Source organism: Pseudomonas sp. Irchel 3A5 (genome assembly GCF_900187575.1).
GTDB lineage: Bacteria > Pseudomonadota > Gammaproteobacteria > Pseudomonadales > Pseudomonadaceae > Aquipseudomonas > Aquipseudomonas folii.
In genome coordinates, this window is the sequence record NZ_FYDU01000004.1 from 282,251 (window position 1) to 339,921 (window position 57,671).

The 57,671-nt window shown below is 57.7% G+C and carries 38 protein-coding genes (2 of these 38 running past the window's edge); 20 read left to right on the plus strand and 18 right to left on the minus strand.

The window, feature by feature from the left end; translation table 11 throughout:
* From CKW31_RS08435 to CKW31_RS08470, 7 genes are all read left to right on the plus strand, one after another.
* Positions 1 to 1,985, plus strand: the 3' portion of a protein-coding gene (locus CKW31_RS08435) for a DNA cytosine methyltransferase (RefSeq protein ID WP_095093896.1). It extends 70 nt beyond the left edge of the window; the window shows 1,985 of its 2,055 coding nt (coding positions 71-2,055); its start codon lies beyond the left edge, outside the window; the stop codon is at positions 1,983 to 1,985.
* Positions 1,982 to 2,296, plus strand: coding sequence for a DUF4406 domain-containing protein (locus tag CKW31_RS08440; protein ID WP_095093897.1), 315 nt, complete (start codon positions 1,982 to 1,984; stop codon positions 2,294 to 2,296). Before CKW31_RS08435 ends, CKW31_RS08440 begins: the two co-directional genes overlap by 4 nt.
* Before the next feature lie 879 nt (positions 2,297 to 3,175).
* Positions 3,176 to 3,505 (plus strand): hypothetical protein, encoded by a 330-nt coding sequence (locus CKW31_RS08455; protein ID WP_095093899.1) that lies wholly within the window; start codon positions 3,176 to 3,178, stop codon positions 3,503 to 3,505.
* Positions 3,502 to 3,669: a hypothetical protein gene (locus CKW31_RS29790; protein ID WP_176469829.1), complete on the plus strand. Its 168-nt coding sequence runs from the start codon at positions 3,502 to 3,504 to the stop codon at positions 3,667 to 3,669. The genes CKW31_RS08455 and CKW31_RS29790 overlap by 4 nt, the downstream gene beginning before the upstream one ends.
* Before the next feature lie 56 nt (positions 3,670 to 3,725).
* Entirely contained in the window at positions 3,726 to 4,334 is a 609-nt protein-coding gene (locus tag CKW31_RS08460; RefSeq protein WP_095093900.1) for a hypothetical protein, read from the plus strand.
* 247 nt (positions 4,335 to 4,581) lie between these two features.
* Positions 4,582 to 5,784 carry a tyrosine-type recombinase/integrase gene (locus CKW31_RS08465; RefSeq protein WP_095093901.1) on the plus strand — a complete coding sequence of 401 codons (1,203 nt, stop codon included), beginning with the start codon at positions 4,582 to 4,584 and terminating at the stop codon, positions 5,782 to 5,784.
* A gap of 12 nt (positions 5,785 to 5,796) precedes the next feature.
* The gene (locus tag CKW31_RS08470; RefSeq protein ID WP_095093902.1) at positions 5,797 to 7,383 is read left to right on the plus strand and encodes an ABC-F family ATPase; all 1,587 of its coding nucleotides are present in this window, start codon (positions 5,797 to 5,799) and stop codon (positions 7,381 to 7,383) included.
* 199 nt (positions 7,384 to 7,582) lie between these two features.
* On the opposite strand, the gene CKW31_RS08475 is transcribed toward CKW31_RS08470, so the two are convergent.
* On the minus strand, positions 7,583 to 8,710 hold the full coding sequence (locus CKW31_RS08475) for a lactonase family protein (RefSeq protein ID WP_095093903.1): 1,128 nt from the start codon (positions 8,708 to 8,710) through the stop codon (positions 7,583 to 7,585).
* Positions 8,711 to 8,882: 172 nt separating this feature from the next.
* Between CKW31_RS08475 and CKW31_RS08480 the strand changes: the two genes are divergently transcribed.
* The 3 genes from CKW31_RS08480 to CKW31_RS08490 all read left to right on the plus strand — a co-directional run bounded on the left by CKW31_RS08480 (position 8,883) and on the right by CKW31_RS08490 (position 13,814).
* Positions 8,883 to 10,097 (plus strand): MFS transporter, encoded by a 1,215-nt coding sequence (locus CKW31_RS08480; protein ID WP_095093904.1) that lies wholly within the window; start codon positions 8,883 to 8,885, stop codon positions 10,095 to 10,097.
* A gap of 106 nt (positions 10,098 to 10,203) precedes the next feature.
* Positions 10,204 to 10,962 carry an endonuclease/exonuclease/phosphatase family protein gene (locus CKW31_RS08485; RefSeq protein WP_095094016.1) on the plus strand — a complete coding sequence of 253 codons (759 nt, stop codon included), beginning with the start codon at positions 10,204 to 10,206 and terminating at the stop codon, positions 10,960 to 10,962.
* Positions 10,963 to 11,186: 224 nt separating this feature from the next.
* Positions 11,187 to 13,814, plus strand: coding sequence for an autotransporter outer membrane beta-barrel domain-containing protein (locus tag CKW31_RS08490; protein WP_095093905.1), 2,628 nt, complete (start codon positions 11,187 to 11,189; stop codon positions 13,812 to 13,814).
* A 303-nt stretch (positions 13,815 to 14,117) separates the two neighbouring features.
* On the opposite strand, the gene glgB is transcribed toward CKW31_RS08490, so the two are convergent.
* Genes glgB through CKW31_RS08505 form a run of 3 tightly spaced genes read right to left on the minus strand, consistent with a single transcriptional unit; the run spans position 14,118 to position 21,712 of the window.
* Positions 14,118 to 16,349: a 1,4-alpha-glucan branching protein GlgB gene (gene glgB, locus CKW31_RS08495; protein WP_095093906.1), complete on the minus strand. Its 2,232-nt coding sequence runs from the start codon at positions 16,347 to 16,349 to the stop codon at positions 14,118 to 14,120.
* Complete coding sequence (gene treS, locus CKW31_RS08500; RefSeq protein WP_095093907.1) at positions 16,349 to 19,672, minus strand: maltose alpha-D-glucosyltransferase; 3,324 nt, start codon at positions 19,670 to 19,672, stop codon at positions 16,349 to 16,351. Before treS ends, glgB begins: the two co-directional genes overlap by 1 nt.
* A 12-nt stretch (positions 19,673 to 19,684) precedes the next feature.
* The gene (locus CKW31_RS08505) at positions 19,685 to 21,712 is read right to left on the minus strand and encodes an alpha-1,4-glucan--maltose-1-phosphate maltosyltransferase (protein WP_095093908.1); all 2,028 of its coding nucleotides are present in this window, start codon (positions 21,710 to 21,712) and stop codon (positions 19,685 to 19,687) included.
* A 345-nt stretch (positions 21,713 to 22,057) separates the two neighbouring features.
* Between CKW31_RS08505 and CKW31_RS29795 the strand changes: the two genes are divergently transcribed.
* Complete coding sequence (locus CKW31_RS29795) at positions 22,058 to 22,234, plus strand: hypothetical protein (protein WP_176469830.1); 177 nt, start codon at positions 22,058 to 22,060, stop codon at positions 22,232 to 22,234.
* 9 nt (positions 22,235 to 22,243) lie between these two features.
* Here the strand turns inward: CKW31_RS29795 and CKW31_RS08515 are convergent, their stop codons facing one another.
* Entirely contained in the window at positions 22,244 to 22,774 is a 531-nt protein-coding gene (locus CKW31_RS08515) for an MgtC/SapB family protein (protein WP_095093910.1), read from the minus strand.
* Positions 22,775 to 23,096: 322 nt separating this feature from the next.
* Here CKW31_RS08515 and mapR point away from each other — a divergent pair, with 322 nt between their 5' ends.
* Entirely contained in the window at positions 23,097 to 24,527 is a 1,431-nt protein-coding gene (gene mapR, locus CKW31_RS08525; RefSeq protein ID WP_095094017.1) for a GntR family transcriptional regulator MpaR, read from the plus strand.
* A 5-nt stretch (positions 24,528 to 24,532) separates the two neighbouring features.
* On the opposite strand, the gene CKW31_RS08530 is transcribed toward mapR, so the two are convergent.
* The 10 genes from CKW31_RS08530 to CKW31_RS08575 all read right to left on the minus strand — a co-directional run bounded on the left by CKW31_RS08530 (position 24,533) and on the right by CKW31_RS08575 (position 44,569).
* Positions 24,533 to 25,279 (minus strand): SDR family oxidoreductase, encoded by a 747-nt coding sequence (locus CKW31_RS08530; protein ID WP_095093912.1) that lies wholly within the window; start codon positions 25,277 to 25,279, stop codon positions 24,533 to 24,535.
* Between the two features lie 158 nt (positions 25,280 to 25,437).
* The gene (locus CKW31_RS08535) at positions 25,438 to 27,525 is read right to left on the minus strand and encodes a bifunctional diguanylate cyclase/phosphodiesterase (RefSeq protein WP_095093913.1); all 2,088 of its coding nucleotides are present in this window, start codon (positions 27,523 to 27,525) and stop codon (positions 25,438 to 25,440) included.
* Positions 27,526 to 28,637: 1,112 nt separating this feature from the next.
* Complete coding sequence (locus tag CKW31_RS08540; protein ID WP_095093914.1) at positions 28,638 to 30,113, minus strand: efflux transporter outer membrane subunit; 1,476 nt, start codon at positions 30,111 to 30,113, stop codon at positions 28,638 to 28,640.
* Positions 30,110 to 33,217, minus strand: a complete 3,108-nt coding sequence (locus tag CKW31_RS08545) for an efflux RND transporter permease subunit (protein ID WP_095093915.1) — start codon at positions 33,215 to 33,217, stop codon at positions 30,110 to 30,112. The genes CKW31_RS08540 and CKW31_RS08545 overlap by 4 nt, the downstream gene beginning before the upstream one ends.
* Positions 33,214 to 36,324: an MdtB/MuxB family multidrug efflux RND transporter permease subunit gene (locus tag CKW31_RS08550; RefSeq protein WP_095093916.1), complete on the minus strand. Its 3,111-nt coding sequence runs from the start codon at positions 36,322 to 36,324 to the stop codon at positions 33,214 to 33,216. The genes CKW31_RS08545 and CKW31_RS08550 overlap by 4 nt, the downstream gene beginning before the upstream one ends.
* Positions 36,321 to 37,631 (minus strand): MdtA/MuxA family multidrug efflux RND transporter periplasmic adaptor subunit, encoded by a 1,311-nt coding sequence (locus CKW31_RS08555; protein WP_095093917.1) that lies wholly within the window; start codon positions 37,629 to 37,631, stop codon positions 36,321 to 36,323. Before CKW31_RS08555 ends, CKW31_RS08550 begins: the two co-directional genes overlap by 4 nt.
* Before the next feature lie 159 nt (positions 37,632 to 37,790).
* The gene (tpx, locus tag CKW31_RS08560; protein WP_095093918.1) at positions 37,791 to 38,291 is read right to left on the minus strand and encodes a thiol peroxidase; all 501 of its coding nucleotides are present in this window, start codon (positions 38,289 to 38,291) and stop codon (positions 37,791 to 37,793) included.
* Between the two features lie 141 nt (positions 38,292 to 38,432).
* The gene (locus CKW31_RS08565; RefSeq protein WP_095093919.1) at positions 38,433 to 42,122 is read right to left on the minus strand and encodes a translocation/assembly module TamB domain-containing protein; all 3,690 of its coding nucleotides are present in this window, start codon (positions 42,120 to 42,122) and stop codon (positions 38,433 to 38,435) included.
* A complete protein-coding gene (locus CKW31_RS08570; RefSeq protein ID WP_095093920.1) occupies positions 42,119 to 43,852 on the minus strand; it encodes an autotransporter assembly complex family protein in 1,734 nt (577 codons plus the stop codon). The genes CKW31_RS08565 and CKW31_RS08570 overlap by 4 nt, the downstream gene beginning before the upstream one ends.
* A 66-nt stretch (positions 43,853 to 43,918) precedes the next feature.
* Positions 43,919 to 44,569, minus strand: a complete 651-nt coding sequence (locus CKW31_RS08575) for an N-acetyltransferase (protein WP_095093921.1) — start codon at positions 44,567 to 44,569, stop codon at positions 43,919 to 43,921.
* Between the two features lie 303 nt (positions 44,570 to 44,872).
* Here CKW31_RS08575 and xthA point away from each other — a divergent pair, with 303 nt between their 5' ends.
* From xthA to CKW31_RS08590, 3 genes are all read left to right on the plus strand, one after another.
* Positions 44,873 to 45,685 carry an exodeoxyribonuclease III gene (gene xthA, locus CKW31_RS08580; protein ID WP_095093922.1) on the plus strand — a complete coding sequence of 271 codons (813 nt, stop codon included), beginning with the start codon at positions 44,873 to 44,875 and terminating at the stop codon, positions 45,683 to 45,685.
* A 192-nt stretch (positions 45,686 to 45,877) separates the two neighbouring features.
* A complete protein-coding gene (locus CKW31_RS08585) occupies positions 45,878 to 47,215 on the plus strand; it encodes a substrate-binding domain-containing protein (protein ID WP_095093923.1) in 1,338 nt (445 codons plus the stop codon).
* Positions 47,216 to 47,527: 312 nt separating this feature from the next.
* Positions 47,528 to 47,704 carry a DUF2970 domain-containing protein gene (locus CKW31_RS08590; protein WP_095094018.1) on the plus strand — a complete coding sequence of 59 codons (177 nt, stop codon included), beginning with the start codon at positions 47,528 to 47,530 and terminating at the stop codon, positions 47,702 to 47,704.
* On the opposite strand, the gene CKW31_RS08595 is transcribed toward CKW31_RS08590, so the two are convergent.
* Positions 47,657 to 48,799, minus strand: coding sequence for an ABC transporter substrate-binding protein (locus CKW31_RS08595; RefSeq protein WP_095093924.1), 1,143 nt, complete (start codon positions 48,797 to 48,799; stop codon positions 47,657 to 47,659). The genes CKW31_RS08590 and CKW31_RS08595 overlap by 48 nt on opposite strands.
* A 109-nt stretch (positions 48,800 to 48,908) precedes the next feature.
* Here CKW31_RS08595 and CKW31_RS29800 point away from each other — a divergent pair, with 109 nt between their 5' ends.
* From CKW31_RS29800 to CKW31_RS08605, 3 genes are all read left to right on the plus strand, one after another.
* Entirely contained in the window at positions 48,909 to 49,067 is a 159-nt protein-coding gene (locus CKW31_RS29800) for a hypothetical protein (protein WP_176469813.1), read from the plus strand.
* 229 nt (positions 49,068 to 49,296) lie between these two features.
* Positions 49,297 to 50,955 (plus strand): nitrite/sulfite reductase, encoded by a 1,659-nt coding sequence (locus CKW31_RS08600; protein ID WP_095093925.1) that lies wholly within the window; start codon positions 49,297 to 49,299, stop codon positions 50,953 to 50,955.
* The gene (locus tag CKW31_RS08605) at positions 50,939 to 51,433 is read left to right on the plus strand and encodes a DUF934 domain-containing protein (RefSeq protein WP_095093926.1); all 495 of its coding nucleotides are present in this window, start codon (positions 50,939 to 50,941) and stop codon (positions 51,431 to 51,433) included. Before CKW31_RS08600 ends, CKW31_RS08605 begins: the two co-directional genes overlap by 17 nt.
* A gap of 308 nt (positions 51,434 to 51,741) precedes the next feature.
* Here the strand turns inward: CKW31_RS08605 and CKW31_RS08610 are convergent, their stop codons facing one another.
* Together CKW31_RS08610 and sohB are read right to left on the minus strand one after the other, a co-directional pair.
* Positions 51,742 to 55,359 (minus strand): NEL-type E3 ubiquitin ligase domain-containing protein, encoded by a 3,618-nt coding sequence (locus tag CKW31_RS08610; protein WP_095093927.1) that lies wholly within the window; start codon positions 55,357 to 55,359, stop codon positions 51,742 to 51,744.
* A gap of 157 nt (positions 55,360 to 55,516) precedes the next feature.
* Positions 55,517 to 56,539, minus strand: coding sequence for a protease SohB (gene sohB, locus CKW31_RS08615; RefSeq protein ID WP_095093928.1), 1,023 nt, complete (start codon positions 56,537 to 56,539; stop codon positions 55,517 to 55,519).
* A 192-nt stretch (positions 56,540 to 56,731) separates the two neighbouring features.
* Between sohB and CKW31_RS08620 the strand changes: the two genes are divergently transcribed.
* Together CKW31_RS08620 and CKW31_RS08625 are read left to right on the plus strand one after the other, a co-directional pair.
* The gene (locus tag CKW31_RS08620) at positions 56,732 to 57,439 is read left to right on the plus strand and encodes a histidine phosphatase family protein (RefSeq protein WP_095093929.1); all 708 of its coding nucleotides are present in this window, start codon (positions 56,732 to 56,734) and stop codon (positions 57,437 to 57,439) included.
* A gap of 43 nt (positions 57,440 to 57,482) precedes the next feature.
* On the plus strand, positions 57,483 to 57,671 hold the 5' portion of the coding sequence (locus CKW31_RS08625; RefSeq protein ID WP_027899113.1) for an SCP2 sterol-binding domain-containing protein. It continues 126 nt past the right edge of the window; the window shows 189 of its 315 coding nt (coding positions 1-189); it begins with the start codon at positions 57,483 to 57,485; its stop codon lies off the right edge, out of view.

The window sequence follows — 57,671 nt, forward strand, 5'->3', positions numbered from 1 at the left end:
ACGATGAGATCGTTGTCGACTTCTTCTGTGGCGGCGGCGGAGCTGGTACCGGGCTGGAAATAGGGCTGGGTCGTGCGGTTGCCGTGGCGAAGAATCACAGCGCAGCGGCTATCAGCATGCACACCGTCAATCACCCGCATGCCAAGCACTTCACCACGGACGTGTTCGAAGGTGATCCGGATGCCGAATGCGGTGGCCGGGCCGTGGGCTGGTTCCACATGTCTCCGGACTGCACGCATCACAGCCAGGCGGCCGGCGGCCAGCCGCGCAAGCGCGAGATTCGTAACCTGTCATGGATTGGCCTCAAGTGGGCAGGCATGAAACGGCCCCGGGTGATCAGCCTGGAAAACGTGAAGCAGATATTGCAGTGGGGCAGATTGATCGCTAAGCGGGACAAAGCCACCGGCCGCGTCGTTAAACTCGGTGGCGAGGTTGCGGCACCTGGTGAGGTAGTTCCGGTCGGCCAACAGTTTCTGATTCCAGATCCCAAGCAACGCGGCCGCACATGGCGACGCTTCGTAGCGCTGCTGGAAAACATGGGCTACGTCGTTGAGTGGAAAGTGATTAAGGCATGTGACTTCGGCGCGCCCACCAGCCGCGAGCGTCTGTTCATGCTGGCCCGCTGTGATAGTCAGCCGATTGTCTGGCCTGAACCGACACACGCCAAGAAGCCTGCAAAAGGCCAGAAGCCATGGCGCACCGCCGCCGAGTGCATCGACTTCAGCGACCTCGGCAAAAGCATCTTTGGCCGCAAGAAGGACCTGGCCCCCGCCACTCTTCGGCGCGTAGCCAAAGGAATGAAGAAGTTCGTCATCGATAACCCCGCGCCATTCATTGTACCGATCGCTAACTGGTCGGTTGGCAACGTACAGCCATCTGATGAACCGCTGCGCACCGTGACCTCCTACCCGAAAGGCGGGTCGTTCTCAGTAGTCAGCCCTGTGATGGTTGGTGCTGGTGGGCCGGAGTACTCGGGCAAGCCGACATCGGCAGATCAGCCGATGGGCACCCTACTCGCTCAGAATCATAGAGGTGTAGCAGCTGCGAGTCTCGTTCAGCTCGGCAACGGGGACAAGCCGGGGTCTGCACCGCGCAGCGCTGACATGAATGACCCGCTCGGAACGATCATGGCGTCAGGCGGGAAGTATGGCATTGCCGCTGCGCACCTGGTGAAGTTTCGTTTCGACGATGAAGGCAAGCCACTCAACGAGCCGTTGCCGACGATAACCAGCGGCGGCAACTACCAGCGGCCAGCAGGTGCCGCGCACGCCATGGGCATCTCGACGGTGTTCATGGCGCAGATGAATGGCGGTTTCAATACCACCCACGCCACGGGCGCAGACGAGCCGATGACGACGGTCACGAACACCGGCAGCCAGCAGCAGTTGGTAGCAGCGAACCTGGTGCACCTGCGCGGTAACTGTGACGCCCGCGACCTGGGCGATCCTCTGCACACCATCAGCGCAGGCGGCACCCACCACGGGTTGGTATCTGCGTTCATGGAGCGCCAGTTCGGTGCCAGCGTTGGCCAGGGTCTGGATGAACCAGCACCAACAGTAACGGCAGGCGGTGGCGGTAAAAGCTCAGTCGTCTCTTTCAAGCTCTCGCCAGAGCACGAGGAAGGCGCGCTGCGCGTTGCGGCATTCCTGATCAGCTACTACGGCACCGAGAACATGAGTAGTTGCGGCATGCCAGCGCCGACGATCACCACGAAGGACCGCTTGGCCCTAGTAACCGTGATGGTCAAGGGGACCCCCTACGTGATCGTCGACATCTGCCTTCGTATGTTGCAACCGGCCGAGTTGTACAAGGCTCAGGGCTTTCCCGCCGACTACATCATCGACAAGGGCGCCGACGGCAAGCCGTTCACCAAAACCCAGCAAGTGCACATGTGTGGAAACAGTGTCAGCCCGCCGCCCATGGCAGCACTTGCCCAGGCCAACGATCCTTGGCGCGCCACTATTCAACGACAGGTGGCGGCATGACCCGACTCTATTTGGCTGGCCCCATGACGGGCCTGCCTGAATTCAACTACCCCGCGTTTCACGCAGAGGCCGCTAGACTCCGGACGTTGGGCTACGAAGTCGAGAACCCGGCCGAGAACCCGCTTCCAGCCGACGCGCCTTGGCATCTGTGTATGCGCGCAGCCATCCGGCAGATGACCACCTGCGACCACGTGGCCACCCTGCCCGGTTGGGACAAATCGCAAGGCGCACAGCTGGAAGTCTACATCGCAGATCGCCTGAGCATTCGCGACAGCCCGGCGCACACCATCACCGAATACCAGGTGCAGTGATGTTGGGCGCACAGGAGTCGCTTTTCGGAAACCGGTGGCACCGCTAGTCGTCGCCGTAAAACATGACAAACAAGTATGCGATCAATCCGGCTAGCACCAATACACAAAGGGCAAACCAGATGGCAAGCTCATTCATTGGGTAACTCCCAACTTGAAGAGCTATACAGCAAGCGGCATCTAAGTCGTGCCACCAAAAGCGACTCGTTTATTACCCGATCAGCAGCGCAGGCGAGGATACTCGGACCTTCGTCATCCTCTCGATCGCCTAACAATTCCATCTTTGCTTGTAGCGCCAAGGCATAGGGATCGAACCCCAACCTGAATGCCGCGCTGAATACAGCTACGAGTGAGTGGCTGTAAATGCATTCCTGTGTGGCGCTCATAATCCCTCCGTGATCATCTTCACCGGCCGCCAGCACTCCATTGGTGGCCTCCATCATTCAGTGAAGCTTGCTTTGCCTCGCGTCACAAACACCCGATCGGTGAAAGTCACTATTTGTGACGGCCGGTCTGGTTAGCTCAACTCAATGTCAGCCGCTTTGGCGGCAAGGACGAGTGTCAGGGGCAAGGAACAAAATCCCCTAAGCGCTCCCGGGCAATAGGTACAGCGTATTCGAGCAGTTCAAGCGGAACGTCTTGTACGAACAGAGTCACCTCAAAGCGAAGTGTCTCGTCATTTCGAAAGATTTCAAATAACAGACCGTTTTCGCCTCTCCAACACTCGAGCGCAAGACCGTCGTGTCCTTCAACGACGCTTGAGGCACAGCAAAACCGATATTCAACTCCATGTACGAACACGTCGCACCTCCCTTTCTGAGGTGGCAACGATACCCATCCCTCTATGAACTTGATAGCCGCTGTAGCGGCAAGGACGAAGTCATGCCCGAAGAAATCAAATTGATCCAGCCAGCAAACGTGGCTCGCGATGAAAACGGTATGTTCCAGCATCCCGACATGCCGGACTTCGATGAAGGTGATGGCGAGAAATGCAAAGCGTGGGTCGCTGGACAAGGGCTTGAGGTAACTATGGTATCCCTCGAGTATGCGAGCGACCAGGCCGTCTCGGAACGCTACTTTGAAGCTGGCGACCCTGACTGCAGTTACTGGGAGCCGGACCGGCCAGACGGCGAAGATTGGTTCTGCCTGGCAATTCACGATACCGATGATGGTCCTGTGTGCTGGTGGGCGCGCCGAGTGCTGACGCCATGAGCGAAACCCAGCTCAATCTGACACCCATAGCTGTAACGCTCACTTACCCGCCACGGCACATGGGTTTTCTGGAGCCTGATCGAGAACTGCCGGGCTACACGCTTGAACAGATGCTGGAATACGGCCGGGCGTGCGCCGCCGAGGCATTGAAGCAAACCAAGTAACCCAACCCTCCACCCCTACTTCGAGCCTGCCGGTGATCGGCGGGCGAGGATTCGCTATGTCCACGATTGAACAACAGATTGCAGCGTTGACTGCCCCATCTAGCCCCGCCGTCGAGGTCCTCTCGATAGAACGGGCGACAGTCGAAACAATCCTTGCTGAGCTGGAGGCGACAGATCCAATTCGCCCAATCGTGACCTACCTTCGCGCCAAGCTGGCCGAGCCGAAGATCGAGCTCTGGGCGATTCATAGCGTCGGTCCGGGCGAAGAATATCCATGCCTGAACAAAGAAGACGCTGAGCGCCGGGCGAAAGAACTCCGTGACCTAGGCGACGAGATGAAAGCCGAACGGATTGCGCGGGGTGAAAGCGTTGAAATGTGGACTGACTGGGTGACTAACGTAATCCCTTCACCCTGGGAGCCAGCCGAACACTTCGAGATCATGGCTGAGGAATGGATGAATGACGCAGATTCGGTCCGCCAGCACGCCATAAAGCTGACTGCCGATCAGGAGCAATTGGTCGCAGCACTCAAACTCACCCGCGAGAACCTGCGGGCATGCCAAGCAACCATTCACCTATGTGGCGGATTCGATCCGGCCTACGTGAATGAAGCACAGGCAGCCATGAAGGTAGCCGACGAAGCACTCAGCAAGATATCCGCCTAACCCCTTCTGCCGCCATAGGGCGGCTTGGAGCAGCACGCCTCCAGATCACCGAGGACGCAATCATGGCCGCCCAACAGAAAATCAGCGACTTACCAGAACCGGACAAACTCACCGAGAAGCAAATGGCCGACCGCCTCGGTACGACCGTTAAAGCACTCCAGGCAAGGCGTAGTCGCGGGCAGATACCCAATGGCATCTGGAACAAGATCGGAAACCACATCATTTACAGCGTCAGGAGATATGACGAATGGCTAGAAAGTCTATGGGTCTCCCCGCCGGGCTTGATCTCAGGGGGGAGACATTCCGTTTCAGGTTCAGTTGGAACGGGAAGCGTTGCTCCGAAACGCTCACGTATCCCCCCACGAAAGCCGGGATCCAGGCTGCCACCCGTTTTAGAGATCAAGTAGTCGGGCTGATCAAGCATGGCCTGATGACGGACCAAAAATACGCCGAGCTGTTTCCTGACTCGGCGATTGCTGCCGATGCGACAGTTCTATTCGGCGAATACGTCCAGCTCTGGCTTGATGGGAGAGAGATCGAGGAAGGTGCACGCAGCAACTATGTTGGCACCATGAATTTGTACTGGATGCCTCACTTGGTGCTGACTCCGGTCAGCACCATCACCACCATGATGCTCAGGCGCATCATTGGCAAAATTGATTGGTTCTCACAAGGAGTGAAGCGTAACGCGATCACCAAACTGAAAACCATTTTGGATGATGCCGTTCGCGAGGATCTGCTGGACAAAAACCCGGCCGAGCTTCTGGACATGCCAAAGCGGAAGGCACCCAACCCTGACCCACTGACGATAGAAGAGGCCAACCAGATTATCGCCAGCCTTTACGGTGCCGAGCATTGGCCCAGCCACATCTATGCGGCGTTCTTCGAGTTTGCTTTTTTCACCGGCATGCGACTCCAGGAAGTCATCGCGCTGCGTTGGGACGAGATTGATTTCGAAAAACGCCAGGCCCGCGTATGTAGAGTGATCGTACGGGGCGAGATCAAGGAACGCACCAAGACACGAAAAAACCGCTACGTACTGCTGAACGATCGGGCAATTCATGCTCTCCGCTTTGCACAATCCTATCTGGAGCGCAGGAAAAATGGGAAAGGCAAGCTAAAGGATTTCCCGTACTGCTTCCCCCCGTCAAAGAACACTGTGCACATTCGCCAGACCTCCGACCTTCATAAGCAATGGATTCCTACGCTCATCAAATTGGGGGTGCGACATCGGCCGCCGTACAACTGTCGTCACACTTATGCGACAATATGCATAATGTCTGGAATGAATCCCTCTTTTATCGCCCAACAGCTCGGACACTCAGTCCAGATGCTGCTCTCGACATATGCGCGCTGGCTTAGCTCAAGTGGCGATTGGGGTGAGATGGAAAAGCTTAATATTGGTCCAGAGTTGGTCCAAGGCACAAACCAGAGCCGCGTAACTAATTGAAAGGTAAGGTAATTGATCTCCACAGCGAATATCACCATGCAGTTCGGCGCCAAACCCTTGTTCGAGAATGTCTCGGTCAAGTTTGGTGCCGGTAACCGTTACGGCCTGATCGGCGCCAACGGCTGCGGTAAATCCACCTTCATGAAGATCCTGGGCGGCGATCTGGAGCCTTCTGGTGGGCAAGTGATGCTCGAGCCGAATGTGCGTCTGGGCAAGTTGCGTCAGGACCAGTTCGCCTATGAAGAATTTACCGTGATCGATACGGTGATCATGGGTCACGAAGAGCTGTGGAAGGTCAAGGCAGAGCGTGACCGCATCTACTCGATGCCGGAAATGACCGAAGAAGACGGCATGGCCGTCGCCGAACTGGAAACCGAATTCGCAGAAATGGACGGCTACACCGCCGAATCCCGTGCCGGTGAATTGCTGCTGGGTCTGGGTATTGGCATCGAACAGCACAACGGCCCGATGAGCGAAGTGTCGCCAGGCTGGAAACTGCGCGTGCTGCTGGCTCAGGCGCTGTTCTCCGACCCTGAAGTGCTGTTGCTCGACGAACCGACCAACCACCTGGACATCAACACCATTCGCTGGCTGGAAAACATCCTGACCCAGCGTAACAGCCTGATGATCATCATCTCTCACGACCGTCACTTCCTGAACAGCGTGTGCACCCACATGGCTGACCTGGATTACGGCGAGCTGCGTCTGTTCCCGGGCAACTACGACGAGTACATGACCGTGGCGACCCAGTCCCGCGAGCAACTGCTGTCGGACAACGCCAAGAAGAAAGCACAGATTTCCGAGCTTCAATCGTTCGTCAGCCGCTTCTCGGCCAACGCCTCGAAAGCCAAGCAGGCGACTTCCCGCGCCAAGGCGATCGACAAGATCCAACTGGCCGAAGTCAAGCCTTCGAGCCGTGTCAGCCCGTTCATTCGTTTCGAACAAACCAAGAAGCTGCACCGTCAGGCGGTCATCGTCGAACGCATGGCGAAGGGCTTCGACGGCAAGCCTCTGTTCAAGGATTTCAGCTTCCAGGTTGAAGCAGGCGAACGCGTGGCGATCATCGGCCCGAACGGTATCGGCAAGACCACCCTGCTGCGCACGCTGGTCAACGAGCTGACTCCGGACGCCGGTAGTGTGAAGTGGACCGATGCTGCAGAACTGGGTTACTACGCTCAGGACCACGCTCACGATTTCGAAAACGACGTCACGCTGTTCGACTGGATGGGCCAGTGGACTCAGGGCGAGCAGATGATCCGCGGTACGTTGGGCCGGATGCTGTTCTCCAACGACGAAATCCAGAAATCGGTCAAGGTGATTTCCGGTGGTGAGCAAGGCCGCATGCTGTTCGGCAAGCTGATCCTGCAAAAGCCAAACGTACTGATCATGGACGAACCGACCAACCACCTGGACATGGAATCCATTGAAGCGCTGAACCTTGCGCTGGAAAACTATCCAGGCACGTTGATCTTCGTCAGCCACGACCGTGAATTCGTGTCCTCGCTGGCTACACGCATTATCGAGCTAAGCCCGGACGGCGTAACCGACTTCAGCGGCACCTACGATGACTACCTGCGTAGCCAGGGTGTGGTGTTCTGATAAGGCTGATCAATCTTTGAACTTTCAAAACCGGTAGGAGCCAACTTGTTGGCGAGAGTGTCAGGCAGTAATGCCGTTACTGGAATGGCCCCTCGCGAACAAGTTCGCTCCTACCGGGGCATCACTAGAGTTCTTCCACACAGCCTGAAATGAAAAAGCCCGGTCAATCTGACCGGGCTTTTTCATTTCAGGGCAAGCATTACTGGACCTGCAGCACCTCGATCCACAATGCGCCCTTGCCAGACTCCGCTTCACTGGCGCGCTTGAGCGCACCCTTGTCGCCCACGCTGTAAACACCTACCTTGTCGGCTTTTTCACCGGTCACCAGCAACCACTTGCCGTTTGGCGAGAAGGCGATGTTGCGCGGCTGCTTCTCTTCCACCGGGTAGTTATCAAGAAAGGTCAACGCACCGGTTGCGCCATCGACCGCGAATGCCGATACCGAGCTGGTGGTGCGCTCAGTCATGAGCAGCAGTTTGCCGTCTGGCGACAAGCGCAGGTCAGCTGCCCAGATGCGTGGCGTCGGGTCATCCTTCAGGTCGTTGTTGCTCGCGTCTCGCACTTCACCGTGGACCAGTTTCAAACGCTCTGGAATACCACTGGCCTGGGCCACTTGAGTCAGTGCGCCAGTCTTGTCATCAATCGAAAACGCAGTGACGGTGCCGCTCATCTCGCCATCGACAAACAGGAACTTGCCGTCGCTGGAAAACGCCAGATGCCGAGGGCCGGTTTTCGCCGGTACGCTGACAAAGCCACTGCCAATCGGCGTCAGTGCTCCGGTCTTGTCATCCAGCCGATATTGCAGCACGTGATCAGCACCGAGGTTGCCGGCGTAAGCAAAGCGGTTGCTCGGATCGGTGCGGACCGAGTGCGCATGCGGGCCGGTTTTATAAGTCTGGATTTTCTCGTCGGGTTTCTTCGCTTCATCGATGGCTTGCACCGTGATGGCATCAGCGCCGTAAGAAGCCCCCATCAGGAAGCGGCCACTGCGGTCCGTGGACAGGTAAGCCAGGCTTTCAGCCAGCGGGCCCCGGGACAGTTCAGTCAAACGCCCGCTTTTGGGATCAATGCTGAAGCCCACCACCTGAAAAGGTTTCACCCGCAACGCCGCGTACAACACTTTGCCGTCTGGACTGATGGCCATCGGGTTGACCATGTCTCCTGCCTTGGTCTGCTCCACCAGGCTTAGCTTCCCGCTGGCTTCATCCAGGCTGTATTGGGAAATCAGCCCGTCAACAGGGCTGGAGATATAAGCGAAGGTCGACGCATTGACGTTCATGCTTAAACCACAGACGACCGCAGCGGCCATAAGAAGGGGTTTGCTCACAGAAGATCCTTTATTTTTATGGTTGTGGTCAGTCATCCTATGACCACTTTAGATTTCCAGCAATTACTGTTTTACAAATTGCTGCGTGTTTAAATCGTTAGCCTGCTTTCATTTGTCTGCGACCGGGGCGATGATGTGGCCACTCCCAACCGCCTGCCAGCGAAAGAGCCCAATGTCCGTTGCCACCCCGCCCTCGCCTGCCGCACAGCCCAGCTCCATGATGATCACCCTGCAGATCATCTCTGTCGTCTTCTATACCTTCGTTGCCTTCCTGTGCATTGGTTTACCGATTGCGGTATTGCCAGGTTACGTCCATGACCAACTGGGCTTCAGCGCAGTGATCGCAGGTCTGACAATTGGTTCGCAATACCTTGCGACCCTGCTCAGCCGTCCGGTGGCCGGGAAGATCTGCGACACCATCGGCACCAAGCTGGCCGTGGTCTACGGCATGTCAGGCATCACGCTGAGCGGCATGTTGACCTTCGCTGCAGCCATGCTGGATCACTTGCCCTCCGTCAGTCTGACTATCCTGATTATCTCCCGGCTGTTCCTGGGGGTTTCCCAAGGGCTGATCGGCGTGGGCAGTATCAGTTGGTGCATTGGCAAGGTTGGCCCGGAACACACCGCCAGGGCCATTTCCTGGAATGGCATCGCGTCTTACGGCGCCATCGCCATCGGTGCGCCGCTGGGCTATCTGATGAGTCAGGAACTGGGTTTCTACACGCTGGGCATCGCCTTGTCAGTCATGGCCTCTCTGTCGCTGCTGGTGATCCGCAGACAAACCGCACCGCCGGTGATCAAGGGCGAGCGGCTGCCCTTCTGGTCGGTGTTTGGCCGGATTGCACCCTACGGTCTGAGCCTGACCCTGGCGTCGATTGGCTACGGCACCATGACCACGTTCATCACTCTGTTTTATGTCAGCCGCGGCTGGGAAGGTGCGGCCTGGTGCCTGAGCGTCTTCGGCGTGTGCTTTATCGCGGCGCGGTTGTTGTTTATCGGTGCGATCAACCGACTGGGCGGTTTTACCTCGGCCATTCTCTGCATGGGCGTCGAAACCCTCGGCCTGGTACTGCTCTGGGTATCGCCCAACACCGCATTTGCCTTGACCGGTGCGGGTCTGACGGGCTTGGGTCTGTCGCTGGTCTATCCGGCGTTGGGCGTCGAAGCGATCAAGCAAGTGCCGTCCAGCAGCCGTAGCGCCGGGTTGAGTGCTTATGCAGTGTTCTTCGATCTGGCTTTGGCCATCGCCGGACCGATCATGGGCGCGATTGCCTTGGGGTTGGGTTATTCGTGGATTTTCTTCTTTGCTTCGCTGCTGTCAATTGGCGGGCTGGGCCTGACGGTACTGCTGTCGCGTCGTGCGAGGGCTCAGGTTAGCGGGGCATAAAAAAGATGAACTGGAGCATTACGCACCAGTCCGATCTACATACCCCGTTTATAGGAGCATCCGCGTGCCCCCTGATCCTGCTGGCGTAAGCGCCGACCTAGTGGACATGAGTGATACCCCCGACATTCACCGATTGCGCGTACTCACGGTTAATACGCACAAAGGCTTCACTGCGCTCAATCGCCGCTTCATCCTCCCCGAACTGCGCGAAGCTGTGCGCAGCACCAGTGCCGACCTGGTGTTTCTCCAGGAAGTGCTGGGCAGCCACGAGCGCCACGCTTCGCGACACCCTGACTGGCCAGAAACCTCACATTACGAATTCCTGGCCGACAGCATGTGGAGCGACTTTGCCTACGGTCGCAATGCGGTATACCCCGACGGTCACCACGGCAACGCGATCCTCTCGAAATATCCGATCCTGCAGCACCGCAATCTTGATATTTCCATTACCGGCCCCGAGCGCCGTGGCTTGCTGCACTGCGTACTTCAGGTGCCCGGCCACGATGAAGTCCACGCGATTTGCGTGCACCTCAGCTTGCTGGAAAGTCACCGGCAGTTACAGCTGGACCTGCTCTGCAAACTGCTGGACTCCCTGCCCAGCCATGCGCCGGTGATCATCGCGGGGGATTTCAATGACTGGCAATTGCGCGGCAACAAACGCCTGGCCCGTTGTGAGTATCTGCACGAAGTCTTCGAACGCCACCACGGCGCGCTGGCTAAATCCTACCCGGCACGTTTCCCGATGCTGCGTCTGGACCGGGTTTATCTGCGTAACGCCACCAGTCATGAGCCGCGGATTCTGGGTAACAAGCCCTGGACACATCTCTCGGACCATCTGCCTTTGGCGGTCGAAGTGTATCTGTAATAGCCGTTGCGCATAAAAACCCTCGATACCTACCTGCGGTCGGTCAACTTCTTGACGGGCCTCGGATTGTCTCCTTAACTTCTGTTGTTACTCGTTGAAATTATTGCTTATTGAAAACAATCAGGATCCTGAGCGACTGCCCCGCAGTCGCTCGACTACTGCGCGGTTGCTGGCATTGATGAAGCAGTGAAAGCCTCCCTGACCCCGCAGCAGGGAGCGCGGTCATGAGAAAAATATGGTTTCGTAACGATGCAACTGGCTACACCGGAATAGCCCTGGCAATAGTAATCACCCTCCTCCCCGAATCGACTGAAGCGGCCTGTGACCTGAACTCCACCATCGGCTCCGACATCCAGATTTGCGACAGCGGTAGCAGCGGCCCGCTGACCAACCCTGGCGGGAACAACACGCTGATTTTTCCTGTGGGGGGCACCGGCTCTATCATCGGCAACGTTTCATTCGGTGCCGGTCAGGACCACATCGAGATGAATTCCGGGAGCATCGTTGGCGACTTCAATCAGGGCGCCGGGGTCGATACCTTCCGCATTACGGCCGGGACTATTACCGGTGACGTGAATCAGAGCTTTGACCCCGATGACTTCTTCATGAGTGGAGGGATAATGCGTTCGCTCACCCAAGGCGATGGCCTGGATACCTTCCTGATGACAGGAGGTACGATCAGCACCGCATTCGAAGACGGTGATATCGCCCGCATGACCGGTGGCAGCATCGGCCGGGTCGACATGAAACTGGACGATAATCTGTTCGATATGTCGGGCGGCACCATTATCAATAATCTGGTGACGGGTTTTGGCCGTGACACGATTATCTTGTCCGGTGGCAGCATTGGCGGGGTCATCAGCGTCAGTGGTGGCGATGACAGCATCACGGTATCTGGTGGCGAGGTGAAAGGCGGGATACGTGCCAGCTTCGGTAATGACACGTTCAGTTGGCGCAACGCTGGTTTTGTCAGAGGCACGGTATTGATGGCAGACGGCAATGACCTTGCCTTCCTGACCCAACTCAACGAAACCACGCTGGGAGCCAACCCGCTACTCGATGGCGGGTTGGGCACCGACCTGCTCACTTTCGATGCGGTCAGCACATCGGTCCCGGCTCGCTACGCCAATTGGGAGACAGTCAACCTGAACAACGGCAGCCTGTTGGATCTGACTGGCGAAATGGTGCTTGGCGATACAGCGAGCGGCACCGGCGTCTTGAACGTCGACACGAGCAGCACAATCACCTCCAGTTCCGGTGGCGTGCGCCCGTTCAATGCCGTGCAGTTGGCAACGCTAAACAATGCCGGCACGCTAGACCTAAGCCGCAACGGCACGGCGACCGACACTCTTACTATCAACGGCAACTACGCAGGCAGCAATGGACGACTGCTGCTGCAATCCGTGCTGGGTGACGATTCATCGCCGAGCGACAAACTGGTGGTCTCTAAAGGCAGCCTGTCCGGCACGACGCAAATCAATGTCACCAACCTGGGCGGTCCGGGTGCTGCAACTGCGCAGAACGGTATTCAGGTCGTGGAGGCCAATAACGGCGCCACCAGCGAAAACACCGCGTTTTCACTGGGCAACTCACTATCGGTCGGCGCTTACGACTATTACCTGTTTAAAGGAGGCGCTACGGCGGGATCAGAAAACAGCTGGTTCCTGCGTTCGACCGTGCTGGCGCCTCCTCTCGTGCTGGCTGTGCCCAATCCAGAAACGCCGACACCTGTCCCTCCCGGGCAACCCTCTCAGCCCACAACACCGACGTTACCCGCCAGTCCAGGCACTCCAACACCGCCGACAACAGCCCCTTTGCAACCCGCGGCGTTTGCGCCAGTTGCAGCCATCGGCACCCCGCCGCTACCGGCAGCAATTGCTGGTGCAGCACCGATTCCCCTCTATCGCCTGGAAGTACCGAACTACGCCGTAGTGCCTCCCGCAGCTGCGGTGCTGACGCTGATGTCGCTGGGCACTTTCCATGACCGTCAGGGTGAGCAGAGCCTGTTAACAGAGTCAGGGTGGGCGCCGGCTGGCTGGGGGCGGATATTTGGCAGCAGTGTCAAACAGAGCTGGTCCGGTACAGTTGATCCAAGCCTTGACGCCTCGCTCAAGGGCTATCAAGTCGGTCACGACGTTTATGCTGCACAGCACGACAACGAGCGGATACAACGCGCTGGCCTGTTTGCCGGGCATAGTCGACTCGATGGCGACGTGAAAGGCTTCGCGGGCGGGTTTCAGGACCGTAAAACCGGCAAGCTGAAACTCGAAGGCGACAGCCTCGGGCTTTACTGGACACTGACTGATCCCAAAGGCTGGTATGTCGATGCCGTCGCCATGGGCACCCGACTGGATGGCTACAGCCGCTCTGATCGAGGCGTGCGCATTGACACCAAAGGTCGTGCACTGACGTTATCTGTTGAAGCCGGGTATCCGATTCCTCTTGGCGCTGATTGGGTTATCGAACCGCAAGCACAGTTAATCCATCAGCACATCAAGCTCGACAGCCAGAACGACGGCATATCGGATGTGTCCTTCGACTCCCAGTCCTGGAATACGGCACGGCTTGGCGCGCGCCTTAAAGCTCGGTACATGGTCAGTGGGTTGCCCATTGAGCCCTACGTGCGCACAAACCTGTGGCACAACTTTGACGGTGCAGACACCGTCACTTTCAATCACACCGACAAGATAAAGACCAAGCACCGCTCTAGCTACGCCAACGCAGGTGCAGGCGTCGTGGCCACGGTTTCGCCGGGGGTGAGCGTCTATCTCAGCGCAGACTACAGCGAGAATATGGATGATCAGCACTTGAGTGGGATCGCAGGAAATCTGGGGGTACGGGTGAGTTGGTAATGCGGTCCAACGTAGATCGCATCCAGCCTTATCATCGGAGTTGTGGCCCAGACAAAGCCCAGCCCCTACAGGTCTGATGTGATCCCGAGATTGGCGCAGTGAAGTGGGACCGGCTTTAGCCGGGAAGAGCTGTTACAGCTGACACATGTATCGTCAGGAATATCGCCTTCCCGGCTAAAGCAAGCCCCAAGTCGCAATTCAGCTTGCAGGCAAACATGGAATCTCCCACATCAGACCGAAAGTCCATTGTGGGAGAGCTGCTTGCCCGCGATTGGAGCGCCTCGGTGCGTCTACTTGACGCGATTAACCCTCACTCGCCTTAGGCTTGAGAATCAACACCGCCAACGGCGGCAGGTTCAGTACCAGCGAGACTGGCTGACTATGGCTTTTAACCTCATCAGCGTGCACGCCGCCGCCATTACCCAGGTTCGAACCTGCATACATTTCGGCGTCGCTGTTTAGCAACTCTGTCCAGTTGCCGCCAAATGGCACGCCCACGCGATAGGCCTCACGCGGCACCGGGGTGAGGTTGGCAACCACCAGCAATGGCTCGCCCTCCTTGCTCCAGCGCATGTAGGCAAACACGCTATTGGCAGCATCGTCCCCAATCAACCACTGGAAGCCCATCGGCTCGGTATCACGCTCGTGCAGCGCCTTCTCTTCGCGGTAAACCCGATTGAGATCGCTCACCAGTTTTTTCACGCCGATGTGCTCGGCGTACTGCAACAAGTACCAATCCAGTTGTTCGTCGTGATTCCACTCGCGCCACTGACCGAACTCGCACCCCATGAACAACAGCTTCTTGCCCGGATGGGTCCACATGAACGTCAGGTAAGCCCGCAAGTTGGCAAATTTCTGCCAGCGATCGCCGGGCATTTTGTCGATCAGGGAATGCTTGCCGTGAACCACTTCATCATGGGAAATCGGCAGGATGAATTTCTCTGACCAGGCATACATCAAACCGAAACTTAGCTCGCTGTGATGGTGGCCGCGGTGGATAGGATCCTGCTGCATGTAATGCAGCGTGTCATGCATCCAGCCCATGTTCCACTTGTAGGCAAAGCCAAGGCCGCCCTGCTGAGTGCTCTGGCTGACACCCGGCCATGCGGTGGATTCTTCGGCAATCACCAGGGTGCCTGGTGCTTCCAGCGCAACCACGTCATTGAGGTGGCGCAGGAAATCGATGGCTTCGAGGTTTTCACGACCACCAAAACGGTTAGGCACCCACTCCCCGGCTTTACGCGAGTAATCCCGATAAAGCATCGAAGCCACGGCATCCACGCGCAGACCATCGATGTGGTAGTGCTTGAGCCAGTGCAGTGCCGACGCCAGCATGAAGCCATGCACTTCGGTGCGGCCCAGGTTGTAGATCAGCGTGTCCCAGTCCTGATGGAAGCCTTCCTGTGGGTTGGCGTATTCATACAGTGCCGTGCCGTCAAACTGCGCCAGACCGTGGGTATCGGTAGGAAAGTGTGCAGGTACCCAGTCCAGAATCACGCCGATTTCGGCCTGGTGACAGGCATCAACGAACGCAGCGAAATCCTCGGGTGAACCGTAGCGCGACGTCGGGGCGAATTGCGCCAGCAGTTGATAGCCCCACGAACCACCGAACGGATGCTCCATGATCGGCATCAGTTCGATGTGAGTGAAGCCCAGTTCCTTCACGTACGGAATCAGACGATCTGCCAGTTCACGCCAGTTGTACTGACGCCATTGGCCTTCGTCGTTCTGCTCCATCTGCCAGGAACCGGCGTGCAGCTCGTAGATCGACAGCGGCGCATGGGTGCCGTGACGGTCGCCACGGGATTGCAGCCAATCGTTGTCGTGCCATTCAAAGTGCAGCGGTGCCGACACCTTGGACGCAGTATCCGGCGGCAGTGTCGTTGCCAACGCCATCGGGTCGGATTTGAGCGGCAGAATCCCGTGAGGGCCGAGGATCTCGAATTTGTAGAGCTCCCCCGGTTGCAGACGGGGAACGAACACTTCCCAGACCCCGGTAGGATGGCGCAAGCGCATTGGGTGACGGCGGCCGTCCCAATTGTTGAAGCTGCCGACCACCGAGACGCGCCGAGCGTTGGGTGCCCAAACCGAAAAACGTACGCCCTGAATGCCTTCGACCGTGGTCACTTGTGCGCCCAGGCAACTGCTCAGATCGCGGTGATTACCCTCGGCAAACAGGTACAAGTCCATCTCGCCCAGCAACGGGCCGAAGCTGTACGGGTCTTCAGTGATCTGCTCGCCGCCCGCCCAGTTGATCTTCAACAAGTAAGGCTGGACGTCAGGGAAGCGCCCGACAAAAAAGCCCGGCACTTCGCTCATTTCCAACGTACCCAGTTCATGCCCGCCTTCACGAGCGAGTACCGTCACGCTTAACGCCGCAGGTAGATAAGCCCGGATAATCTGCCCGTTGGCACCATCGCCATGCGGGCCCAGGATCGAAAAAGGATCACGGTGTTCGGCACGGATCAATGCATCCATGTCTACGGCAGCGGGCATCAGTTGCTGACCCGCACCAGTTTTGTCAGGCGCATTCATCAAGACTCTCCATCAGACAGATTGAGCAGACCACGCAAACCTTGCAACGGCACGGACAGCCAGGTCGGGCGGTTTTCAGCTTCGTAGACCACTTCATAAGCGGTTTTTTCCAGGGTGAACAGCTCAAGCGCTGCTTTTTCACCCTTGGCGTCTTTCCAGGCGTGGGCCAGTCCGGCAGTGGCCGAACGATAACCTTCGATGAAGGCAGCGCGGGCCTGGTTCAAATAAGTTTCAGCAACACGGCGACGTGCTTCGGCAGCCTCCGGCGATGTGTCGACGCTCTGTGCGCTGCGCACGGCCATGGCCGACGCATAATCGAAGGAACGCAGCACGCCGCTGACATCCTTGAACGGACTGTATTTGGCACGCCGCTCCTCAACCGATCGCGCAGGCTCGCCTTCGAAGTCGATCAGGTAAGCATCACCTTTGACCACCAGAACCTGACCGAGGTGCAGATCGCCGTGAACCCTGATCCGCAGACCGCCCACCGAACGCTTGGCCAACGCTTGCACATGGGCCAGAACCTTCTTGCGATTGGCCAGCAAATCACTGACCAGTTGCTGATCTACCGGCTCCAGCGCTGACTTGTTCTGTTCCAGCAACTTCAGCGCGTGTTCCATTTGAGCGGTGACGCTTTTCCCGGAAGCCTGGCTGTCCTTGACGCTGGTGACTTCCACTGCAAAATCCGGGTTGTCGGTGGACGACGCCAGGACCTGATGCATTTCGCCCAGACGTTTGCCCAGATTGCCCGCGAAATCTTCCAGTTCCAGCAGTGCGTTGTAATGCTGTTCCTGACCGGAAATACCGTGGGACATTTCGTCACGAACAGCCCGTTCCAGATTGTTCTGGGTCCATTCCCAGGCATCGCCCTGATTGCTCAGATAACCTTGGGCGATCATCAGCAAGTGATGCTGACCATCGTTGCCGACGCGCACTACGGAGCCCAGCAACGGCGAGATGTATTTGTAACCGGCGTTGGTCAGGTAAGCGCCCATCTCCAGTTCCGGATGGATACCCGGATTGACCCGACGAATCATTTTCAGCACCAGGCTGCTACCAACGACCACAGAGCTATTGGACTGCTCGGCCGACAGGTAGCGAACCTCAGACTCATTGCCCAGGCCCAGCGGCGGCAACTGAGACGTGTGCTCGAAACGCAACTCCCCTTCGCTGCTAGGCAGCACGGTTTGCACTTGCATCCCGTGCACCACCGCGCGGATGAAGGTTTCCAGCGTAAAAGCATCGGTGACCAACCCCACCTGACGACCGCGACGCACACGAGCCAACGCCAGTTGCTGAGGCAAGGCGCTGCTGATGTCGTCTTCAGCCAGCATGCCGAATGGCAGCTGATAGCGCGCGTGATGGTCGCCCGCCGTGACTTCGATTTCACTCAGTAACACAGGATGTGCGGCATCGCCAAAGCGCACCGCATAAGCAATGTGTACCTTGTCGATGGCTTTATCCTTGGCCGCAAACCAGCGACGCTTGGGCAAATACTGCGCCAGTGAGTTCTGTTCCATCACGGTGCGCAGAGGTTCGTCGAGCAATTCTTCGAGACGTTTTTTCAGGACCATAGTCGGGAAATCCGGGATGCTTTGTGCAGGTTCCACATGCCAGGTGGGCATCTGGTTTTCTGCGGCCAGCAAGAACCAATAGAAGCCATAAGGCGGCAGCGTCAACAGGTAATTCAATTGACCAATAGGCGGGAACGCACTGCCACCCAGCATTTCCACGGGAACAGTGCCCGCATAGGCAGAAAGCTCCAGCTCGGCCGCCTGAGAGGCGCTGGACATGTTGGCAACACACAGAATGATTTCGGTCTTGCCATCCGGCCCGGTGTATTCACGGGTGTAGGCCAGAATACGTCGGTTGCTCGGCGACAGCATTTTCAGCACGCCGCGCCCGAAAGCCTTTTGCTGCTTGCGCACGGATAACATGCGCCGATTCCAGTTCAACAGCGAATGCGGGTCGTTATTCTGGGTCTCTACGTTGACCGACTGGAAGCCGTACAGCGGGTCCATGATCGGTGGCAACACCAGACTGGCCGGGTCGGCACGCGAGAAGCCGCCGTTGCGGTCGATAGACCACTGCATCGGGGTCCGCACACCATCCCGGTCACCGAGATAGATGTTGTCACCCATGCCAATCTCGTCGCCGTAGTACAAGGTCGGCGTGCCCGGCATCGACAGCAGCATGCTGTTGAGCAACTCAACCCGGCGGCGATCGCGCTGCATCAACGGTGCCAGACGACGACGGATGCCCAGATTGATCCGGGCGCGGCGGTCGGCGGCGTAGTAATTCCACAAGTAATCGCGCTCGCGATCAGTGACCATTTCCAGGGTCAGCTCATCGTGGTTGCGCAGGAAAATCGCCCACTGACAATTGGCTGGAATTTCCGGGGTCTGCCGCAAAATATCAGTGATGGGGAAACGGTCTTCCTGGGCCAGCGCCATGTACATGCGCGGCATCAAGGGGAAGTGAAACGCCATATGGCATTCGTCGCCGTTGTCACCCTTGGTGTCGCCGAAATACAGCTGAGTGTCTTCCGGCCACTGGTTAGCCTCCGCCAGGAGCATGCGGTCGGGATAGTTGGCGTCGATCTCGGCACGGATCTGCTTGAGCACCGTGTGAGTTTCAGGCAGGTTTTCGTTGTTGGTGCCGTCGCGCTCGATCAGGTACGGAATCGCATCCAGACGCAGGCCATCAATGCCCATGTCCAGCCAGTAACGCATCACGTCCAGCACTGCCTCCATCACCACCGGGTTATCGAAGTTCAGATCCGGCTGGTGTGAATAGAAACGGTGCCAGAAATACTGCTCAGCGACCGGGTCCCAGGTCCAGTTGGACTTTTCGGTGTCCAGAAAGATGATGCGAGTGCCGTCGTACTTGTCGTCGGTATCAGACCAGACGTAGAAATCCCGCGCCTTGGAGCCCTTCTTGGCCTTACGAGCTTTCTGAAACCAAGGGTGCTGATCCGAGGTGTGGTTGATCACCAGCTCAGTGATGACCCGCAAACCGCGTTTGTGGGCTTCGGCGATGAATTTTTTCGCGTCGGCCATGGTGCCGTAGTCGCTGTGCACCCCTTTGTATTCGGCAATGTCATAACCATCATCACGACGCGGCGACGGATAGAACGGCAGCAACCAGATGGTGTTTACACCCAGGTCGGCAATGTAATCCAGCTTGGAGATCAGGCCAGGGAAGTCACCGATGCCGTCGTTGTTGGAATCGTAGAACGACTTCACGTGGACCTGATAGATCACTGCATCTTTGTACCAGAGCGGGTCTTTGATAAAGGCCGCGCTCTTGGGTTTCTTTGCCATGGTCATTCCCTGTTAATTGGACTGGATACGCCAGATGCCGAAAGGCTGATACGAAGGATCGAGACGCATGAACTGGGACTTTCCATACCAGGTCCAGCGGTGTCCGGTCATTAAGTCTTCACCGGAGGTGGCCGCGTCATCTGGTAAACCCATTTCCCACAGGGGCAATTCGAAATGCGCTTCCTGCGCATTGAAAGGATCAAGATTGACGGCAACCAGCACAAAGTTGCTGCCGTCAGCGCTGCGCTTGCCGAAATACAGAATGTTGTCATTCCAGGCCGTGTACAGCTTCAGGCCCAGATGGGTGTGCAGCGCCGGGTTTTGGCGGCGAATGCGATTGAGCTGGGCAATCTCGGCAATGATATTGCCGGGCGCGGTGTAGTCCCGAGGGCGCAACTGGTACTTCTCGGAGTCCAGATACTCTTCCTTGCCCGGTACGGGTGCCGACTCACACAATTCGAAGCCGGAATACATGCCCCACAGACCCGAGCCCATGGTTGCCAACGCAGCACGAATGAGGAATCCGGCACGCCCGGACTCATGCAAAAAGTGCGGATTGATATCGGGTGTATTGACGAAGAAGTTTGGCCGGTAGCAATCACGCCAAGGAGCTTCATTGAGCTCGGTGAAGTACTGCGACAACTCAGCCTTGGTGTTACGCCAGGTGAAGTAGGTATAGCTCTGGGAATAACCGACCTTGCCCAGCCGCGCCATCATCGCTGGCTTGGTAAAGGCTTCTGCAAGGAACATCACATCCGGATGCTGGCTGCGGACGTCGTCGATCATCCACTGCCAGAATGGCAAAGGCTTGGTGTGGGGATTGTCGACCCGGAAGATTTTCACCCCCTCCTCGACCCAACCCAGCACCACGTCGCGCAACTCAAGCCACAGGCTCGGAATCGCATCTGGCGCGTAGAAATCAACGTTAACGATGTCCTGATACTTCTTCGGCGGATTCTCCGCATAGCGGATCGTGCCGTCCGGACGCCAGGTGAACCAGCCCGGATGCTCCTTGAGCCACGGGTGGTCCTGAGAACACTGGATGGCGAAATCCAGGGCGATTTCCAGACCGTGCTCGGCTGCAGCCGCCACCAGATTGCGGAAGTCCTCGCGACTGCCCAGTTGCGGGTGGATCGCGTCGTGGCCGCCGTCTTCACTGCCGATGGCATAAGGGCTACCGGGATCATTCGGGCCAGCCGTCAGGGAGTTGTTGGGTCCTTTGCGATGGGAACGACCGATGGGATGAATCGGCGGGAAATACAGCACGTCGAAACCCATGTCGCGAATCGTTGGCAAACGGCTGTGCACATCATTAAAGGTACCGTGACGTTCGGGATCATCAGTGATCGAACGCGGGAACAGTTCGTACCAACTGGCGAATTGCGCCAGTTCACGCTCCACATCCAGCGGGAACTCAACGCTGCGACTGAGGAACGCGTGGTTGTCAGCCTGACTCATCAGCGCCGACGTTTCGCTGTTCAGCAGCAGCGCTACACGGGCTTCGGGCTCAGCCTTTTCCAGCTCGCCAAGAACACCGAGAATTTGCGTCTTGAGCTCTCCGGAACTGCGTTCGGCAGCGTGTTCAAGGTGAATCCGGCCTTCAGTCAACTCCAGCTCGATGGAAACGCCGGCACCGAACTTCTTCTCCAGCTCATAGCGATAACTGGCGAATTGATCGATCCACGCTTCGAGACGGAAAATATAACGGCTGACGCTGGTCGGCGTGAATTCACCGGTCCAGCTGTCATTACCCAGCTCCTGCATAGGCGCGCTGTGCCAGGTCTCCTCGGAAACAGAACGCCAGCTAATGTGAACGGCCAGTTTGTCGTGACCGTCTGCATACACTTTGCTGGTCACTGTCACGGGCTGACCAATGATGCCTTTGACAGCAAATAACCCGCCATCAATTACCGGAGTCGTGTCTTCAATCACGATCCGCGGCAGTTGCAGGGCTTGGGTCAAAGGTAGAGGTCGAGTCGGGTTTGAAACATCACGGGCCAGGGAATCCGGGCCATACGGCTGATCAGCGGTCACATTCATCGAGCATCACTCCTCACGCCCCTGGGGGACGCTCCTGTGCAATCCATGCATTGACGATGGTCAGGCCGCCTTACCGCTGGCTACCTGAGCAAGAATTTTTGAGTGGCCACAGTCAACTGACTGAATCCGGCCTACTGGTTTCCGAGCGGTCCTGGACGGGAAAAGTTCAAAGAGGTTTGCAGTCGATGCGCACATGCCGAGTGTCAGCTTAGCCGCAGATTCCTGCGGCGCCCGTTAATCGCTTGAGCCATCCGCGAATGCGTGCGGTCAAAACAGGCGTGTCCAGAAAATGTCATGTTGCAAACGTATTTGCCCCTGTGCATTTCCAAAGTAGAGGTGACGCCAATGAGCATTCCAGTCCCAGCTGAAACACCCGATCCGATGATCGACGACCCCGCTTTGCCGGTGCCAACACCCGATCAGGAGCCGCCATCGACTTCACCCGAGGTGACACCGGACCCTATCGGTGACCCGCCACCGAATGAGCCACCAGCTATTTTGGGTGAGGATTTCCCTGAATAAAGGTGCCGATCAAGGCTTTTCCGAACCGTCCTTTTTGTCCGGGTTGTCTTCCGTCGGGTCAATCTTGTTCACGACAATCGGCATCAGGTTCAGGATGCCCAACGCCAGGATGGTGCTTAACACCGCTGTAGCCTCCCGCCCCATCCCCGCCGCGATTCCGATCGCGGCGGTCATCCACAACCCCGCTGACGTGGTCAGACCCTTGACCTGATCGGTGCGTTGCGCGCGATCCTTGAGGATTGTTCCGGCCCCCAGAAAGCCAATCCCTGCGACGATGCCCTGAATGACCCGGCTAAGCGCAGCGTCATCGGCACCCGCCATATGAGGCGCCAACACAAAAAGCGCGGCCCCCATGGACACCAGCATGTGCGTGCGTACCCCCGCCGCCTTGCCCTTATGTTCCCGTTCAAAACCCAGAATCCCGCCAAGCAACGCCGCGAGCGTGAGTCGAACCGTGATCCGGGTCAGCTGCGAGGCATCGGTGATATCGGAAAATTCGGATTGCAGCGTTAACCAGACTTCTTGCCACCATGCGGTCATTGTTGCTCCTTGGATTGTGTAGCGGACAAACGTTGAATCTGTAAGCTGCCGAAGGCTGCGATGGCGGTGTGTCAGGATGAATGCTTCGCAGCCTTCGGCAGCTCCTACAGGAAGGCGTGTCTGCGCGTTCGTCGCGTTCGGGTTCGAGTGCAGGAATGGACAGCAGCGGAACGCAAGAGTGCAGCAGCCTTGCGCTATCTGATCCGGTTTTTTATCGTTAAGCTGACGCTGTTCTCTACTACCTCCGCCGCTCACCCTATGGCTACCTGCCAAGCCGTAGATATGAGCGTCTGACATGATCGAACACAGCCCGCGAGACGCCATGAAGCGCTACGAGAAATATGCCGATACCATCGCCGAACTGATCCGGACCGGCGTTCTGGCTCCAGGGCAGCGGGTACCGTCGGTGCGCTATGCGAGTCAGACCCACGGCATCAGCCCGTCAACCGTGTTCCAGGCGTATTACCTGCTGGAACGCCGCGGGTTGATCAGTGCACGACCTCGCTCCGGTTATTTCGTTAACCCGAAGGCACTGGATCAATCCGGCCACAGCTTCAACGAATCGCTGAAGGACGCCAAGGTGGGCGAGTCCACCGAAGTGGATGTCAGCGAACTGGTGTTCTCGGTACTGGACTCCATCAAAGACCCCAACACTGTGCCTTTTGGCTCAGCGTTCCCCAGTCCGATGCTGTTTCCCATGCAGCGCTTGTCGCGATCACTGGCCAGTGCCAGTCGGGACATGGACCCACGGATGGTAGTCACCGACATGTCTCCCGGCCACCCACAACTGCGCCAGCAAATTGCATTGCGCTACAGGGTTGGCGGGCTGGTACTGCCCATGGAGGAACTGCTGATCACCAACGGCGCGCTGGAAGCGCTGAACCTCTGCCTGCAGGCTGTCACCGAGCCGGGTGACCTAGTTGCCATCGAAGCGCCGGCTTTTTACGCCTGCCTGCAGGTGCTGGAGCGCCTCAAACTCAAGGCGGTGGAAATTCCGGTGCATCCTCGAGACGGCATCGACCTGGACATCCTCGCGCAGACGCTACAGCGCCATCCCATCAAGGCCTGTTGGTGCATGACCAGCTTTCAGAACCCCACGGGCGCGCTAGTGCCTCAAGCTCGCAAGCAAGCGCTGGTCGAGCTGCTGCGGGAGCATCAGGTGCCGCTGATCGAAGACGATGTCTATGCCGAGCTGTATTACGGGCCTCACGCGCCCAGACCGGCCAAGGCATTTGATACGGAAGGTTTGGTGTTGCACTGCGGTTCGTTTGCCAAGAGCCTGGCGCCTGGCTACCGGATCGGCTGGGTGGCCGCCGGGCGCTATGCGCAGAAAATCGAACGTTTGAAGCTGATGACATCGCTTTGCGCATCAATGCCCGCCCAGGCGGCGATTGCTGATTATCTACAGCATGGCGGCTACGACCGGCATTTGCGGAAACTGCGCTACGCCCTTGAGGATCAGCAACGGGCGATGCTGGGGGCCATTGTGCGCTACTTTCCGGCACAGACCCGAGTCAGTCAGCCAGAGGGCGGCTACTTCCTGTGGCTGGAACTGCCAGAGCTAGTCGATTCATTGCAGGTATTCAAGATAGCGCTGACCCAGGGAGTCAGCATCGCGCCGGGCCCGATCTTTTCTCCGACCCGACGTTTCCGCCACTGCATTCGATTGAATTACGGCGGCGCCTGGAACGACGCGTCGGATAAAGCCATGCAGACCCTTGGACGGATCATTCACTCGATGCTTACAAGCTGAACCGATCAGCGACCACCACCCAGATCGATGAATGTGCCGGTTGCATACGACGCCTTTTCCGACAGCAGCCAGACGATGGCTTCAGCAACTTCTTCGGCGACGCCGCCACGGCCCATGGGAATACCGGATTCCAGTTTGCTGACCCGGTTGGGATCACCGCTCAGGGCATGGAAATCAGTAAAAATGTAACCAGGCCGAACGGCGTTGACGCGAATGCCCTCGCCTGCCACTTCCCGGGCCAGGCCCGTAGTGAATGTGTCGAGCGCGCCCTTGGAGGCCGCATAGTCGACATATTCACCGGGGGAACCGAGACGTGATGCAACCGAGGACACATTGACGATACTGCCGCCTTTACCCCCATGCCGTGGGGACATGCGCAGCAGCGCATGCTTGCTGCACAGGATCGGACCGACCACATTGGTCATCATCATTTTCAGCAAACGGAACTCGGTCAGCTCTTCGACACGAGAGGCGTGAGCCACTGTTGCAGCGTTGTTGACCAGGTGGGTTACCGGTCCGAACTCGGCATCGACCCGGGCGAACAGGCGCACGATTTCATCCTCATTACTGACGTCAGCCTGGACCGCCATCACCGGCGCGCCCATCGCCCGGACCTGCTCACAGATACGTTCGGCAGACTGATGATCGGAGTGGTAGTTGATGCAAATTCGATAGCCTTGGGCTGCGGCAAGCAATGCAGTGGCGGCACCGATACCCCGGGAGCCACCGGTAATGATGAGAACTTTATCCATAAATGTCTCCTGTAGAAGTACGGCAACCACTGAACCTGTAGGAGCGCACGAGCACCGCGAGGCCGCGATAGCGGTTTATCAGGCAGGACGCCATCGCTGCCTCGCGGTGCTCGTGAGCTCCTACAGGAAGCATTTCAAATTGTTCGAAGACTACCAGTCTAGCCTGCCAGAACGGTAGCGCTTCTTGCCGCATGGATATCAGCCATGAAGCGCTCGGCAGGCTGCGGATGGCCCAGCAAGTAACCCTGCAGAGCGTCGCAACCGAGACGTGTCAGGAAACTCTGCTGACGGTCAGTCTCGATTCCTTCGGCGACAATTCGCAGGTTCAGGGCCTGTCCTACCGCAACGATAGCCGAGATGATCGCCGCATCGTCGCTGTCATGCTCAAGGTCGCGAACGAACCCGCGGTCAATCTTCAACTCGTTGGCAGGCAGTCGCTTGAGATACATCAGGCTCGAATAACCCGTGCCGAAATCGTCAATGGACAGGTCAACGCCCATTTCCGACAATTTCTGCAATACGCTCATGCTCGCATCGGTGTCGCTCATGGCGGTGGTTTCGGTGATTTCCAGGGTCAGGTTATTGGCCGGCAAGCCATGCAACTCCAGTGCTTTGGCAACCGTTTCCACCAGACTGGAATGACAAAACTGTAGCGTCGAGAGGTTCACCGCGACACGCCAGTGGTCGTAACCCATGTCTGCCCATATACGCATCTGGCGACAGGCTTCATCCAGTACCCATTCACCGATACTGACGATCAGCCCGGTCTTTTCGGCAAGCCCCATGAAAGCATCCGGCAACAGCAAACCCTTCTGCGGGTGATTCCAGCGCAACAGCGCTTCGGCACCCACCGGCTCACCGCTGACGGCATCGAATTTGGGCTGATAGTAGAGACAGAAGTGCTTGTACTTGATGGCAACGCGCAGTTCCTGCAACAGCTCAAGTTGATTGCGCGCGTTGGTGTTCATGCTCGGATCAAAAAAGCTGTAGCCGTTTTTACCCGCCGCCTTGGCGTGGTACATCGCGGCATCGGCGTTCATCAGCAGCTCTTCCTGAGTTTTCCCGCAACCCGGATAAAGCGCGATGCCGATACTGACTGACACCTGCAGCAGTTGATCGGCGATATGAAACGGCTGTGCAATCACGTCGACCTGACGAGCAGCGATGCACGGCGTATCGTGACTGTCCTCCACCTCCACCAGCAGCACGAACTCATCGCCACCTATACGCGCCAGAGTATCCCGACGATGCAGATTGGCCCGTAAACGCAGACCCACATCCCGCAACAGTTGATCGCCGACGTGATGACCAAAGGCGTCGTTGACGGGCTTGAAGCCATCCAGATCCATGAACATCAGGGCGAAACTACCGCCTTTGGCGTCAACACGCTGCATGGCCTCCTCGATGCGTTCAGCCAGCAACACCCGGTTCGGTAATCCGGTCAATGTGTCATGCAGGGCCAGATGCTTCAGCTCACGGTTGACCTGGATCAGGGACTGGGACAGCTCCGCGGTCCTTGCCTCAAGCCTTGCGTCCAGTATCGACGTCAACATGGTGAAGGTCAGTATCGCCAGGCTTCCCACCAACACCAGCGAGAAAAGACCGGTGTAGTGAATGCCGTCAGCGAGTGCGCCGCAGTAGCTGCCTTCAGAAAAGCTCGCCGCCGCCATGCCGGTGTAATGCATGCCGACAATCGCCATACCCATCACCACTGCCGCTGCGCCACGGGCCAGGCGCACATGGGGCACCTGTCGGCGCAAGCGAAAGGCAATCCAGAGCGCCGCGGCCGAAGCGGCAACGGCAATGGCCAGTGACGCCAGCACAGCGGCCGGATCGTAAGTGATTCCGGGGTACATACGCAGCGAGGCCATGCCGGTGTAGTGCATGGCACTGATGCCTGCGCCCATGAACAATGCACCCAGGCCGAGCACTGACAGAGGCAACTTCGGCTGGCTGACCAGCCACAGGGCAAATCCTGAAGACAGGACCGCAATCAGCAGGGAAAGAGACGTGATGGGAAGATCGAAGGCCAGCTCTATCGGCAGGTCAAAAGCGAGCATGCCAATAAAGTGCATGGACCAGATACCGACACCCATGGAGCAGGCACCGCCGACCATCCAGAAGGCAGCTGCCCGACCTTTTGCGGACGCGATTCGCCCGGCAAGATCAAGTGCGGTGTAGGAAGCGAGGATAGCGACGAAAACTGAAACCAGAACCAACGACGAGGAATAACTGCCAATCAGCATGGATGACCGCGACCTGGATAAATGAGCGTATCCATGCCCAGTCAAAAACCCGATTCTACCTTGTGTTCAGCGGGTTGTGGCGGTCATCCGTCGAAAATATGGCGCATAGCCATCAACTGAAAAGCTCGCCGTGACTTTTTCTGGTGGGAGATTCTATGTTGGCCTGCAAACTGATTGACGACGTGGGACCGGCTTTGGCCGGGAAGGTGGTATTTCTGCAGATGACGATCCAGCGTCTGTGCCGGCCTCTTCCCGGCTAAAGCCGGTCCCACGTCATCAGTGATTCCTGTGTGCCCGCGATAAGGACAGCGTAGATATCAAGCCAATCGCATCCAGCTTTATCTCGAGGAAGCTCTGTTCCCATAAAAGTGATGCATATCAAATCCGCGCGATGTCGTGGGACCGGCTTTGGCCGGGAAAGCGGTATTTCTGCAGATGAAGATCCAGCGTCTGTACCGGCCTCTTCCCGGCTAAAGCCGGTCCCACGTCATCAGTGATTCCTGTGTGCCCGCGATAAGGACAGCGTAGATATCAAGCCAATCGCATCCAGCCTTATCGCGAGCAAGCTCTGTTCCCACAAAGGTGATGCGATCTCCAATATCCGCGCGATGTCGTGGGACCGGCTTTGGCCGGGAAAGCGGTATTTCTGCTGATGAAGATCCAGCGTCTGTGCCGGCCTCTTCCCGGCTAAAGCCGGTCCCACGTCATCAGTGATTCCTGTGTGCCCGCGATAAGGACAGCGTAGATATCAAGCCAATCGCATCCAGCTTTATCTCGAGGAAGCTCTGCTCACACAAAGGTAATGCATCTCATATCCGCGCGATGTCGTGGGACCGGCTTTAGCCGGGAAAGCGGTATTTCTGCAGATGAAGATCCAGCGTCTGTCCCGGCCTCTTCCCGGCTAAAGCCGGTCCCACGTCATCAGTGATTCCTGTGTGCCCGCGATAAGGACAGCGTAGATATCAAGCCAATCGCATCCAGCCTTATCGCGAGCAAGCTCTGTTCCCACAAAGGTGATGCGATCTCAACTTGCGGGCAAACATAGAATCTCCCACAGCTTGATCACATTCCAGTCCACGCGCTCTATGAATCACCAGAGCGAAATCAGTCCCTTAATCCTTATCCGCCTGCATATCCAGACCGCGCTGGGCATCCCAACCACCGCCCAGTGCAGCGATCAGTTGAACACTGGCAATCAGACGGCTTTGCAGCAAGGTCAACACGCTGCGCTCATTGCTCAGGGCGGTGGCCTGGACGTTGACCACGTCCAGATAGCCGATGAGGCCAGCCTTGTACTGATTGCTGGTCAGGCGCAGAGATTCACGGGCGGCATCCAGCGCCTCTGCGCGCACACTGGCTTCGTCTTCGTAGACTTTCAGTTGGACCAGGTAATTTTCCACCTCCTGAAAACCCGTCAGGACAGTCTGCCGATACTGCGCAACCGTCTGGTCGTACACCGCTTCGGTACGGTCCACTTCTGCCGAACGCTGACCGCCGTCGAACAGCGTCATCGCCAGTTGCGGGCCCACCGACCAGAAACGATTGGGCAAGCTGATCCAGTTGGAGAATGTACTGCTGCTGTAGCCGCCGCTCATGCTCAGGGTGAGGTCCGGGTAATACGCCGCCTTGGCGATACCGATGTTGGCGTTGGCCGCCATCACCGAACGCTCGGCCGCTGCGATATCCGGGCGACGTTCAAGCAACTGCGAGGGCAACTCCAGAGGAATTTCCGGCAACGCCGGTATCGACGTGCTGGCCGCCAGATTGAAGTCCGCCGGAGCCTGGCCCATCAACACGGCAATAGCGTTCTCGAACTGCGCACGCTGCCAGACCAGATCGATCAAATCAGCCTGAGTACTTTTCAGCTGGGTTTGCGCCTGAGCCACAGAATCACGCCCGGAGATTCCGGCGCGGTATTGATTCTGGGTCAGCGTCAACGAGCGCTGATACGCTTCGACAGTGGCCTCCAGCAGGCGCTTTTGCTCGTCAATCACCCGCAGTTGCAGGTAGTTCTGCACCAGCTCTGACTGCAGGCTCAGCCGCATGGCAGCGAGGTCGCCAAGACTGGCCTGGGCACTGGCAGTATCGGCTTCCAGTCCGCGGCGCAACTTGCCCCAGATATCGGCTTCCCAGCTCACTCCCAACTGAGTGTTGTAAGTGTCACGAATACCGCTGCTGGAACTGCTCAGACTCGAACTGCTGCTGCCCGCGCCCTGGCTTGAACGGGTTTTGCCAGCGGACAGATCGAGGGTCGGAAAGAACGCCCCGCGAGAACTGCGAACCAGCGCCTTGGCCTGGCGATATTGAGCCTCGTATTGGGCGACGGTCTGGTTGGAGCTGTTGAGTTTTTCGACCAACCCATTGAGCTGCGTGTCGCCGTAGATCTCCCACCAGGCACCCCGCGCAATCGCATCACTGGGCGCCGCCTGGGTCCAGCCTTCAGCCGCTTTGAACTGAGCAGGCGTCGTCATTTCAGGCTTCTGATAGTCAGGCCCGACCGCGCAGGCACTCAATAGCGCAGCGCACAACGCCAGGGACAGCGTGCGTGCAGGCCGTTTTTTGAAGGGCTTGATCTTCTGTACGGTCATAGCGGAGTTTCCAGAGCGGCATCGGTGCGCACGCCACGCCATTTATTGAAACGATGGCGTAAGCGGTCGAGATAGAGGTAAACCACCGGGGTGGTGTAAAGGGTCAGGACCTGGCTGAACACCAGACCGCCAATGATGCACAGACCCAATGGGCGGCGCATTTCGGCGCCATCCGCTGTACTCAACAGCAGCGGCAAGGCACCGAGTATGGCTGCCATGGTCGTCATCAGAATAGGTCGTAGACGCTGCAGGCAAGCAGCGCGTATCGACGCTTCGGGGGTCATGCCACTGTCACGCTCAAGCTGCAACGCGAGGTCAATCATCATGATCGCGTTTTTCTTCACGACTCCGATCAGCAGGAACAGGCCCAGCAATGAAATCAGGCTGAATTGCGAACCTAGCACATAAATACTCAGCAAGGCCCCTACCCCGGCCGACGGCAGCGTGGACAGAATCGTCAGCGGGTGAATGTAGCTTTCGTACAGGATGCCCAGCACCAGATACACCGCCAGCAAGGCACCGAGAATCATCCATGGCTGGCTCTTCTGGGTCGCAGCGAACGCATCGGCAGTACCGGCCATTTTCGCAATGACGTCCGAAGGCAGGCCGACCCCGGCGACAGCGCGCTCAATGGCAACTGTGGCCTGATCAAGGCTGTAGCCTTCTGCCAGATCGAATGAAATGTTCTCCGAGGCAAATTGCCCGTCATGGGAAACCGTGTCGTCAGCGAGGCTGCGGTCATAGCGTGCGATGCTGGACAGCGGTACACGATTGCCGTCCGCAGTAATCACCTGAACCTGTTCAAGGGTCGCCGGGTCCTGAGCAAACCGGGGATTGACCTCCATTACCACTTTGTACTGGTTGAGGCTGTCGTAAATCGTCGACACCTGACGCTGGCTGTAAGCGTTGTTGAGCACAGCGGTGACCATGTCCATGTCGATACCCAGACGTTTGGCGGCGTCGCGGTCCACGTGCAACGTGACCTGTTGAGCACCGCGTCCTTCCCGCGCATCGATGGCCGTCAGCTCCGGCAGAGATTTGAGCGCTGCAACCACTTTCGGATACCACTCACGCAACGCGTTCAGGTCGCCGCTTTGTAGAATGTATTGATAGGCCGACGTGGTCTGCTCGCGGCCGCCGCCCAGTTGCAGGTCCTGATCAGGGGCAAGAAACACCCGCCCGCCCGGCACCTTGGGCATTTCCTTGCGGATACGTTCCACGACCTGTTCAGCGCTGAGTTTGCGTTCGGATATGGGCTTGAGACGCACCAGCATGAAGGCGTTGTTGGTGCCGTTGGTACCACCGATAAAACCTGCCACCGTATCTACAGCCGGATCGGCGAGTATCGCGTCGCGGAATATTTCCATCTTCGGCTGCATGACCGTGAACGACAGACCGTCATCGCCCCGCACAAAGCCCATCAGTTGCCCGGTGTCCTGAGTCGGCAGGAATGTCTTGGGCACCACCACGTACAGCGCGACGTTGACCACCACGGTGACCAGCAGACTGAGCAGCGTCAGACGCCGATGACGCATCACCCAGCCGAGACTGCGGTCGTAACCTGCCACCATGCGGTCGTTGACCCGGTTGCTCCAGCGTTGCAGCCTGTTCTCGCTGCCCGGCACATGCGGCTTGAGCCAGCGCGCGCAAAGCATAGGCGTCAATGTCAGGGAGACCACCAGCGAGACAATGATCGATGCCGAGAGCGTGATGGAGAACTCGCGAAACAGGCTTTCCACCAACCCGCCCATGAACAGAATCGAGATGAACACCGCCACCAGCGACACGTTCATGGCCAACAGCGTGAAGCCCACTTCCTTGGCACCGAGATACGCCGCCTGCATCGGCGCGACACCTTTGTCGATGTGTCGGGAAATGTTTTCCAAGACCACAATGGCGTCATCGACCACCAGCCCGGTGGCGAGAATCAGCGCCATCAGCGACAGGTTATTCAGGGAAAAGCCGTACAGGTACATGATCGCGAAGGTGCCCACCAACGACACCGGCACCGCCAGGGTCGGGATCAGCGAGGCCCGGAAGTTACCGAGAAACAGGTAAACCACGAGGATCACCAGAATCACCGCGATCAACAGCGTCATCTCTGCTTCGTGCAGCGTCGCCTTGATGACCGGCGAGCGATCCATCGCCAGCTTCAGCGTGGCGCTGGCGGGTAATACAGCCTCAAGGGCCGGCAATTGCGCCTTGATCTGCGCCACGGTTTCAATAATGTTGGCCCCCGCCTGCCGGTTGATGACCAGCAGCACCGCAGGTTTTTTATTGAAGAAGCCTGAGTTGTAGCGGTTCTCCACGCCATCGCTGACCTTGGCGACGTCCTTGAGCCGCAAGGCGGCGCCATCCTGATAACGGATGATCAGCGCCTCATAATCCGAGGCTTTTTCCAGTTGATCGTTGGCCTGAACCTGCCAGTTATACCGGGAATTTTCTACTGCGCCCTTCGGACGCCGGACGTTGGCGCCGTTGACCGCCGTGCGCACCTCATCCAGCGACACACCGTACTGATCGAGCAATTGCGGCTCAAGTTCGATACGTACCGCAGGCAATGAGCTTCCGCCGATCTGTACTTCACCCACACCGCTGACCTGGGACAGGCTTTGGGAAAGGATCGTCGACGCAAGGTCATACAGCTCGCCCTTCTCCAGCACATCGGACGTCAGGGACAGGACCATGATCGGGGCCTGGGACGGGTTGACCTTCTTGTAGGTCGGCATGCTGCGCATACCGCTGGGCAGCAGATTGCGCGAGGCATTGATCGCCGCCTGCACCTCTCGCGCCGCGCCGTTGATGTCGCGGTCCAGGTCGAATTGCAGGATGACCCGCGTGGAGCCCTGGCTCGATCGACTGCTCATGGTGTTGATACCGGCAATCGAACCCAGCGAACGCTCAAGCGGCGTCGCGACACTGGATGCCATGATCTCGGGGCTGGCCCCCGGCAAGCTGGCGGACACCACGATGACCGGGAAATCCATGTTCGGCAGTGGTGCCACGGGCAGCAAACCAAAGCTGACGCCCCCCAGCAGCATGATCGCCAGGCTCAGCAGCATGGTTGCGACCGGCCTGCGTATGAAAGGACCGGACAGGTTCATGCGTCCGCCTGCTCCAGACGCGCATCGGCATCCGGTTTCCGGCCCCAACGACGCCCCATTCGGTCGAAGTACAGGTAAATCACCGGCGTCGTAAACAGGGTCAATACCTGGCTCAACATCAAGCCGCCGACCATCACCAGACCCAAGGGTTGACGCAGCTCAGCGCCAGAACCGCTCGCCAGCATCAGCGGCACAGCGCCAAACAACGCCGCCATGGTGGTCATCAGAATCGGGCGGAAGCGCAGCAAAGCCGCCTCATAGATCGCTGTTTCAGGATCCACGCCACGGTTGCGCTCTGCGTCGAGGGCGAAGTCGATCATCATGATGGCGTTTTTCTTGACGATACCGATCAACAGGATGATGCCAATGATCGCAATCATGCCCAGATCGTTGCCACTGATCAGCAGAGCCAGCAACGCTCCCACCGCCGCTGACGGCAGGGTTGAAAGAATAGTGATCGGATGGATGTAGCTCTCGTAAAGCACGCCCAGCACGATGTACATGGTCACGACGGCCGCGAGGATCAACAGCAAGGTGCTGGACAACGAAGCCTGGAAGGCCTGAGCCGCGCCCTGGAATTCGGTCTGCACGCCAATCGGCATGCCGATGTCCTTCTCGACCTGCTGAATGATCTCTACAGCCGCACCCAGTGCAACATCCGGTGCCAGGTTGAAAGACATCATGACTGCCGGGAACTGGCCCAGATGCGTTATCGCCAGTTGCGCCTGACGTTGTTCGACATGCGCCAGGCTCGACAGCTTGACCTGCGCGCCGTCGGTGGTCTTGACGTGAATCTGCTCCAGCGCCTGAGGCCCCAACTCACTGGCCGTTGCCGCCTGCAAGACCACCCGGTACTGGCTGGCCTGCGTGTAGATCGTCGAAATCTGCCGTTGACCAAACGCGTCATACAACGCATCGGTGATATTCGCCACGGTCACGCCCACACGACTCGCCGCATCACGATCGATCGCCAGATAGACCTGTAACCCCTTGTCCTGCAAGTCACTGGCCACATCGGTCAGCTCCGGACGTTTGCTCAAGGCATCCACCAGTCGTCCGCTCCACAGGCTAAGCATTTCGGCGTCCGGAGATGACATGCTGAACTGGTACTGGGTACGACTGACCCGATCCTCGATGGTCAGGTCCTGAACAGGCTGCAGGAACAGGCGAATGCCGGAAAGCTTGTCCAGTTGCGGCTGCAAGCGCTGAATGATCTCGGTTGCGGTGACATCCCGATCGCTGTGGGACTTCAGGTTAATCAGCAGACGCCCGCTGTTTAGCGTCGCATTATCGCCATCCACACCGATGTAGGACGAAAGACTCGCCACGTCGGGGTCTTGCAGAATGATCTTCGCCAGTGACTGCTGTCGCTCGCTCATGGCGGCGAAGGAAATCGATTGCGGTGCCTCGGAAATCCCCTGAATCACGCCGGTGTCCTGTACCGGGAAGAACCCCTTGGGTACGACCAGGTAAAGGAAAACGGTCAATGCCAGCGTAGCGATCGCCACCAGCAATGTCAGCGGTTGGTGCTTGAGCACCCAGCGCAACTTGTTGCCGTACGCTTCAACCAGCCAGTCCAGCCAGGCACCGCTGGCGCGGTAGAAGCGGCTTTGCTCTTCTTCCCTGGGTTCACGCTTGAGCAACCGCGCGCACATCATCGGCGTCAGAGTCAGCGATACGACCAGCGATATGAGAATTGCTACCGCCAGGGTGATCGCAAATTCGCGGAATAACCGCCCCACCACATCAGCCATGAACAACAGCGGTATCAAGACGGCAATCAGAGAGATCGTCAGCGACACCAGCGTAAAGCCGATCTGCTTCGCGCCCTTGAGCGCCGCCTGCATCGGTGATTCACCCTCTTCGATATGCCGCGAGATGTTTTCCAGCATGACGATGGCGTCATCGACCACAAAACCGGTGGCGATGGTCATGGCCATCAACGTCAGGTTGTTGACCGAAAAACCCGCCAGGTACATCACCCCGAAGGTGCCCACCAACGACAGCGGTACGGCAATCGACGGAATAATCGTAGCGCTGAAGCGACGCAGAAAGAGGAACGTTACCAACACCACCAACACGATGGCGATAAGCAATTCATGCTGCACGTCTTTGACCGAGGCCCGAATCGTCTGGGTACGATCCGTCAGTACCGCCACGTCGAGGCCGGCAGGCAGGTTATCGGTGATGCTTGGCAGCAGCGCCTTGATACGATCCACGACCTCGATAACGTTGGCACCCGGCTGGCGCTGAATGTTGAGCAACACCGCCTGATTCTCGTTGGCCCAGGCCGCGAGACGCTCGTTCTCGGCACCATCGACGATTTCCGCGACATCCTTGAGGCGCAGCGGCGCGCCGTTGCTGTAGGCCAGAATCAGATTGGCGTATTCCTCGGGAGACTTGAGCTGATCGTTGGCGTCGAGCATTGAGACCCGGGTCGGACCGTCGAAGTTACCCTTGGGCTGATTGACGTTGGACGCACCGATCAAGGTGCGCACATCCTCAAGGTTCAGGCCATTGGCAGCCAGTGCCTCGGGGTTGACCTTGATCCGGACGGCCTGACGCTGACCACCGGCAATGCTGACCATGCCGACGCCGCTGATCTGGGAAATCTTTTGCGCCATGCGCGTGTCGACCAGATCGTTGAGCTTGGGCAACAACATGGTCTTGGACGTAATGGCCAGAGTCAGCACCGGCGTATCGGCCGGGTTCACCTTGTTGTAGACCGGAGGCGCCGGTAAATCCGTTGGCAGAAGATTGGTCGCGGCGTTGATTGCCGCCTGTACCGACTGCTCGGCTACATCCATGTTCAGGTCGAGGCTGAATCGCAGGGTAATCACCGACGCCCCACCGGAACTGGTGGACGCCATCTGGCTCAGCCCCGGCATCTGCCCGAACTGGCGCTCGAGTGGCGCGGTGACGGCACTGGTCATCACTTGCGGACTGGCGCCCGGGTATAACGTCATGACCCGGATGGTCGGGTAATCGACTTGCGGCAGTGCAGAAACAGGCAGCAACTTGTACGCGATCAAACCGGCCAGAACGATGGCCAGCATGCTCAGAGTCGTTGCGACCGGCCGCAGGATGAACAGTCTGGAGATGTTCATGCGCGCGTGCTTTCCGCCTTGCCAACAGACGCCGACTCATCAGTGCTCTTGCCCGGTTTACCCTGCAGTTGCTGGCCTGGGGTCGTCGGGACATCCTTGCTGTCGCTGACCACTTCTACCGTGGCGCCATCGCGCAGGCGGTCTGTGCCCTCCAGCACGACACGATCACCCGCTGCCAGCCCCTCGCTGACCACTGTCAGTTGCTCGTTGTTGGCGCCGGTTTTGAGCGTGCGAATCTTGACTTTGTTGTCACCGTCCATCGCGTACACGAAGGTGCCGTTGGTGCCAAACTGGATCGCAGCGGTAGGCACCAGGACAGCCTGCTTGAGGGTATCGGCCAACAGATGCACATTGACGAACTGGTTAGGAAAAAGCACTTCATTCTGATTTTCGAAGCGGGCTTTGAACTTCAGCGTTCCGGTGGCCACATCGATCTGGTTATCAAGACTCGCCAGCACGCCCTGAGCCTGCTGCTTCAAGTCACCACGATCCCAGGCCTCCACGGGCAGCTTGTCGCCACTGCGATAGCGGGTAATCACCGTCGAAAGGTCTTTCTCGGGCAGTGTGAAAGCGACGGTAATGGGCTTCGTCTGGGTGATGATCACCAGCGCCGTGGTGTCGTTGGCCGCCACCAGATTGCCGACGTCCAGTTGCTTGAGGCCGATACGCCCGGCGATCGGGGCACGAATGCGAGTGAATTCAAGATTGAGTCTGGCATCGCCCACTGCTGCCTGATTGGTCTTGATTGTGCCCTGATACTGATTGACCAGCGACTCGGCGGTATCCAGCGTCTGCTTGGCGATACTGTCTTCAGCGTACAGGCCGCGATAGCGCTGCACGTCCAGTTGGGCGTTTTTTAGCAGAGCCTGATTGGTCGCCAGCGTACCTTCCGCCTGCTGCAGGGCGATCTGGTAACTGCGTGGATCAATCTCGGCCAGCAAGTCTCCAGCCTTGACCATTTGCCCTTCCTGGAAATTGATCTTGACCAGCTCACCCGCCACCCGGCTGCGCACGTTGATGGTGTTCATCGCCGTCACAGTGCCCAGGGCCTTGTAGTAAATCGGGAAATCGCCCAGCACCGCCGGAGCCACCCGAACCGGCACGGGAATAGTAGAACCACCAAAGCCAGGACGCGCCGCGCCACTTTCGGCCGTACCGCCTGATTTGCGTTGTGCCCCCTCTTTGCTCGGCGCAGATGCAGGCCACAACCACCAGCACAAGCCGACGATAATCAACAGGACCAACAGGCTGATGAGCCAGCGACGGGAACTACGGGGGCCAGACGATTGCATGAATAAATCAACCATTGCGGATGGGGCTTTTCAGGAGGCTGAACAATAAGCACAGATGCGTGACAAGCAAAGCGGCTTTACCGGCAATTTACCTTGTCCTTACTTTTGTTAAACAGCTGAAGCGTAAACGAAAACGGCCTGAACATGTTCAGGCCGTCCAGGTATTGCCAAGTGTTACTTCAGTACGGCCAATGCGGCGTCGTAGTCAGGTTCCTGACCGATTTCCGGAACCAGTTCGCTGTGGAGCACTTTATCGTTTTCATCCAGCACAACGACAGCACGAGTGGTCAGACCGACCATCGGCCCATCAGCGATGGCAACACCATAGTTTTCCATGAACTCACCGCCACGCAGGGTGGAGAGGTTTTTCACGTTTTCCAGACCCTCGGCACCGCAAAAGCGCGCTTGGGCAAACGGCAGATCAGCAGAAATGCACAGCACCACGGTGTTGGTCAGGTCATTGGCCTGGGCGTTGAACTTGCGTACGGAAGTCGCGCAGGTCGGCGTGTCGACGCTTGGGAAGATGTTCAGCACTTTGCGCTTGCCGGCAAAGTCAGCCAGGGTCACGTCAGCCAGATCACCGCCTACCAGCGAAAAGGCCGGGGCCGCAGCACCGACTTTCGGCAGTTCGCCATTGATTTGGACAGGATTGCCTCTGCGAGTCACTTGAGCCATGAACTGAGTCCTTTTTCCACGGGTTGATTAGACGGAGAAGTTAACCATGAAAGTGTTGATCGACCTAGAGTGTAGATGGATGAAGTGTGGGGGCTTTCATTTACCCATGTCAGTTTTCAAGTCCAGCAGGTGCGGACGCCTTCAAAAATCCCGTTTATAGAAAATATCCAGCGAACTGGCCAGACCGCTTGCAGCTTCCAGGTAGACCTTTTTGCTCAACATGTAGCGCAAGGCAATGGTGTTGGCAGGTTCGAATACCCCGACCCCGTAACGCAAGCTGAGCTTGTCGGTGATTTTGCCGCTGGCGACCACGTTGGTTTTTTCCCCGGAGCCGGAGGTATCCAGCTCGAAATCCCGAATACCCAGGTCTTTGGCCAGCTTGCCGGTGGTCGATTCGCTGCCAGCCAGCCCTAGTGCCAAGGCAGCCTGGGCCATCATGTTGCTGTCTTCACCGGTGTTGTTCAACGGCCTTCCCAGCACCAGATAGGACAATGCCTGCTCCTGACTCATGGCGGGTTCGGAGAACACTGTCGTGGTCGGTTGCTCGGCACTGCCCGATAACCGGATGCCCGCAACAACCTCGTCTGTCTGCCGAATCGCTTCGACATCCAGATACGGCTGATCGATTGGCCCGGCAAACAACAGCCGCGCCTTGCGAATCGTCAACCGCTGGCCATAGGCACGGTATCGGCCATTGTTCAGGTTAAGTTCGCCTCGGGTGTCCAGGTTGTCTCCGATGTGCACCCGGCCTGCGAGGTCAGCCGTCAACCCAAAGCCGGTGAAGCTCAGTTTTTCCTGTCCCACCTGAACATCTATATCCATGGCCATCGCCAACGGCGGCTCGCCCTCCTCCGTTTGCTGCCCAACAATCACTGTGTCGCCTGACAACTTGACCGTGGAAGGCGGTAGCTCACGAACGGTTATCGTCCCTTGGGGAATCAACACTTTGCCAGAGATACCCAAGCGACCGCCCTGCATCGAGATTTTCAAATCCGGCGCGGCTTCGAGTCTGGCGTAGGGTTCAACCGTGATTGGCAGACGGGAGCCCTTGAGGCTCAAATCGACCAACAGCGCCTGACTCCAGCCAATCTGCCCGGCTAGACGTCCCTCTCCGGTATCGCCACTTTTCCAGTGACCGTCGAGCTGAACGTTTTCTCCGGCGATCTGCGCCTGAATCTGCACATCCTGCAGGCTTATCGGCAGCTCAGGCCCGGAGACTTCGCCACCGCTGAGGACGACGCTGCCGTTCACTTGCGGGGCCAGAAGCCCGCCAGACAAACGTCCGCTGCCGTTCAATCGCCCATTGAGCTTCTGCACCATGGGCACGAATGGGCGGGCAATGGACAGGTCAAGCCCGCTCAGGTTGAAGTCGCCGCTCAAGGTCTTGTTCTGCGCCAATGGATCAATGCGGGCATTTACCTGCAAAGCCCCAAGTTTTCCGCCACGGAAATCCAGACGACTGTCGATCAGTTTCGGGGTCAGTTTGCTGGTCAGAACCAGACTCTCGTAAGGGAAGTCCAGCCACTGATCCTTCTCCTTGACACGCAAGGTTCCGCCGTTGGCGTTCACCGTAATTTGTCCGTTAGGGCCTGCAGCTGGCACATCGAGCTGCACGTCACCGTTCAGCGAACCTTTCCAGGCAAAGTCTTTCGGAAGCCACTGGGCCAGACTGTCGAGAGGAAAATTCTTCAAGTGATAACGCAGACGCGGTTCGGGCATGAGACGCTGATCTTCACCACACAGACTGGCCATGCCAGAAAGCCAGCAATGCGCACCAAAGTTCACCTTGCCGTCAGCCAGGCGCTCCAGCTTGGCCGGTTGCTGCAATTGCCAGCGTTGCCCACCTGTCTGCACATCGCCGCTGGAAAGTCGCCCGCGCCAGTTGCCCTTGTCGAGGTTGCCATCCAGACCCAGCGCCAGCTTGAGCAACGGTCCCTGCAAGTCGAGCTTCATCTGCTGGCGTTTGATATCACCCTGAGCATCCACGACCAGCGTACCCAACTGCTTGTCGCCTGCCTGAATACCGCTGCCTTTGATATCGACATTGGCGCGCTGGGCATTGTCGAGTCTGGCATTTACGTTCAGCGCTTTCAGTTGATTGCCTTCAAAAGCCAATTGAGAGCCCTGCATGCCCAGTTGGCCTTGGGGCGCTTTCAACGTTCCGGCCACATCAAGACGGCCTTTGACCTGCCCTTGCAGCCCCGGCCATAGCTGCCCCAGCCGAGGCAGGTTGATATCCAGTTGAGCCAGCAGACGCTGCTGCAGGCTGCCATTGCCCTGAATGCGGTTATCCCCGAGACGCACTTCAAGCGCGCCGACATTCCACTTGTCACCCGCGCCATCGGCTTTGACCTGCAAAACCGCAGGCTGACCACGCAGACGGCCCTTCAGGTCCAGATCCGCGTTCAGGCTCAACTGTTCATTTCTGAGCTGCCCTTTACTGCGCAGCGGTCCGGCCAAAGTCCCTGGCATCTGCGCGACCCAATAAGCAGGGTCAATCGCGCTCAGGTCCAGCGCGGTATCCCAGCCGATGCCATCGGCAAATTGCAGGTTGAGATGCCCCGTGGCCTTACCTTGCCCCGCGACCATTTCCAACTGCGGCAGGAAGACCTGGGTCAAATCACCACTGAAAGGACTTACGAGGCTGAATGCACCTGCCGGACCGTCCAGATTGGCACTGAAATTCCCCAGATATTTACCGTCGGTGTAAGAGACTTCCCCGACGAACTTGCGCAGCGCTACCTGCGGCTCTTCGATCAGCGGATACAAACGATGCCAGGGGAAATCACGCCAATCGAGCTTCGCATCGGCACGGAACTCATGCTCCCAGCTCAACGCACCGTTGAGACTCAGGCGCTGATCTGCGCTGGCATTCAAGTCAAGGGCCTCGATCACTGCCCCCTTGGCGTCAACGCGCCCCTTGAGTGCCAGAGCAACAGGGCCTTGCTCGGCGGGAAGGCTGGCCGAGCCCTGTAGCTGATAACCCTTCTGAAGATCACCCTTCGCATCCAGCAGCAACTGATTGAGTTGCAGGGTGTCCGGCAGCGAGTCCGCCGCTTTGAACGGGTCGGCACTGATCCTTAACTGTGCAGGCAGATTGTCCGCGAGAGGTTGCAATTCGCCGTCCAGCAAACCCTGCAGATAGCCACTGCTGATGCCCTTGAGCTGCAGGGTTTTGAGAAGGTCGCCCTGTATATCCAGATTGAGTGCCCAGGCGCGACCATCGATGTCCGGCAGTTTTACCAGTCCGGTGGCGGACAGGGGCCAATCCCCAGAAGGCTGAAGCAGCCCAGCCAGGTCCAGCACCAGATCATCTCGACGCGCATGCACGTTATCCAGACGCAAGCCTTCGGCGGTCCAGTGCGCCGCCATTTTCAGGTCAGCGACCTGTTCGCTGCCATCCAGCAACAGACTGCCGATACGTACATCACCCAGACGAATTGCCAGAGGCAGTTTCAGATCAGGTAACTGCAAAGGTTCATTTTGCGCTGCGTCACTACCGGGGGCCAGTTGAAGACGAATCTGATCAGCATTCAGCCGATCGATACACAGGGTCATCTTCAGCAAGCACCCAGGGGACCAGTCCAGCAGCGGCTTGTCGATTTCGACGCGGGTGGCGCCTTGTTGCCACAGCAAGTGATCAGCCTGCCATTGCCCGCCCAGATGACCGTTGAAGTTTTGCAGTTGTAAACCCGGCACACGTGCCAGCGCCCATCGGCTCCCGGTTTCACTACCCAGCAGCCCCCACAGACTGACAAACACCAGCAGGACAATAGCGACCAGTACCAACCCCAGAGCTTTCAGCGAACGTTGCCAGTTGAACGGCTTCATAGCTCAGGCCCCATGGAAAAGTGCAGCCGAACGCCGCCGTCATCGTCCAGTGCGTGGGCCAGATCCAGGCGCAACGGGCCGACCGGTGAAACCCAGCGCACACCAATGCCCACGCCGGTCTTGAGGCTCGGCAATTCCAAGGTATCGAAAGAGTTGCCCTGATCGACGAAGGTCGCGACTCGCCATTTCTCGGCGATGGAGTATTGGTACTCAACACTACCCGCCACCATATAGCGACCGCCGATACGGTCACCGTCGGAGTTTTCCGGTGAAAGTGTCTGATAGTCATAACCGCGAACGCTTTGATCACCACCCGCGAAGAAGCGCAGAGACGGCGGTATCGATTTATAGCCATTGGTGGCATTGCCGCCAAACTGCACGCGGGCAAGGAAGCGGTGATTATCCCAAAGCGTGGTCAGGCCCTTGAGCAACACGTTGCCATGCAGAAGGTTCGAATCGGACATCAGCCCTTCCTTGGCGACTTGAGCATCGAACTGCAGGCGATAGCCGTTGTGCGGATCAATTCGGTTGTCGCTGCGCAGATAGGAATAGCTGACGCCCGGCATCAGCAGCGTACTGAGCCCCGAATCGTCACCCAGTCGATACTCCTCGCGCTGCCACTTCAATGAAACCACTCGCTCCCAGCCGCTGGGTAATTTGCTGTGCCATTCCGGGCCGACCGTGAGCAGCTTGCTCAAAGTGTCGGTCCCGGCGATCTCTTCGTACTGATAGCCGCCTGCAAAGCGCAGCTTGTCAGTCAGCGGTGGGTCCAGCGGAATGTCGTACCAAAGCCCGACGTTCTGACGCGGTGCCGATAATTCACTTTCGATGCCATAGCTATGGCCTTGGGGGTTGACCCAATGCCGGGTCCAGTTGGCCTTGCCCCGCGGCCCTACGTCGGTGGAATAACCCAGCCCGAGGCCCATGGTTCGAGGTTTGCGTGTTTCAAGCTGAACAGTGACCGGAATCTCCTGCCCCACCGCCGCGGTCGGTGCTGCATCTACACGCACGCCCTCGAAATAACCGCTGGTTTGCATCGCCTGATTCAGTTCGGCAATCAGTTCGGAGTCGTAAGGGGTGTTTTCCTTGAACGGCACCATCCGCCGTAACAAGTCGTCGTCAAAAGGCGCGTCACCACTGAAGCTGACTTTGCCCAGCGAATAGCGCGGACCGCTGTCGTAAACCAGATCGATGTCGGCGATACCTGCCGCAGGGTCTATCGAAAGACGCTGCTGGACAAAACGCCCGGAGAAGAAACCGTAGCGAGACGCCTGATTCAGGATCAGGCGCTTGGCGTCTTCATAATGACCATGATTCAGCACGGCACCACTTTTCAGCGCATCACCGTCGGGAACCCGAAATGCCTTCAGTGACGCGGCCTCGCCCTCAATGCGTATGGTGACATTGCGCAGATGAATGGGCTCACCCGGCTGAACCGAGATAACCAGCTGTGGCTGGTTATCTCGGCCAGTCTTCACTTCACTGGCGATCTTCGCCTGGTAATAGCCCAACGCCTGCGCTGCCCGCTGCGCCTGCTCTTCGGCGCCCATACTGAAATGCTGCAGGCTGTCGGCATCACGCACGCCGGGACTGCCCACATAGCCTTCAATGTTGGCTTTGAGCGCGGAATTGGCAGGTGTGACCCTCACATCCAGCTGCGCTTCGGCGAACGCCGCAACGCTGGATACACCAAGAATCAAACCGCTGGTAAACATTGCAAGAAACTTCATGGCGCGAATGCTAACACGAGCAGCGGCTATCACTGGAACACGCCAAGCAGTTGAAATTTCATGGGTTTACGCCATTGCTTGCAGCGAAACCTGCGGATTTGGGTGGAAAAACACATGCTCACGGATTGGTCCTACAGCAACTTCTCCGATTTCCTCGTAACCCTGTCGTTTATAGAACTCAAGATACCGGGCATTTCCCGTGTCGAGGACGATGCCCTGAGAGTTTTCATCTTCGGCGCACCAGTTATGAACCGCCTGCAGCAGTTGCTCGCCAAGAGGTTCACTTTGAAATTCTGGATGAATTCCGAGCAGAGGTAATACATGCACCGACTCTGAAGGCAGGCACGCCAGGACTGCGTTGTAGTATTCGAGGTAACGGCGCGTGCAGTTGAAGCCGGCGCTGAGCACCATGCGCAGGCGCCACGCCCAGCTTTCGGTAATGCCCAAGCGTCGCTGCGGAGGTGCGATAAGCGCTGCACCGACCAGTCGGTCGTCAATGAAGAGACCAATGGCAGGCAGTTGCTGAAGAAAGTGTTGTTTGACCAGTGCCCGGATTGTGGCACGCACGCGCTGGTCAAAGCCGCTGCGTTCAGCATTGAACAGGTAGGCGAAACTCGGTTCGTGGCGATAGGCGAGGTAGAGCAGCGAGCGGGTTTCCCTCGAGTAACCGCTGTCGAGCTGACGCACTTCAGCCACGATGGCAGACGATTCTGGCATGGAACAACCTCTCATTAACGGCGCAGCTCGAACGGCAGCGCTCCATTGCTACAAAGGTTCGAGTCATGGCTCGCAGCCACAGTTCCAATATCCTTTGGGGATGCCTCTTTCGGCTTAGGTGGGCGTGCGTTTTTATTGCTTGATTCTTGTGTACATATCCGTTTCTGCGGTGAGGGCTGATATGTACACCCAATGACCCAAAGACGTGTGTAGAACTCCACGCTGAGTTCCCACCTCCCACTGGAGATGAAACGCCATGTCAGCTAGCATCGCTTTTTTTGTATCTGCCAGGACTGCCTGCCCATGAAAATCGTTTCATTCAATATCAACGGGCTTCGCGCCCGCCCTCATCAGTTGGCAGCACTGATCGAAAAACACCAGCCCGACGTCATTGGTCTGCAGGAAACAAAAGTCTCGGACGAGCAATTTCCTCAGGCCGATATCGAAGCGCTGGGCTATCACGTGCACTTTCATGGCCAGAAAGGCCACTACGGCGTTGCCCTGCTCTCTCGCAAAATGCCACTGGCGATGCACAAAGGCTTCGAGACAGATGATGAGGAATCGCAAAAACGCTTCATCTGGGGCACGTTTGCTGACGATAACGGACAACCCATTACCATCATGAACGGCTACTTCCCACAGGGAGAAAGCCGTGATCATCCGACCAAGTTTCCCGCCAAGCAGCGTTTCTACAACGACCTTCAGGCGCTGCTGGAAACCCGCTTCAGCAACGATCAGCCGCTGATTGTCATGGGCGACGTGAACATCTCTCCGGAAGACAGCGACATCGGCATTGGTCCGGACAACGCCAAGCGTTGGCTGAAAACCGGTAAATGCAGCTTTCTGCCCGAAGAACGGGAGTGGATGGCGCGCTTGAAGAACTGGGGGCTGGTCGACAGCTTTCGGCACCTGCATCCGGAAGTCATCGACCAATTCAGCTGGTTCGACTACCGCAGCCGCGGTTTCGAGGATCAACCCAAGCGTGGTCTGCGCATCGATCTGATCATGGCCTCCAATGGGTTGCAGCCTCGCATCAAGGCAGGCGGAGTGGATTATGAACTGCGCGGCATGGAGAAGCCCTCGGATCATGCGCCGATCTGGCTTGAGTTGAGTTAAATCTGAATCGTGGGACCGGCTTTAGCCGGGAAGACTGTCTGTCAGATGCCGCACATGCAGCGGATATACCGGCGTCTTCCCGGCTAAAGCCGGTCCCACGTCTCAATGCCCCTGCATGAACCCAACTGTCATCTTCCCGTAACCAATCCGACTTAATCTCCCGACTCTTTCCTTATATTCAAGGTGCCGCACATGCTGCGCGCTGTGTCTTTGCTGGCCGCCCTCGCCTTGCTGGCGTTTGACGCGACAGCCAGTCCCCCCTCATCCACCCGCAACGATCCGGTACTGCGCATTCATGGCTCCAACACCATCGACGCGCAATTGGGCCCGGCACTGGTTGAAGGACTCATGCGCAAACAAGGCCTGCATGACGTGCGTACCGAAGCTGGCCCTGCGGTCAACGAACTGCGGGTCGTCGGTACAACCTCTGACGGCAAACAGCTCAAGGTCGAGATCGCTGCTCATGGCTCCGGCACTGGATTCAGCGCACTCAAGGCCGGGAAAGCGGACATCGCCGCGTCATCACGCCCCATCAAGGAAAAGGAAATCCAGGACCTGGCAGGGGTCGCCAACCTGAAAAGCCCGGGCTCCGAGCAAGTCATCGCCATCGATGGCGTCGCAGTCATCCTGCACCCCGGCAATCCCATACGGGAATTGACCACAGAGCAATTGGCCCGTGTGTTCGCCGGGGAAATCCGTAATTGGCAGGAATTGGGTGGCAAGGATGGGGAAATCCATCTTTATGTTCGCGACGAACAATCAGGCACCTTCGAGACTTTCAAGGAGTTGGTCCTGCTCAAGTACAGCAAGGCACTCGCCGCCTTTGCGAAGCGCTTTGAGTCCAGCGAGCAACTCTCCGATGAAGTCAGCCAGGATCGTAACGGTATCGGCTTCATAGGGCTGCCCTATGTCCGTCACGCAAAAGCAGTCGCAATAGCTGATGGCGAGTCGCGACCGATGTTGCCGACGGTGAGCCTGATTGCCACCGAGGATTACCCGTTATCGCGGCGTCTTTACCTTTATCTGCCGGTCGAAGGTCATCAGCCCTGGGCTGCCGCACTGGTGGAATTTGCCCAGAGTGCGGAGGGTCAGGCAGTCGTCGCGCAGAACGGCTTCGTGGCGCAGACGGTACAGACCATCAAGGTTCAGGCCACGGCGCAGATGCCAGGTGAATACCAGAGGCTGACGCGAGAAGCGGAGCGCTTGTCAGTCAATTTCCGGTTTGCCCAAGGCAGCGCCAGGCTGGATAACAAGGCCTTGCTGGACGTGCAACGGGTCGCGGATTACCTGAAACAGCATGACAAGCTCGATCAGCGTGTAACCCTGGTCGGATTCGGCGATGCCAAAAGCGATCCCCAGCGCGCGCAGTTGCTCTCCCGGTTGCGCGCCATGGCGGTTCGACGGGAATTGATGAAAAGCAATATCACCCTGCGGGAAGTGGTCGGTTTCGGTGACGAAATGCCCGTGGCAGCCAATGATCTTGATGACGGGCGTATCAAGAACCGGCGGGTTGAAGTCTGGGTGGATTGATGGGGGGCCCGTAACTGACCGGTTCTCTATGGAACATTTATTTCCGCCTGCAAGCTTGATCGCGTGCTTTTGACCTTGCAGGACCGGCTTTAGACGGGAGGGCAGTATGACTGGCGAAGGCGATTCAGCGAATGCCCGAACGCCCTCCTGGCTAAAGCCGGTCCTACGCAGGCATACGGGGCGTCCCTGAAGACTCCAGCTCGGCTATCCTCCCGCATATAAGAAAAAGCAGGAAAAGGAGGCACCGTGAACCCGCCATCCGAAGATGAGCCCCAAGAACCTCAAGACGCCAAGCCACCGACGTTCTGGCAAATGCTGCACAGCGTGCTGACCGCTGCTTTTGGTGTGCAAGGCGGTAGAAATCGGGAGCGGGACTTTGCTCACGGAAAACCGATGCATTTTGCAATCATCGGGCTGGCATTCACCCTGGTCCTTACAGGGCTATTGTTCGGCGTTGTGCAACTGACCTTGTACTTCGCTTTGGGCTGAAGACGCTGGCGAGTGAGGGGCATCGCTCGACAGAAATGAATAGCCTGTTCCGGCAGGTTTGCCCTCCAGGCTCAAGGCCCGGAAATCAACGCCGTAATCATCCCGCTGGCTGTCGATACGGATCTGTTTCAGATCACTGATACGCACTTCTTTCATGACTCGGGCCAGGCGAGCACCGACGCGCTTGCGAGTGGCCGGATCACTGGCGTCGTAATCGTGCAACAGGACGATGGCCAGTCCACCCAGCATGAAGTGCCCACCGGCCAATGCGCTGATACGCCCATCCCGAAGAGCGTCCAGAGACTGCGGCGACCAGTTGATTGAGCTGAACAACACGCTTTTGCCCGGCTCGCGGCCGGTTGCGCGCGCGGCATCCATAGCGCCGAATGCCATCTGATCATTTGCAGACCAGACCAGACTGATATGCGGGTACCGCTTGAACAGCATCAACGCTTGCTCATAAGCCCGGTCGCGTCGCCATCCGCCCAGGACGATCTGCCTCAGGCGGATTTCAGGGTGCTCGGCCAGCGCACGGTGCAAGCCCTGCTCGCGTTTCAAGGAAACCGGCGTGGTGTTGGTGCCCGCGAATGCGAGCATTTCTACCGGTTCGACTGCCCCCGTCGACGGATGCAAGCCGATCAGGCGCTTGGCAGTCAGATAACCGCCCTCCTCGTCGTCACCGACCAGGCTGCCGATAAAGTTTGGATAGCGTTGCGGCAGGTCGCCGAGAATACGTAACTGGTCGGCGGTCAAGGTGTTGTTCACAGCGAAAAGCTTTACGTCGCTGCCTTGGGACAAGCGAAGAATTTCAGGGGCGATATTGAGTTCATTCGAGAACAGCAGATAATCGGGGCGATTTGCGCCCTGCAAAGCGTCCCGCGCCAATTCAACCAGTTTTCGGGTGTCCCGGTTGCTGTAGCGCACCGTAAGACTCATGTCGAGCCGGGTTGCCGCAGCCTGCATGAAGCGCGCGTAAGTTGACCAATAGCCGTCCGATGACGGTCCGGGGCTCAGAAATACCACTGATGCGGCGCTGGCTGAGTTCAGCCAGCACCCTAAAGCAACGGCGAGCACGCGGCAGTAAAATCGGGTCATACCAACAAGCCTTGATTAGTAGTCAAAGATCAATTTGAAGACCTTTGATTAGCTATCGGCCGCGGACCCGATTGTCTGCACCGTTAATTGGCGCTCATGGCGTTTATTGATGGCTGACCCAGAATATTGCTGCGCCCACGACGAGGATAATAATGAAGAAGATAGCCCAGGCGTCGACATGGCTATCTTTCCTGGACACTTTCGGGTGATTGCTCATACACATTGCCTCTTGTCTGTTTTATTAGTGGCAGCACGGATCAAACAATGAGTCTTCGGTCATTTCAGTTCAGACTCAACCCTAGTAAAGCCGAGGGATGCCCTTACCACAAGCAGGGTTAAGCGCGTCGGACCGGATGCTTATCACCTTTAGCTATTTGCATATATGTAAACGCCACTTTTGCGCATATCCGCAAACTGGTATCTTCCCCCGGCTCCGTAGGGAGTGCGCGGCCGTGCGCGCAGATTTGCTGTGGTAATTGCCTGAGAACAGGACCTATATGTACGTATACGACGAGTACGACCAGCGGATCATCGAGGACCGCGTAAAGCAGTTCCGTGATCAGACCAGACGCTACCTCGCGGGAGAACTCAGCGAAGAAGAGTTTCGCCCGCTGCGCCTGCAGAATGGCCTCTATATCCAGCGTTTTGCGCCAATGCTGCGCGTGGCTGTGCCTTACGGCCAGCTGACGTCACGCCAGGCACGGATGATGGCAAAAATCGCTCGCGATTATGACAAGGGCTACGCGCACATCAGCACACGGCAGAACGTTCAGTTCAACTGGCCCGCGCTGGAAGATATCCCGGACATCCTGGCTGAGCTGGCGACGGTGCAAATGCACGCCATTCAGACCAGCGGCAACTGCCTGCGCAATGTCACCACCGATCAGTTCGCCGGCGTAGCGGCTGACGAGTTGGTTGACCCGCGTCCATGGTGCGAAATTGTCCGTCAGTGGACTACGTTCCATCCGGAATTTGCCTATCTGCCGCGTAAATTCAAGATCGCGATCAACGGTTCAACCAGTGACCGCGCCGCCATCGAAGTTCACGATATTGGCCTAGAGCCGATTCGTAACGATGCGGGCGAGCTTGGCTTCCGTGTTCTGGTTGGCGGTGGTCTTGGCCGTACACCAGTTGTTGGCGCCTTTATCAACGAATTCCTCCCGTGGCAGGACCTGTTGAGCTATCTCGACGCGATTCTGCGGGTTTATAACCGCTATGGCCGTCGTGACAACAAGTACAAGGCGCGGATCAAGATTCTGGTCAAAGCACTGACTCCAGAGGTCTTCGCCGAAAAAGTTGAAGCCGAGATGGCTCACCTTCGTGGCGGCCAGACCACATTGACCGAGGCGGAAGTGCAGCGTGTTTCCAGGCATTTCGTCGATCCGGAATACAAAGCGCTGGCAGATTTCAGCGCAGAACTGGCGAAACTGGATCAGGATCATCCCGGCTTTGCCCGCTGGCGTACGCGCAACACCCTGGCCCACAAGAAGCCGGGCTATGTTGCCGTTACCCTGTCGCTCAAGCCTACCGGTGTTGCACCGGGCGACCTGACTGACAAGCAACTCGATGGTGTCGCCGATCTGGCCGATCGTTACAGCTTTGGCCAACTGCGTACCTCTCACGAGCAGAATATTATTCTTGCCGACGTCGAGCAGGCTCAACTGTTCACGCTGTGGCAGGAATTGCGCGAGCAAGGCTTCGCCACCCCTAACGTGGGATTGCTGACCGACATCATCTGCTGCCCTGGCGGCGATTTCTGCTCGCTGGCCAATGCCAAGTCGATCCCGATTGCAGAATCCATCCAGCGCCGTTTTGACGATCTGGATTACCTGTTCGACATCGGCGAGCTGGACCTGAACATTTCCGGTTGCATGAACGCATGCGGTCACCACCATGTCGGCCATATCGGCATTCTGGGCGTGGACAAGAAAGGCGAAGAGTTCTACCAGGTCTCCCTGGGTGGCAGCGCAAGTCGTGACGCCAGCCTGGGCAAGATCCTCGGCCCTTCCTTCGCCCAGGACGCCATGCCGGACGTGATCGAAAAGCTGATCGACGTTTACGTTGAAAAACGTAACGAAGACGAGCGTTTTATCGACACATACCAGCGTATCGGCATCGACCCTTTCAAGGAGCGCGTCTATGCAGCGACTCATTAAGAACAACGAAGTCATCGATGAAACCTGGCACTTGCTGCCCAAGGAAACGTCGTTTGATGAGTTGTCCAACTGCGACGACCTGATCGTTCCTCTCTCGCTATGGCGCGAGCACGGTCATGCCCTGGCTGCCCGTGACGGCGGCTTGGGTGTCTGGCTGGACAGCGATGAAGAAGCTGAAGAAATCGGTGCAGATGTCGACAAATTCCAGGTCATTGCCCTTAATTTTCCCGCCTTCACCGACGGCCGCAGTTACTCCAACGCTCGCCTGCTGCGGGATCGTTATGGCTACAAGGGTGAGTTGCGCGCCATCGGCGACGTACTGCGTGATCAACTGTTCTACCTGCATCGCTGCGGCTTCGATGCATTCGCGATCCGCGCTGACAAAGACCCCTACGAAGCCCTCGAAGGCTTGAAGGACTTTTCGGTGACCTATCAGGCCGCAACTGACGAGCCGCTGCCGTTGTTCCGCAGACGTTAAGTCGTTCGGTGTCAGAGAAAGCCCAGGTCTGGATCTCCAGCCTGGGCTTTTTAAATACAGCTGATTAATGGGGGTCTGTAGTGCCTGCCATGTCCGACACGACGATCTGTAGGAGCGCACGAGCACCGCGAGGCCGCGATGGCGGTGTCTCAGGCAGGACGCCATCGCAGCCTCGCGGTGCTCGTCAGCTCCTACAGAAAAGCATTCCAGGTCAGGTGATCGCATTTTGTTTGGGAAAGATGCCTTTTTGACGACACCAATTCAGCGACTGTATGGGCCCCTTCCCGGCTAAAGACAGTCCCGCGTCGTCACACTTCATTGGCTGCAAGACCTCCTCCCACCAACTCCGCCTGGGTCAATTGTGTCATCAGCTCCTCTTCATCTCGCTGCCGCTGTTTCATAATCGCGTCCGCCTCACCTTTGTAAGCCGCGTCCGACATGGGGCGTTCGCTTTGTAGATCATCGAGGGCCTCCATACGCAATGCAGTGGCCCGCTGGCAGGCCACAAACTCATCGGCGTATTGGCGTTTCAGATGGTCGATCCAGAAATCACGCTTTACCGCAAAGGCGGTTAGTTCTTCGGGCGTTTCACGGCTCAATACCGTTCGCTCAGCCCGGTTCAGCGCAGCATCAGTAACGTCTGCAGAGCTGGAGAACTGCATCGTGCGCGAGTTGATCGGTAACTCCAGGCGACTGGCAAGACCGACCCGATAAGCCAACTGCACTTCAACATCCTCGGTGAAGCCGACACGTGCGGCGGCGTCCAGGCGCGCGAGACTATCGACTTCCTCAAGACGAAACAAACCACCTAACAGCTTCAGCAATTGCGGCCCCTCTCTCCCGGCAGTTGCCAATGAACGGGCCTGACTGACAAGCACCTCAAGCTCCATGTTGCTGAAAATCACGGCTGCACCATCGACGCAGGTTTCGGGGAACGCCGCCATCGCGATCAACCTTGAGCGCAAAAGCTCATCCCTGGCACCTGCCTCCAGAAGATCCCAGACCCTTTGCGTGACGGCGGCACGACTCAAACTGAAATCTGCAGAGCCCTGCAAGCGCGAAATAATTTCGAAGAAGTCAGCCGCATGCATCTCGCTCCAGAACAAGTCCCATACGGCTCGACGATGAACGCGCTCCAGTGCCGGTGTCTGGGCTAGCCAGAACTCTACGTTGTCGGCCTGTTCGGTAAACACCAAGGGTCCGCCGATAGCGCCAATGCGTACGCGAGTGCCCAGCGAGAGCGGATTGCCGTCCAGCAACGTATGCCGAACAGTACCCGGCATCTCGAAAAAAGCATCGGGCAGCGTGGTAATACGGTTGCTGCGCAGATCCAGCGCGATCAGGTTGGGCGTTTCGAAGACTCCGGCTGGCGCCTCCAGCAACCCGGTCCCGCGTAAGAACAGGTTCAGTAACTGCGGCATTTCGCTGACATCCAGCAACGGCCCGACGGGGTTTCGTTCAAGATTGAGCAGCCTCAGATCAGGCAAGCGCCTGAGTGTCTGCATCATGTCAGCGGTGACTACAATGCGGTTGTTGGCCAGGGTCAGGCGAGTCAGATGTCGCAGATGGCGAATACCTGCGGGTATCACCGACAGGAAGTTGTTTTCGGCGTTCAGCCAGTACAGACCGGGGCATTTACTGACGAGGGCGCTCACCGATTGTTGCGACATATAGGTCCGCGAAATATTAATGGCCGTGACATGGCTGAAGTCGCCGGGCAGGTAAGGTAAATCGCCAATCACCAGACCCGACAGGTCCAGCACAAAGCCGTTGAGATGGCGGGCAGCAGCCCCCGTCACGGGTGTTTGTCGCTGCCAGCAGCGCTTGATGATTTCAGCCGCATTGCGCCTGGACAAACTGGACACCGGTATCGAATGGGTTTCAGTCACTGGTCGCCAACCCATCGGGCCGTTGACCCAACGCTCCAGGCTGCGATCCAGCGCCTGAAAGTCCATCGACAGTCGCGCAAGCTGTATCTCTATTGAAGTGCCGCTGGCGCGTAGACCGGCAATAAACTCAGCGGTCTGCTGCGAGCTGAATCCGGGGTAAAGCGCCTTGACCTGTTGATTCAATGAAGCCTTGGCCGTGTCCGAACGGGTGACGGGCATTGCGCTGTTTTCCATCCCACCCCTGAGGCCACCGAGATCAATGTCCCACTGATCGGTGTCCAGCTGCTTGATGAAGGGGCCAACCCTACCCGTTCCGTCCGGAGCGGTGATACGCCACTGACGTGCATATTCCTCCCAGCAAACTTCGTAGGCCTTGTCATGAATCGCCACGAAGTAATGCCCATCCGCATGATGGATATCCAGCATGCCGTTGGGCCCGTGGACAGTGGGCTCACCAAGTAATGACGCGGGCGACGCCTCGAATGCTTTTAATGACTGACGCAGACCGGAGCTGAGCGAACGCAGATTGGGTGGCGCCATTTCAAAGCGCAGACGCGGCCCCCTGCCAGGCTCAGCGCCCTGCCCGACCACCGACTCGGGCTCATCGACAACGGCAAGCGGCTCAATGGTTGATGTTGCATCAGACAAGCTGGCAGCGACGTTGACCAAGCTTTCCGCAGCCAATGGAAGCGCGTTGAAGACGCCAAATTCGATGCGTTGCGCTGCTCGCTTGCGTTCCTCAAAAGTTTTGCCTTGATGCACCTGAACCGCTCCAACGCCGATCAGCGTGGTGGAAAGTCCGATAATGAACGGCACAGCCTCAGGCACCATCAGCGCGATCAACCCTGTAAACACCAGACTGCGAGTCAGGCCTTCGGCCAATCCCTCCAGGTGCGCGTCGCTGCGAGTATGGATAACCGACCTGGCGTCAGCCCTCAAGCGCGCTTGCAGACTGTCACGCAGGGCATCAAAGGGATCACCGACAATTTCTTTGCCCGCGTGAACATATTGGTGCGGCGGCCAGCTACCGGTGGCTCTGTTGAGCCAGTGTGGATAGGCCGCGACGCCTTCCAGAGCGGTGTACAAACCACTCAGGAACAATCCGTCGCTGTCGTCTCGCTCTTGAAAATGCGCGGCCAGGGCCAGTCGCCTGGCGGGCTCGCGGCACTGGCTCGCCAGCCAATACGAGAGTTTGCTTTCATTTTCAAAGCCCTGCAGGGGCGACGAATTTCCGGGGATATAAAGCAGCGTCCGCTGATTGCGTTTGTTCTTGATCAGCAGGATATCCGTGGCGGTATAGCGATGAACTTTCAGCGGTGAAACGACGATATGACTCGCAACCCGAAACGGCTCGGCCAGTTTGGCCGGTGTGAGCGCTTCCCAACGCTGTGCTCCCGTCAGGCCCACGGACTCAAGGGCCAGTTGCCGGTCAGCCTCGCTTAATGTTTTTTCACGCACCTGCAGGAAAGCGGCTTTGATAAAGGCTGCTTTGGCCAGCACCGGAAAATACTGCGCACTGCCCGCGAGCAACTGCTCGATGTAATGACTGTACAGGGTGCGCAGGTCCGTATTTTTGACGAACTGTCTGAACTGGTCAGGACTGATGCTGACGTGAGTTGAGGCGTCGTAGCGCTGTGGCGTGGATCGTTTGTAAAGCCCTTCATAAGTGCGCACCGTGAAATTCGGCAGCAGATTCTCGACGCGTTTCAAGGCAATGCCGTGAGGTCTCCAGGCCTGAACGACATCGAGAAACCCGAACAAGGCTGAAGGACGCTGCACATGACCCAGCAGCGCCTCAGTCAGCGTCAGCGACTTCTGCACTACAGCTGGAAAGGGAGCAGTAGCTGGCGGCGAGTTGAAACGAAGTGTTGTCAGGCAAATGGCGTCCGGATCGATGTCCATCGCCCAGTATTGAGTGGCGTGTGCTTTGATCTGCGCTCGGGCAAAACTCGCCGGGCCTTTGATGACAGCCCCGTGGTGGCGGGCAAAAGTGTCCAGAGCAGGATTGCTGGCAGGGTAATCGACAGGTGTCGGCATTTCGGGCAATTTCCTTATTGCAAAGAGATTGCCAGTCTTATGGATATCGCGACCTTGAACGACCTGTATAAATACCGCGCGCTGATTTATTCGAGACAATAATTTATTCGAGACAATAAAAAGCACCACCTGCAATTGCAGGCGGCGCTTTACGAATTTACCAGAAGCGTTGTTGAGTCAGGCGACTCCACCAGCCGAGCAGCAAGCGGTCCACTGATCCCGTTGCGGCCATGCCCATGCGTTCCTGCAGGCTTTTACGCTGCACGTAATGCAGGTGGAACACCTCAGCGCTTTTGGCGCGGTCACCGATGTATTCGTCGCTGGTCTTGAGCTCGTCCACCAGTTGCTTGTCGAGTGCTGCAACGCCCAGCCACAACTCGCCAGTGGCCACTTCATCAATGGCGAGTTGCGGACGGTAGTTGGCGACAAAGTTCTTGAACAGGTCGTGGGTGATGTCCAGGTCCTGCTGAAACTTCTCACGGCCCTTTTCAGTGTTTTCGCCAAAAACCGTCAGCGTGCGCTTGTACTCACCAGCGGTCAGCACTTCGAAGTCGATGTCGTGCTTTTTGAGGAGACGATTGACATTGGGCAACTGTGCGACAACGCCAATCGACCCCAGAATGGCGAAGGGTGCGCTGATGATCTTGTCCCCGATGCACGCCATCATGTAACCACCGCTGGCCGCCACCTTGTCGATACAAATGGTCAGCGGAATACCTGCCTGACGAATTCGGGCAAGTTGCGAAGAAGCCAGACCATAGCTGTGGACCATGCCGCCGCCACTTTCCAGGCGCAGTACGACTTCGTCTTTGTCCGTTGCCAGGGTCAACAGTGCGGTGATTTCGTGACGCAGGCTTTCAGTAGCAGACGCCTTGATATCGCCATCGAAGTCCAGCACGTAGACGCGGGACTTGGGTTCGGCCTGCTTCTTGTCTTTCTTGAGACTTTTGGCCTGCTCTTTGCGCAGGGCCTTGAGGCGATCCTTGTCCAGCAGGGACTGCTCAAGACGCTCACGCAAAGCCTTGTAGAAATCGTTGAGCTTGGTGACTTGCAACTGCCCCGCTGACCGACGGCGGCCTTTGCCGCGCATGGAGGCAATGGCCACCAGCACAATGACGATAGCGACAACCAGGGTGACCGTTTTGGCCAGGAAGCTGGCGTAATCGGCTAAAAACTCCACAGAGACTCCTCACTTGGATTGCGCCCTTACCATTCAAGGGGCGCGGATGGATCAAGCATACCGGTGCGACCTGACGGCGACCAGTCGCCAATCGTTTCATAATGGCCATTCAAACAAGCGTATGTTTTTTCATTGACACGCCTTCGGCATCCTCATAACCTCGCAAACACTTCAACGTACCGGGAAACGGACGTGGGCAGCATCTATCTGATACGACATGGCCAGGCATCCTTTGGTGCCGACGATTACGACGTGCTGTCGCCGATCGGCATTCGTCAGTCAGAAGTGCTCGGTGCACACCTTTCACGGACTGGCTCAGGCTTTGATCGCTGTATCACGGGCAGCTTGCGTCGACAACAGCACACGGCCGAACTGACCCTGGGTCAACTTGATGCTGCCGGGCTGAAAACCCCGACACTGGAAATCGATGCGGCTTTCAATGAGTTCGACGCTGAAGCCGTCATCCGCGCCCTGCTGCCCACGCTTGAAGACGAACCCGAAGCGCTGCATGTGATGCGTCATGCCGCCCAACACCGTGCAGAGTTTCAACGCCTGTTTTCAATGATTGTCTCGCGCTGGCTCAATGGCAGTCACGACAACGAAGGCTTACAGAGCTGGCAGGCATTTGTTGCCCAGGTTCAGGCCGGGTTGCATCGAATCCTGGAGCGCGCTGAAAGCGGCGAGCGCATTGCCGTGTTTACCTCAGGCGGCACCATTACCGCCCTGCTCCATCTGATTACCCAAATGCCGGCCGAGCAGGCTTTCCAGCTCAACTGGCACATCGTCAACACCTCGTTCAACCACCTCAAGTTCCGTGGTCACGAGGTTGCTCTGGCAGGCTTCAACAATTATGCGCACTTGCAACTGACGAATACGCCGGAACTCATCACCTACCGATGATCCAGGCAAACCTTGCAGAACAACCACTAGAAAGGACCGAACCATGACCTCCGTAGCCGACGCCGTTCAAGCCATGAAAGCCAAGTTCAACCCAAGTGCCGCTGCTGGCCTGGACCTGGTTTTCGGCTTTCGTATTGATGAAGACAAACACTTCTCGCTGATCGTCAAAGACAGCACCTGCGAGCTGCAGGAAGGCGAAAATCCTGACGCGCAAGTGACGCTGGTGATGGAC

What these genes read in the sequence shown, in the direction of transcription:
- CKW31_RS29800 (WP_176469813.1), top strand. Translation starts at nt 48,909, where the DNA reads ATGGCTGACCCAGAATATTGCTGCGCCCACGACGAGGATAATAATGAA.
- CKW31_RS08440 (WP_095093897.1), top strand. Translation starts at nt 1,982, where the DNA reads ATGACCCGACTCTATTTGGCTGGCCCCATGACGGGCCTGCCTGAATTC.
- tpx (WP_095093918.1), bottom strand. Translation starts at nt 38,291, where the DNA reads ATGGCTCAAGTGACTCGCAGAGGCAATCCTGTCCAAATCAATGGCGAA.
- CKW31_RS08605 (WP_095093926.1), top strand. Translation starts at nt 50,939, where the DNA reads ATGCAGCGACTCATTAAGAACAACGAAGTCATCGATGAAACCTGGCAC.
- CKW31_RS29790 (WP_176469829.1), top strand. Translation starts at nt 3,502, where the DNA reads ATGAGCGAAACCCAGCTCAATCTGACACCCATAGCTGTAACGCTCACT.
- treS (WP_095093907.1), bottom strand. Translation starts at nt 19,672, where the DNA reads ATGGCAAAGAAACCCAAGAGCGCGGCCTTTATCAAAGACCCGCTCTGG.
- CKW31_RS08550 (WP_095093916.1), bottom strand. Translation starts at nt 36,324, where the DNA reads ATGAACATCTCCAGACTGTTCATCCTGCGGCCGGTCGCAACGACTCTG.
- CKW31_RS08590 (WP_095094018.1), top strand. Translation starts at nt 47,528, where the DNA reads ATGCTGCACAGCGTGCTGACCGCTGCTTTTGGTGTGCAAGGCGGTAGA.
- CKW31_RS08535 (WP_095093913.1), bottom strand. Translation starts at nt 27,525, where the DNA reads ATGCTGATTGGCAGTTATTCCTCGTCGTTGGTTCTGGTTTCAGTTTTC.
- CKW31_RS08505 (WP_095093908.1), bottom strand. Translation starts at nt 21,712, where the DNA reads ATGAATGTGACCGCTGATCAGCCGTATGGCCCGGATTCCCTGGCCCGT.
- CKW31_RS08485 (WP_095094016.1), top strand. Translation starts at nt 10,204, where the DNA reads ATGAGTGATACCCCCGACATTCACCGATTGCGCGTACTCACGGTTAAT.
- CKW31_RS08555 (WP_095093917.1), bottom strand. Translation starts at nt 37,631, where the DNA reads ATGGTTGATTTATTCATGCAATCGTCTGGCCCCCGTAGTTCCCGTCGC.
- glgB (WP_095093906.1), bottom strand. Translation starts at nt 16,349, where the DNA reads ATGAATGCGCCTGACAAAACTGGTGCGGGTCAGCAACTGATGCCCGCT.
- mapR (WP_095094017.1), top strand. Translation starts at nt 23,097, where the DNA reads ATGAAGCGCTACGAGAAATATGCCGATACCATCGCCGAACTGATCCGG.
- CKW31_RS08545 (WP_095093915.1), bottom strand. Translation starts at nt 33,217, where the DNA reads ATGAACCTGTCCGGTCCTTTCATACGCAGGCCGGTCGCAACCATGCTG.
- CKW31_RS08455 (WP_095093899.1), top strand. Translation starts at nt 3,176, where the DNA reads ATGCCCGAAGAAATCAAATTGATCCAGCCAGCAAACGTGGCTCGCGAT.
- CKW31_RS08585 (WP_095093923.1), top strand. Translation starts at nt 45,878, where the DNA reads ATGCTGCGCGCTGTGTCTTTGCTGGCCGCCCTCGCCTTGCTGGCGTTT.
- CKW31_RS08610 (WP_095093927.1), bottom strand. Translation starts at nt 55,359, where the DNA reads ATGCCGACACCTGTCGATTACCCTGCCAGCAATCCTGCTCTGGACACT.
- xthA (WP_095093922.1), top strand. Translation starts at nt 44,873, where the DNA reads ATGAAAATCGTTTCATTCAATATCAACGGGCTTCGCGCCCGCCCTCAT.
- CKW31_RS08600 (WP_095093925.1), top strand. Translation starts at nt 49,297, where the DNA reads ATGTACGTATACGACGAGTACGACCAGCGGATCATCGAGGACCGCGTA.
- CKW31_RS08490 (WP_095093905.1), top strand. Translation starts at nt 11,187, where the DNA reads ATGAGAAAAATATGGTTTCGTAACGATGCAACTGGCTACACCGGAATA.
- CKW31_RS08570 (WP_095093920.1), bottom strand. Translation starts at nt 43,852, where the DNA reads ATGAAGTTTCTTGCAATGTTTACCAGCGGTTTGATTCTTGGTGTATCC.
- CKW31_RS08575 (WP_095093921.1), bottom strand. Translation starts at nt 44,569, where the DNA reads ATGCCAGAATCGTCTGCCATCGTGGCTGAAGTGCGTCAGCTCGACAGC.
- CKW31_RS08595 (WP_095093924.1), bottom strand. Translation starts at nt 48,799, where the DNA reads ATGACCCGATTTTACTGCCGCGTGCTCGCCGTTGCTTTAGGGTGCTGG.
- CKW31_RS08460 (WP_095093900.1), top strand. Translation starts at nt 3,726, where the DNA reads ATGTCCACGATTGAACAACAGATTGCAGCGTTGACTGCCCCATCTAGC.
- CKW31_RS08515 (WP_095093910.1), bottom strand. Translation starts at nt 22,774, where the DNA reads ATGACCGCATGGTGGCAAGAAGTCTGGTTAACGCTGCAATCCGAATTT.
- CKW31_RS08565 (WP_095093919.1), bottom strand. Translation starts at nt 42,122, where the DNA reads ATGAAGCCGTTCAACTGGCAACGTTCGCTGAAAGCTCTGGGGTTGGTA.
- CKW31_RS08540 (WP_095093914.1), bottom strand. Translation starts at nt 30,113, where the DNA reads ATGACCGTACAGAAGATCAAGCCCTTCAAAAAACGGCCTGCACGCACG.
- CKW31_RS08465 (WP_095093901.1), top strand. Translation starts at nt 4,582, where the DNA reads ATGGCTAGAAAGTCTATGGGTCTCCCCGCCGGGCTTGATCTCAGGGGG.
- CKW31_RS08480 (WP_095093904.1), top strand. Translation starts at nt 8,883, where the DNA reads ATGTCCGTTGCCACCCCGCCCTCGCCTGCCGCACAGCCCAGCTCCATG.
- CKW31_RS08530 (WP_095093912.1), bottom strand. Translation starts at nt 25,279, where the DNA reads ATGGATAAAGTTCTCATCATTACCGGTGGCTCCCGGGGTATCGGTGCC.
- CKW31_RS29795 (WP_176469830.1), top strand. Translation starts at nt 22,058, where the DNA reads ATGAGCATTCCAGTCCCAGCTGAAACACCCGATCCGATGATCGACGAC.